The organism is Devosia rhizoryzae (assembly GCF_016698665.1).
In the GTDB taxonomy this organism is placed as follows: Bacteria; Pseudomonadota; Alphaproteobacteria; order Rhizobiales; family Devosiaceae; genus Devosia; species Devosia rhizoryzae.
In genome coordinates, this window is the sequence record NZ_CP068046.1 from 1,907,011 (window position 1) to 1,961,939 (window position 54,929).

A 54,929-nucleotide genomic window follows, 5' to 3' on the forward strand; every position below is an offset into this window, starting at 1 on the left:
CCAGCCCGCGAGAGCGAACGCAGCAGACGGCGCAGGCGGTGGCCGAGGCGCGCGGCGGCATGGCGGTCGAGACGGCAGAAGCGCTGGACGAGATCGATTTTGGCGATTGGTCGGGCTCGACCTTCGACGTGCTCAACCAGCGCGAGGACTGGCGGCAGTGGAACAGCGTCCGCAGCCTCAGCCAGACGCCGGCGGGCGAGACCATGCTCGACGTGCAGCATCGGGCGGTCGGTTTTCTCCGGCCGTTTGTTGCCGGTGCGGACCGGCGGATCGCGCTTGTCAGCCATGCCGATGTGATTAAATCCATTGTCGGCCATGTGCTCGGCCTGCCGATCGATAGCTGGCAGCGCTTCGAGATCAGCCCGGCTTCGATCACCACGGTGGTGGTGGGAAGCTGGGGCGGCAAGCTCATCACACTCAACGAAGTCACCCCTTAGGAGGCCCCATGCGCCTTTCGACAGACGAAATCGCAAAACGGGTCGAGGAACTCGGACCCTGGTTCCACAATATCGAGATCGGCGGGGTGCGGACGGCGCCCAACCATTTCCTGGGCGACTATCCGAACCGGAAATATCGCAAGTTCGCCGATGCCATTCCGGCGGACCTCACGGGCAAGACAGTGCTCGATATTGGCTGCAATGCCGGGTTCTACTCGATCGAGATGAAGAAGCGCGGTGCCGAGCGGGTGGTTGGCGTTGATTTTGACGATCGCTACCTGGCGCAGGCGCGCTTTGCGGCGGAGGTGGAGGGCGTCGACATCGAATTCCGCAAGCTCTCGGTTTATGACGTGGGTGCGCTGGGCGAGAAGTTCGACGTCGTGATCTTCATGGGCGTCCTTTATCACCTCCGCCATCCGCTTTTGGCGCTGGACCTGATCCGCGAGCATGTCGCCAAGGACGTTCTGGTGTTCCAGTCCATGCAGCGCGGCAGCACAGAGGTACCGCAGCTTGCGGAGGATTATCCTTTTACTGAGACGGCCTTGTTTGACGATCCCGCTTACCCCAAGCTGCATTTCATAGAGAAGCGCTACTCGAACGATCCGACCAATTGGTTCGTGCCCAATGCGGCGGCGGCCGAGGCGCTGTTGCGCAGTGCGGGTTTCGAGATCACCGCACATCCTGAGGCAGAGGTCTATATCTGCCGCGCCGCGGCGCAGTCGGACTACGCCAAGCCTATCTATCCAGCCAAGGGAGCCACCGCATGATCGAAGCGGCGATGATCTGGAACGAGCCGAATAACAAGTCCCATTGGGATCCTGCGATCGATCCGGAATGGGTGCGGTTCGGACAAATGGTCAATCTCGCCGCCGATGCGATTGCGGAAGCCAATCCCGATGTGATCCGGGTGCTGGGCGGAATATCGCCGATCGATCCGTCCTTCATGAACCGCATGAAGCGCTATGGCGTGCTGGACCGGGTGAATGCTGTTGCCGTGCATGGTTTTCCGCTGGACTGGAACCTGTGGTCGATTCACGAGTGGCCGAAAAAGCTCGATGAAATACGGGCGGTAACGGACCTGCCGGTCTGGGTCAGCGAGGTGGGCATTTCCACCTTTGGCGCCGAAGAAGTGCAGGTCTGGGGACTGCAGCGGACGGCGGAACTGCTCAAGGGCAATGCCGAGCGCATCCAGTGGTACAGCCTCTTCGATCTACCGCAGGAATGGGGCGCAACAACTCGGCATCGCGAGGCGGAGGGCTCGTCCTATTACCGGCATTTCTATATGGGCCTGGTGCGTGAGGACGGAACGCCCAAGCCGTCGCTCGAGGAATTTGCCAAGCACACGCCGGAAATGGGGCTGGTGCAGTGGTTCCATTACCTTGATCCGCGGCTGGACGATGCCGTCAAGCTGATGAAGCAGCTGGGCGTGACGCATCTGCGCACGGGACTTTCCTGGGCCGACAGTTTCAGGCCCGATGCTTTGGCCTGGTTCGATCGGCAGATGGCGGCGCTGGAAGACTTCAAGGTGACGGTGACGTTCTGCTTTACGCCGGAGCATCGGGGCGTCGCGCCGCACCACACCAGTCCGCCGCAGGTGCCGGAAGAATTTGCGGCGTTTTGCGCGCAGATGATCGAGCGCTATGCGCCAAGGTCAGTTCAGGCGGAGAAGCCGCGGGAGCTGGTTTACTAGCCCACCAAACGCGCTCCCCTCCCCCTTGAGGGGAGGGGTTGGGGGTGGGGGTCCACTATTGGATCACACAACCACCCCCACCCTCGGTCCCTCCCCTGAAGGGGGAGGGATGCACAAGGGCCGTGACATCAAACTTGATTAGTCGTTCCTCTTTGTAAGGCCGAGCTTTCTTGCCCACACCCCCGGCCGACCACGGCCGTAGCTTAGGCCTTGGTAGAGCTGGAGCGAGGCGCGGGCCCAGCGGAGGTAGAGCTGGGGCTGTTTCCATTGGCGGGAGAGCCAGAACAGGCGATGGCTCCAGGCGCTGATGTCGTAGCGGAGGCGATAGATCAGCTTGCGGGGGAATGGCAGGTCGGCGCTGGGGGCGACGCGCTTGCGGGGACGAAGGCCGTTTTTCTGCCAGGTGAGGCGGTAGGCGAGGCCCTCGCGGCGTTGGCGCAGGCCGGCGGCCTGGGTGTTGGCGATGTAATCGGCATCGACGGCTTTGAGGTCGAGGCGGCCTTCGGCAATGCCGGCTTCGATCATTTCCAGCATGAGGGGCGAGCGGACGACGGCGACATTGGTGCCGCGCCAGTCGGAGGAATAGGGCTCGACCCAGGCATCGCCGAAGGAAATGTCGGCGGTTTCGGCGAGAACGTCGTCGCACCAGTTGCAGGCCGAGTTCTGGAAGAAGCCGGCGCCCCAATCGCCGTCGGCGAGATAGAACCAGTCTTTTTGCCGGACCTCGCCATTGTTGAGCGTCAGCTGGGCGGTGTACCAGTTGGCGGGACGTTCGGGACCCTTAAGGCGATATTCGGGGCGGGAGACGGCGTCAATCGTGGTCTCGGTCTGCCAGGCGAAGCTCTCCACCAGCCGCGCGCTTTTCATGTGGCCGCAGAAGAGGCCAAGGGTGAAGGCGATGCGGGTGCGGAACAGTTCGTCCTGCTCACGAAGGAGATGCACGGCCTTGATGAAGCAGGGCACGCCAACGACGGCATAGCGGCCGGGGGTGGCGCGGATCTGGTCCAGCACTTCGGAAAGCTCGACCGGATAGTAGCGCGACTTGGCGCCGGCATGGAGCTCATCGAGGCTACGGGAGATGCTGTAGCGGAAAAAGCCTCCCTCCCCCGATGGTTTGGCGTGAGCGATTCCATCGACCAGGCCGCGGCGCAGCAGTTCGGCGGCGACCCAGCTGACCATTCCGCCGGAGCTGCCATTGCTGCGGAAATCGGGTTCGACTACGGCGCCGACATAGGCGGCCTCGAAGCGGCCCAAGCGATTGTCGCTGTTGGTTGAAGCGGGCAAGCGTTCGGCGCTGATATCGTCTTCGTTGCGGGCGCTAGGCGAGAATGGGCAGAGCTGGGCGAAGCGGGTGCTGCGTTTGGAGGTGAACGCGCCTTGGGGCTTGTACTGGCCGTAGCGGTCGAAAGTCATGGCAGCGCGACTAGGCTGCAGCGCCGCAACACAGCTGCCGCAGCCGATGCACATGCCGCCGCCCATGATGTCTCGGGGGCTCAGCGCCTCAGGCGAGGATCGCATCGAGATAGCTCTCCGAGCTTTGGCGCAGGGTGCCGATGCGGGTGCCGATTTTCGGGTTCAGCGGTGTGCCGAGGAGGCGGTCATAGTCTTGGTCGGCGTTTGCTTCGGTCACGAGATGCGATTGCGCATCCAGGGCGCCGACGAGGTCGCGGACCTTGTTGGAGCGATAATCGGACGGTGCGGTAGCGAAGGGTTTGTTGTTGACCAGGGCGAAGACGCAGCCGTGAAAGAAGTTGGTCACGACGGCATCGGCCCCGGCGATGAAACCGGCAAATTCCGCTGGGCTGGCGTCGATCCAGCTCTCGTCGGCCCACCAATTGCGGTAGCCGATGCTGACGACCTGGCGCCCGGTTCTATCGGCAAAGGCGCGGACTTTTTGCGCAAACCAGTCGGGCAGGCCATGGCCGTATAGAGCGATATATGACGGACGCTCGGGCACCGGTGCCGGCTCGATGATTTCAGGGAATTGCAGCACGGGATCGAGCACCATCACTGGCTCGAGCCCAAGTGCCTTGCTGACAATGCCAGCGGAATTCGCATCGCGGACGGCCACATCGTCAAAATTGCGCAGGCGCTCGGCCCAGGGCTGATCGAGCTCGTAGGACTGGTTGCCGAAGCTTGCGGCGTAGGAGGCTCGGCGCTTGGTGCGCAGGCCTTCGCCATAGAAAAGCGTCTCGCCGCCGAACCAGGGGTGGCGGAGATTAAAGACTTCGTCGCTGCCGACCACGACCAGATCGAACGATCCGGCTTTTTCCGGTTCGTCCAAGGGGAATGGTCGCGACAGCGGCAGGGTCTCGAAGGCGGCGAAGAACTTGCGCGTTTTTTCCGCATAAAGCTTGCGGTCCTCGCGCTCGCCCCAAAAACCCTGTGCGGGGCGGAGTGCGACGCGCCATTCGGCACGGTCGATGCGCGATGACTGATAGTCGAGCAGCACCGCATTGTGACCGCGGGCAACCAGGCCTTCGACGAGGCAGCGCGCTTGCCAGTAGGAGCCATAGTTGATGCAGCGATGAAAGGTCAGGACGCCAATCGGCGCGGAACGGCTAGCGTCCATAGATCTGGTCGAGCGCGGCGGAGACCGCGGTGAAGTGCTCGGCTTCGGGATCAAAGCGCGCGCCGGTGGACAGCTTTTTGGCCCAGTCAACGATGGCGCCGCCCGGCCAGTCGCGTTCGGGATCGGCCAGCACCTGGCTTGACGTGCCGGTGTGGTGCCAGGCGCCGAAATCGAAGAAGGAGCCGTTCTGGTTCTTGAGGCTGGCGCCGCCTTGCGTGCCGTAGAAGTCGGCTTCGATGATGGCGTCGCGACCGGCATTGAGGTGCCACGAACAGGCCAACCTGAGCACGGTTCCACCGGCAAGTGTCAGCGTGGCGCTGGCATAGTCCTCAACCGTGTCGTCGTGCGGGCCGATCGGCTGGCCCTTGCTGAAGAGGTTGCCGGTTGCGGAGACGATCTCGGGGAAGTCGAGGCCCCAGAGCGCGAGGTCGACGAGGTGAACGCCGAGGTCCATGACGCACCCACCGCCCGACAAAGCCTTGTCGAAGAACCAGGGTTTGTCAGGGCCATAGGCATTGTGGAAGACAAGATCGATGCCGAAGACCTTGCCGAGACTCCCCTGCCGGAACAGGTCCCGGATGGCCACCATGCCGGCTGTGTGGCGGTAGGAGAGGTCGACGCCCAGGAGCCGGTCGGCGCGGCGGCTGGCTTCCACCACGGCCGCAACTTCGGCTTCGGTGCGGCCCAGAGGTTTCTGGCAGAAGACGGCGGTGCCGGCTTCGAGCGCCTGGATGGATTGCGCGGCGTGAAGGGCACTCGGCGTGGCGATGACCACGCCGTCCAGCTGTTCTGCAAGCAGACCTTCGAGGCCGTCCACGACCTTGGCCTTCGGAGCGAGTTCAAGCGCGACGTCAAGCATTTGCGGGCTGGGGTCGGCGATGGCGGCAGCTTCGATGAGGCCGCTGTCGAGCAGCGACTGCATGCGCATGGTGCCGATGCGGCCGGTTCCTAGAAAACCGATCCGCAACTTCTCGGCAGAGGTCATGGATACATCACCAGCGCCTTGAGGAAGCCGTCGGGGCGGTCGCGCGTGGCATCAAGCGCCTTGTCGAGTTGGGCAAGGTCGAAGCGGTCGGTGTAGAGCTTTTGCGGGTCGAGGCGGCCGGCGACGACAGCATCGACGGCGTCGCGGATGCCCTGGATGTAGATCACGGGGTCGCGTTCATGGGCGTTGATGACGTCGAGACCGCGCCAGTTCCACATCTGCATGTTGACCTGGCGAGGGCCATCCTGGTGATAGCCGGCAATGACCAGCCGGCCGCGTTCCTTGGTGAGCTCGGCCGAAAGATCGAGCGGCCATTGCTTGCCCACCGCTTCGATGACGACATCGCAGAACTGGCCGTTGGTCAGTTGCTTGACCTGTTCGATGATCTTCCAGTGGTCATCCATGAGGATGGTTTCCGCGGCGCCCATTTCGGTGGCGAGATCGAGGGTGAACGGGCGGCGGCCGATCGCGATGACGCGAGCGCCGGCAGCGACGGCAAGCTGGGTGAGGAGCGCGCCGAGAAAGCCGATGCCGACGATGGCAACGGTCTGACCGGCAGAGATCTGCGCGCGCTTAAAGATGTTCATGGCGCAGCCGAGCGGTTCGCCGGGAAACGGCACGCCGGCAAGTTCGGGTGGCAGTTTCACCACGGCGCGGGCATCGGCAATGTCGTGGGTGGCATAGCTGTGGTAGGAAAGCGCGGCGACGCGGTCGCCGACCTTGAGGTCACCGACGTCGGGGCCGACGGCGTCGACAAAGCCCCAGCCTTCATGGCCGAGCCCGCCGGGTTCGGTAGGGAATTTCATCCATTCGGGACCCGCCCAGGGCGTCAGGTTGGAGGCGCAGACGCCGCAGCCCTCAAGCTTGATCCTGACCTGACCGGGTCCGGGCTCGGGGAGCGGCAGGCTTTCCACATGCATGGTGCCGGGGCCGGTAACGATGGCGGCCTGCATTTGCTGGTCGGCCTGGTGGGCGGTGGTCATGGATTTAGTCTCAGTCACGGTTCACGAATTTATTAAAGCGGCTTTCGCTGCCGTCGGCGGTCTTGTCCTGGTAGAGGAAGGCGAGGTTGTTCTCGTCGAAGATTTCGAAGAACTCGTCCCACTCGATGGCTTCAAGATTGTCCTCGGGCTTGCCGAAATCGATGCGCAGGATGCCGCCTTCGCCGCCGGTATCGACCTTGACGGGATGGCCGTCGCGGGCTTCGGCCCATTCGCGGATTTCGTCCTGATCGGTGGTGGTGTTTGAACTGCTCATGAGATGCTCCTTGAGGTTTGGTCAGGCTGGGGAGGCGGCAACGGCAAGACCGGCAACAGTGCCCTGCCCGCGCGCTTTGGCCTTGGGCAAGACATCTGGGCGACCGATAGCGTGGTAGTGGAGACCGACGCGCGCAGCCTGCTCGGCCGAGAGGATGTTGCGGAAGTCAAACAGATGATGGCCATGCATGGTTTCGGCCATGCGCTTCAGGTTAAGCGAGCGGTATTCATCCCACTCGGTGAGGATGACGGTTACGTCCGCATCGCGGCAGGCGGCGAGTGGATCGTCGTGCCAATCGACATCGGTGAGCTGGCGCTTGGCGGCTTCGGGCTGCGGATCGTGCGCGTGTACTTCGAGGCCGGCCTGCTGCAGCAGCGGGATTATGGCGAGGGAGGCAGATTCGCGCACGTCGTCGGTGTTTGCCTTGAAACTCGTGCCAAGGATGGCGACGCGGCCGCGGGACGGGGCAGCGGCGATGATGCGCTGGGCGAGATCGGCCTTGCGCTGGTCATTGCCTTGGATCAGTGCCTCGACGAGGGGCTGCGGCGCGCCGTGGCGGCGGCCGATGCTGGCAAAGGCGCGGGTATCCTTGGGGAAGCAGGAGCCACCGAAGCCGGGACCGGCGGCGAGAAATGCGGAGCCAATCCGCGCGTCGCGGCCAATGCCGTCGGCGACGGCGGTGACATCGCCGCCAACGGCTTCGCAGAGATTGGCGACGTCGTTGATGAAGCCGATCTTGAGCGCCAGCAGCGCATTGGCGGCATATTTGATCAGCTCGGCATTAACTGTCTTGCCGGCGACCAGGGGAACGCCGCGGCGGGTGAGCGGGCGGTAGATTTCGCGCAGCACGGCCTCGGAGCGGGCATCGTCGGCGCCGATGACGATGCGATCGGCTTCCATGAAATCGCCGATGGCGGAGCCTTCCCGCAAAAATTCAGGATTTGATGCAACCGCAATCGCGCTGTCGCCGCGAACGGCGTCGACGAGCTCCTTGAGCTGGCGAGCGGTGCCGGCGACGACGGTGGATTTGACCACAAGCAGGGTGTCAGGGCGGAGACTCGGGCCGATGCCGGCGACAGCGGCTTCGACATAGGTCAGGTCGATATTGCCGTCTTCGTCCGAGGGCGTGCCGACAGCGAGGAAGACGGCATCGGCGCGGCCGGCATGGGTCTGCGCATCGGTGGAAAACTTGAGGCGTCCAGCCGCCACCTGTTTGCCGACGAGTTCGGAAAGGCCAGGCTCGAAAATTGGAATCTGAGCGCGGTTTAATGCTTCGACACGGGCGTCATCAATATCGCAGCAGACGAGGTCATGACCCAGTTCGGCGAGGCAGGCGCTGGTGGTGAGGCCAACGTAACCTGCACCCAACACGACAATCTTCATTAGTTCCGCCCTTTCGATCAGCGTGTGGCTGCAATCGAGCAATCGTGAGCTTTGTTCCTGCATTCGAGTTTGAACCCAAGCGTTAGCTTCGTCCACTGCCGGTTTTTTGGAGCTCTATGGCCCTAGGCGCGGGCAGATCAGTGGTTGCCTGAGAGGGTTCAAAGCTCCGGCACCGCGTCCTAATCTTTAACCTGAGATAAATTATAGCGAGGCTGGATAGCAGCCGGAATAAGTGGATGATCGGAATTATCGAGCCGCGCAGGGCTGAAACAAAGGCTTTGTTGCGCCTTAGGTTCCCGATTGCGGTTCCGGCGAATTTTGCTTCTGGAACCCGATATGCGAGGGATGGTTGGCTGAGCAGCTACTTACCTTGCAGGGGCACTTATGAAACAGATACTGATCACCGGCGGCTGCGGCTTTATCGGACGGTATGTCACCGAGGAATTGCTGGCGCAGGGCTATTCCGTGCGCATCCTCGACAGTCTGATCGACCAGGTGCACGGCGATGCCGCAGCGGCGACACCGGATGGTGTCGAGCTGATCCGCGCCGATGTGCGCGACAAGGCGGCGGTATCTGAAGCACTAAAGGGCATTGACGGTGTGGTGCACCTGGCGGCGGAAGTCGGTGTTGGTCAATCGATGTACGAGATCGCGCGATATGTGGGCGGCAATGATCTGGGCACGGCGGTGCTGCTGGAAGCCATGATCGACCTGCCGATCAAGCGCATTGTCGTAGCGTCCTCGATGAGCGTCTATGGCGAGGGGCTGTACCAGACCGCGGACGGCACCCATTCGGGTTCGATCCGTCGCAAGGGCGCCGACATCAAGGCCGGTCGCTGGGATCCGGTGGCGCCGGATGGCTCGGCACTGACCCCCTTCCCGACCGACGAGCAGAAGCCGGTGGATCTCGCCTCGATCTATGCGCTGACCAAGTATGCGCAGGAAAAGTCGGTGCTGATCTTTGGCGAAGCTTATGGCGTCGATGCCGTGGCGCTGCGCTTGTTCAACGTTTTCGGCCCCGGTCAGGCGCTGTCCAACCCTTATACCGGCGTCTTGGCGAACTTCGCGTCGCGTTTGATCAACGGTCAGCCGCCGACGATTTTCGAAGACGGCAAGCAGAAGCGCGATTTCGTGCATGTGCGCGATGTGGCACGCGCGTTCCGGCTGGCGCTGGAGCAGAAATCGGCTGCTGGCCATGTCATCAATATCGGCAGCGGCAATGCCTATGCCATCGCCGACATCGCAAATATGTTGGCGCGCGCCATGGGCGTGCCGGAGCTCCAGCCCGAGATCATGAACAAGGCGCGCTCGGGCGATATTCGCAATTGCTTTGCCGATATTTCCAAGGCGCGCGAGCTGCTCGGCTTTGAGCCACAGTATCGGCTGGAAGACTCGCTGGACGAACTGGCAGAGTGGGTGCGCGAAGCACAGGCGGTTGATCGCGGCGCCGAGATGCGGCGGCAGCTGGAAGAACGAGGCCTTGTGTCATGACAACTGTTATTACCGGCGGGGCCGGTTTTATCGGAAGCAACCTCGCCGATGCGCTGCTCAGCGATGGCGAGAGCGTCACTATCCTCGACAATCTCAGCCGTAATGGCGTCAGCCAGAACCTAGATTGGCTCAAGGGCCAGTATGGCGACCAGTTGCAGGTGGTGGTGGCCGATATCCGTGATCCGGCTGCGATCGAGCCGGTGCTGGCTAAGGCCGACGCCGTATTCCATTTTGCGGCGCAAACGGCGGTGACGACGAGCCTTGTCGATCCGATCGATGATTTCGACGTCAATGCGCGCGGCACGATCAATGTGCTCGAGGCAGTACGTAAGGCCGGCCGCAAGGCACCGGTGATCTTTTCGAGCACCAACAAGGTCTATGGCGGCCTTGACGATCTGCGGCTCTATGAGTTGCACGGGCAGCATGTGCCAGCCGACGAGCTGATCCGCGCGCGCGGCATCAACGAGGACCGGCGGCTGGACTTTTGTACGCCCTATGGTTGCTCGAAGGGCGTCGCGGACCAGTATGTGCTCGACTACCAGCGCTCCTATGACATCCCGACGGCCGTGCTGCGCATGAGCTGCATCTATGGGCCACGCCAGTTCGGCACCGAGGACCAGGGCTGGGTCGCGCATTTCCTGATCCGGGCGCTGCGCGGCGAAGGCGTCACCATCTACGGCGACGGCAAGCAGGTGCGCGATGTGCTGCATGTGAGCGATGCCGTAGCGGCCTACAAGGCGACGCTGGCGAACATCTCTAAAGTGCGCGGACGGGCGTTCAATCTGGGTGGCGGGCCGAAGAATGCGGTCAGTCTCAATATGGTTCTGGCCGAAATCGGCAAGCTGGTCGGGCGCAAGGTCGAGGTCTCGCATGAGACCTGGCGCGAGGGCGACCAGCTCTATTTCGTTGCCGAAACCAGCCGGCTCAAGGCCGAACTCGGTTGGCGGGCGCGGGTCAACTGGCACGATGGACTGCAGGATCTTGCCGATTGGCTCTTGGCACGCGAACAGACGATCGGGGATCGGGCACGGCAGGTCCAGGCATGATCGCTGCCGCCTCGGCTGCGTCACAGGCCGGACTTCCGACCAAGCATATCCTGATGAGCGTGGATGCGGTGGGCGGTGTATGGCGATATGCCATGGACCTGGCCGCAGGCCTCGCGCGCGTGGGCCATCGCTTCACCTTCGTCGGCTTCGGGCCCGAACCCTCTGCCGCGCAGCGCGACGAGGCAGAGCAGATCGGTCCGTTGCTGTGGCGAGATGCGCCGCTCGACTGGATCACCGACGACGAGGCGCAACTCGATCGTATTCCGGAGCTGTTGCGCGACATCGTCGGGAGCGATGGCATCGACCTTGTGCACCTCAACTTGCCGTCACAGGCTGCGGGGTTGATGCTCGATGTTCCTGTGCTGGTGGTGTCGCATTCCTGCGTGGTGACCTGGTTTGCCGGGGTGCGGGGCACGCCGGTGCCGCCGGACTGGGATTGGCAGTTCCGGCGCAACCGCGATGGCATGATGGCGGCGGATGCGGTGATCGCGCCAAGCCAGTCGCATGCGCAGATGTTGCGGCAGAGCTATGGCGAGATCGACGGGCTTGAGGTGGTGCTGAATGGCTCGGACCTCGAGGTCGAGCCGGTCGGCAAGGAGCATGTGGTTTTTGCCGCCGGGCGCTGGTGGGACGATGGCAAGAACGGCGCTTTGCTGGATGCTGCCGCCGCTGAAACGCACTGGCCGGTGGTGATGGCCGGAACGCAGAGCGGACCAAACGGCCAGTACCTGGCGCTCCACAATGTCGAGGCGCTCGGACACGTGCCCTATAGTGAGATCGCCGGCCGTGTTGCACGGGCAGCTGTCGTGGCATCGCCGTCGCGCTATGAGCCGTTCGGGCTTGCGCCACTGGAGGCGGCCCGGGCCGAAGCGGCGCTGGTGCTGGCCGATATTCCGACCTATCGCGAACTTTGGGACGATGCGGCGTTGTTTGCGGCACCTGATGATGCTCGTGGCTTCGCGGCGGAGATCAACCGGCTTGCGGATGATGATGATTTGCGGGCCGATTACGCGGCACGGGCGAAGGCGCGGTCAGGGCGCTACACGATCGGCGCCCAGGTTGCGGCGATGAACGAGGTTTATGGTAGGCTCCTGCGGCCTTCTGAGGCACGGGGGGCCTGATTTTGAAGTTTGTTTTCTACACTCATTCGCTGGTTTCGGACTGGAACCACGGCAATGCGCATTTCTTGCGCGGGGTCATGCGCGACCTGGTGAGGCGGGGGCATTCGGCGCTGGCGCTGGAACCGGTGGATGCCTGGAGCCGCATGAACCTCTTGGAGACACAGGGACAGGCCGCAATCGACCGCTTCGCGACGGATTTTCCGGAGCTTGAGTCGCGGCAGTATGGGTCCGATTTCGACCATGAGTCTGCACTGGTCGATTCCGACGTGGTTGTGGTGCACGAATGGACCGAACCGGCGCTGGTGGAGCAAATCGGCCGCATAAGGGCTGGTGGGGCGAATTTCACCCTCTTGTTCCATGACACCCACCACCGGGCGGTTTCTGCCGAGGACGACATCGCCGGGCTGCAGCTGCGTGACTATGACGGCGTGCTGGCCTTCGGCGAAACTCTGCGGCAGCGCTATCTCGATGCCGGCTGGGGACGCCAAGTCTTTACCTGGCATGAGGCCGCGGACGATGCCCTGTTTCACCCCATGCCCGAGATCGAGCGCAGGGAGGACCTGATCTGGATCGGTAATTGGGGTGATAACGAGCGCACGGCCGAGATCAGCGAATTCCTGATCGAGCCGGCGGCGGCGCTCCAGCTATCGGGGACAATCCGGGGCGTGCGTTATCCCGAGGAAGCAATTGCGGCGGTGAAGCGCGCCGGGCTCCATTATGGCGGCTGGATCGCCAATGCCGATGCGCCAAAAGCTTTTGCCGCGCATAAGGTGACGATGCACATTCCGCGGCGGCCCTATGTGCAGTCGCTGCCGGGCATTCCCACCATTCGTGTCTTTGAAGCGCTGGCCTGCGGCATTCCGCTCTTGTCGGCGCCTTGGGAGGATGCCGAAAACCTGTTCCGGCCGGGCAAGGACTTCCTGTTTGCGCAGAACGGGACGGAGATGCAGCGCCTGTTACGCGAGGTGATCGAGGACCCGGATCTCGGCCGTGACATCGCTGCAAGCGGCCTCGAAACGATCCTTGCGCGCCATACCTGCCGGCACCGCGTGGACGAGTTGCTGGGAATTCTGGGTCAGGTGGGCACCGCCCGCGTCACACAACACCTCGACGATCTGGAGACTACGCCATGAAGATCGCCTTTTATGGATCAAGCCTGCTTTCCGCCTATTGGAACGGCGCGGCCACCTATTATCGCGGCATGCTGCGGGCGCTGAGCGCCAAGGGCTATGACATCACCTTCTACGAGCCCGATGTTTACGACCGGCAGAAGAACCGCGACATCGATCCGCCCGATTGGTGCAAGGTCGTGGTCTATGAGGGCACGGTCGAGGCACTGAAGCAGGTGGCGGCGGAAGCGCGCCACGCCGATATCGTCATCAAGGCGAGCGGGGTCGGCTTCGAGGACGACCTGCTGCTGGAGCAGGTGCTTGCCCATGCTGCGCCGCACGCCCTGCGCATTTTCTGGGACGTGGATGCGCCGGCAACCCTTGCCGAGTTGCGCGCTAATCCGGAGCATCCCCTCCGCAAGGCGCTGGAGACGATCGATCTGGTCCTCACCTATGGTGGTGGCGAGCCGGTGGTCGCCGCCTATCGGGCGATGGGCGCGCATGACTGCATCCCGATCTACAATGCGCTCGATCCGGTCACGCATTTTCCAGTCCAGCCTAATCCCAGGTTCGCAGGGGATCTCGGGTTTTTGGGCAATCGTTTGCCGGATCGCGAAGCGCGGGTGGAAGAGTTCTTCCTGGTGCCTGCCATCCGCACTCCCAAGCAGCGGTTCCTCCTGGGTGGCTCAGGCTGGGGCGACAAGGTGATGGCGACCAATGTGAGCTATCTCGGCCATGTCGGAACCGCCGACCACAATGCCTTCAACAATACTCCCAAGGCGGTGCTCAACATTTCGCGGGAAAGCATGGCGGAGATCGGGTTTTCACCGGCGACACGCGTGTTCGAAGCAGCCGGCGCCGGGGCATGCCTTATCACCGACTTTTGGGAAGGCATTCCGCAGTTTTTTACGCCAGACCAAGAAATTTTGGTCGCGCGGGACGGCAGAGATGTCAGCCAGATCATGGCCGAACTGACCCCGGAGCGGGCCAAGCAGATTGGTACGGCGGCGCTGGAGCGGGTGCTGCGGGAGCATACATATGCGCATCGCGCCGAGGATGCCGACCGGGTGTTCCGCTCGGCGCAGCGCAGGCAGGTGGAGGCGGCTGAATGAGTGCGCCCTACGACATCGTCTTTGTCGGGCTTTCGCTCTCGTCATCGTGGGGGAATGGGCACGCAACGACGTTTCGGGCGCTGATCCGCGGCTTGCACACGCATGGGCAGCGGGTGCTGTTTCTGGAACGCGATGTGCCCTGGTACGCCAATAACCGCGACCTGCCGCATCCGGACTTCTGCACGCTCGCCTATTACAATAGTGTCGATGAGCTGATCGAGAAGTTCGGTTCGCAGCTTACGAGTGCCGGTGCGGTGATCGTCGGTTCCTATGTGCCTGATGGGGTTGATGTCATCGATGCGCTGGAGCGGCTGAAGCTCAACAGCTGGCATTTTTATGACATCGACACGCCGGTAACGCTGGCGAAGCTGATGCGCGGTGATGAGGAATATCTCGCCAAGCGGCAGATCCCGCTGTTTGACAGCTATTTTTCGTTTTCGGGCGGGCCGACGCTGGAGCGGCTGCAGGGGGAGTTCGGCGCCAAGCGGGCGCTGCCGCTTTATTGCTCCGTCGATGCGGACCGCTATGGGCCGACGGGCGAGGCGCCGGAATGGGACCTGGGGTATCTCGGGACCTATAGCGTCGATCGGCAGCCAATCCTGGAACGGTTGTTGCTTGAGCCGGCGCGGCTTCTGCCGCAGATGCGGTTCGTGGTGGCGGGGTCGCAGTTTCCAGGCGATATCGAATGGCCGGAGAATGTCGAGCGGATCGAGCATCTGCCGCCAGCCGAGCACCGCTCGTTCTACAATCGGCAGCGGTTTACGCTCAATGTCACGCGGGCCGACATGGTGGCGGCCGGGTGGTCGCCCAGCGTCCGGCTGTTCGAGGCGGGTGCCTGCGGCACGCCGCTCATCAGCGATATTTGGACGGGACTAGACCAGATGTTCCCGGCGGACTCGATCGTTCTGGCCCGGACATCGGACGACGTGGTTCGCACGCTGGAGCAAACCACGGCATCCGAGCGCAACGCCATGGCGGCTTCGGCACGGCGCTATGTGCTGGCGGAGCATACTGGGACAGCGCGTGCGGGTGAGCTTTTGTCCATGCTCGGTCATGAACGATCGACCATCCGCCCCTCGGCCTGAAAGGCGAACGCATGAGTGCAGAACGAAAGACGGTCTTGGTGGCGGGTGGCGCCGGCTTTGTGGGCTCGCATCTTTGCGATGCACTGCTGGCGGACGGGCACCGGGTCATCTGCGTCGACAATTTCCAGACCGGTTCGGCGCGCAATGTCGAGGCATTAGAAAACCATCCGGCGTTCAGCCTGATCGAGGCGGATATCTGTGAGGTCTTCGCGGTCGAGGGGAAGATCGATCAGGTCTACAACCTCGCCTGCCCGGCTTCGCCGCCGCAATATCAGGCGGATCCGATCCACACGATGATGACCAGCGTCGTGGGCACGGCTAATCTGCTCAAGCTTGCCGAGCAGCATGGCGCGAGTTTCCTCCAGGCGTCGACCAGCGAGGTCTATGGCGATCCCGAGCAGCATCCGCAGCAGGAGGATTACTGGGGCAACGTCAATTGCACAGGTCCGCGTGCCTGCTATGACGAGGGCAAACGGGCGGCGGAGACGCTGTGCTTCGATATGCTGCGCATGGGCCGCGTCGATGCGCGGGTGGTGCGGATTTTCAATACGTACGGTCCGCGCATGAGCCCGGATGACGGACGCATTGTTTCCAACCTGATCGTCCAGGCGCTGCGTGGGGACGACCTCACGATCTATGGCACAGGCGAGCAGACGCGTTCCTTCTGCTATGTCAGCGATCTTGTGGCGGGGCTCGTGGCGCTGATGAATGTTGCGCCCAATCCGGGCAAGCCGGTCAATGTCGGCAATCCGGGCGAGTTCACCATAGCCGAGCTTGCCGACCTGGTTCTGGAAATGACGGAGAGCCGTTCGAAGCTCATCCATCTCCCCCTGCCCGTGGACGATCCGCAGCGTCGCCGCCCGGATATCAGCCGGGCCAAGGAGGTGCTGGGCTGGGAGCCGCGCGTGCCGCTTTCCGAGGGCTTGGCAATGACTATCCCCTGGTTTGCCGGTCAGTTGCGAAGCAATCCGGCGGTAAAAGGCAGGTCGCAGCACGCTTCGGCGGTGGTCGCGGCGCCGGCATAATTCTTTGGCATTCGTTAACGCCGGTTAATTGACGTTAAAGCTTTCCGCTTCCATGCTGTGTGCGCGGCGGAGGACTTCAACAATGGAACGAGTATCCCAAGTTCTGGACGTTACGATCGAGCAGGACGGACAACGTCATCACGCGAGTTATTACGTTGAGCGTGACGTTATTCATGCACAGATCGAGGGCAAGGTGATGGAGATGCCACTTGGCCGGAAACCCGCGGCCGAGACGGTCAAAGGTCTTCTATCCGGCTTCTGGATTCAGCGTACCCGTCAGCTTCGGCACGTGAGTGCCTGGGCCGGCAAGTAGCGAACGAACTGGGCGCCAGCGCATTATCCTGCGACAGGCACCACAGAGTGCCGCAACAGGAGCGCACATATGGCCAAAGTCACCTACGAGATCGTCGAGCATGATGGCGGCTTCGCCTACAAGGTCGGCGATGTGTTTTCTGAGACTTTTGCCAGCCATGACGAAGCGCACCAAGCGGCGGAAAGCGCGGCGCAGCGCCAGCAGCTGAGCGGCGAGGACGAGCAAATCCTTTACGAGGAAGCCGACGGCACCTGGAAGGAAGAATTTGCTTCTGGCGGCGACCGTCCAGATGCTGTGGTCGAGGATGAGCTGGAAGACGACACCAACTAGGGGCGGTTTAGGCTGCCAAGTGTTGCACCCGGTCTAGGCCTTGCACCAGGGCGTCGAAGCAGCGGCGATCAATGGCGGTGTCCAGGTCCTGCCGCATGATGTCGAGCGCCGCCGAAACGGACATCGCTTTGCGATATGGCCGGTCGGCGGTGAGGGCATCGAAGATATCGGCCGTCGTGACGATGCGGGTTTCGACGTTGATGGCGCCGGCATGGATGCCAAAAGGATAGCCTTTGCCATCCAGCCGCTCGTGGTGATTGCCCGCTATCGCTGCGGTGTCCTTGAGCGCCGCAATCTTTGAGAGAATGTTGCGGCCCATTTCCGGATGCCGCTTGATCTCGGCCCATTCATCGGGTTCGGGACGTCCAGCCTTGTCGAGAATGGAGTTTGAGACGCCGAGCTTGCCGATATCATGCAGGAGAGCTGCGCGCCGCAAGGTGCGCCGGCTGGGCGCGTCGTAGCCGAGCTGTTCGGCGATCAGGTCGGCAAAAAGCGCAACCCGGTCGCTATGACCTGCGGTGAACGGGCTCTTCGCGTCGACAACCTTTGCGAAACCTGCGGCGATGTCGTCTAGGTAAGACTCATCGATCTCTCGCACCAAGCTTTGCGGCTCAAGCCTTACGACACGTTCGGCCAGATCATTGCTGCGCATGGCGGCCCAGATGTGCTGCTGACCGGCAAGGCCTTCAAGGGCCTCGACCAGCTTGGGATCGAACCAGCGGCCTGACCGGGCCCGGGCTTCAGCGATAGCGGCCGTCGCACCACCGCGCATAAAGAAGACGTCCACCACTTGGCTCAGGAGCGCGATGCGGGAGAAAATCGAGATCTCCTCGCCCACGCGCCGCAGGGGCTGACCGGTGCCGTCCCAATGTTCATCAAGATCGAGGATGCCGTCGGCGACAGCGCCGGAAAACCGCATGGACCTAGCGATGTCGGCGCCGCGCTGGCAGCGGGTCTCGACCAGTTCGCGGGCAATTTCGCCGCCATTGCGCGCGATGTTGACCATGGCTTGCAGGCGCTCGATCATGCCTGAACTGCGTCCGGTATGAGCCACGAGGAACCGCATGACTTCGGGAAGGCGCGTATCCACGAACTTATAGGCGCTTTTGAAGCTCAGATCATCGGTGAGATAGAGCCGACAGATGCGGGCGGCGTTGGAACTGCAGCCAATGTCCTTGAGCAGAAGCGTGTAATAAAGGTCGGAAAGCTCCTCGGGCGAGAGGCCGATGCGTTCGCCCAGATGCATGCCGATCCAGCAGCAGCGCAGGCCATGGCCTACCGGCTGCCCCTCGGTGATATCGAGAGCCAGGCTCAGCGCGCCGACGACGTCCGACAGGTGAATGGCCTCGATAGCTTGCATATTCGTTCCGCTCCGCAAGCCAGCATAAGTAGAAGCCGCTAATATTTCCTTCGATCGCTTTTTGCTTGCCTCTCAGGTCACTGCACGATACTGAACTATATGGTTCAGTTTCTGCAAGTCCAGTTCAACACCTCGTTTGCCGCCCTGTCCGATGCCACAAGACGTGGTGTGCTCGAACAGCTAGGGCGTTCCGACGCTTCCGTCAGCGACCTTGCCGACAGGTTCGGCATGACGCTGACGGGCATGAAGAAGCATATCGGCGTGCTTGAACAGGCTGGACTGGTCACCACGGAAAAGGTCGGGCGGGTGCGCACATGCCGGCTCGGCAGCAGCCGCCTCGAACGGGAAGTGGAATGGATCGAGCGGTATCGCCAGCTGTGGGATGCCCGTTTCGACCGGCTGGACAAGGTTGTCGAAGAACTCAAACGCATGGAGCAGACGAATGAATGATCGACCAGTCGAGGAGCGCACATCGGTCAAGCGCGTGTCGGACACCGAGGTTGCCGTGACGCGCACCTTCGATGCTCCGGCCCGGATCGTGTTCAAGGCATGGAGCACTGCGGAGCTTTTCGCCAAGTGGTGGGTGCCCCAATCGCTTGGCGCGCAGTTGCGCTCCTGCCAGATGGATGTGCGCACCGGTGGCACCTACCGCCTTGAATTCGGCGCCGATGCCGAGAACAGCTTCGCCTTTTTCGGCACCTATACCGACGTTGTCCCATCCGAGCGGATGGTCTGGACCAATGAAGAGGGCGAAAACGGCGCGATCTCCACTGTGACTTTCGTGGAACGAGACGGCAAGACGCATGTGACCTTCAGCGAAACCTATCCCAGCAAGGAAGCGCTTGAGGCAAATCAGGGCGGGCTCGACGGAGCGGCAGAACAGTTCGCGCAACTGGACGAGTTGCTGAAGACGCTTTCCTGACGATTTCGGCAAACCGCGGTTGTGCTCAGCCGCGGTTCGCCCCCTCCCCTCGCATTACACCGAAGACCTGAGGGCCGCGTTGATGCCGTCCGTCAGCTGTTGTTGATTGAAGGGCTTTGCGAGACGGCCGACGCCGCTCAGATCGATATCCTCGGGAAATTCGGCATAGCCGCTGGCAAGGATGATCGGCAGCTCGGGCTTGATCAGGCGCACCTTCTGGATCAGCTCGGCACCAGACATGCGAGGCATGGAGAAGTCGGTGATCATCAGGTCGATGCTCTGGTCGGAGCCAATGATGTCAAGAGCGGCTTTGCCGGACATGGCTTCGATCACTGTATGGCCGAGATCTTCGATCATGCCCGCCGTGCTCATGGCGATCAGCGCATCGTCGTCCACAACAAGGATGCGCGCCGCGGCGGCGGCTGCCGGCATTTGGGGAACAACCGGTTCATCCAGGTTCATCGCGGGGTGATCCGCCTCGGCTATCGGTAGCAGGATGGTTGCCGTCGTGCCGGTACCAACTTTGCTTTCGAGGGTAAAGGCACCGCCCAGCTGCAGCACAAGACCGTGGATCATCGAGAGGCCAAGGCCTGTGCCCTTGCCGAGGCCCTTGGTGGAAAAGAACGGCTCGACAGCCCGCCGCAAGGTTTCCGCATCCATGCCGTTGCCGGTATCGGTGACCCGGAGCCGGGCATAGCCACCGGCAGGCAGATCGGCCTCGCCTGCCTCAAGCTCCACGCGCGCAATATCGATGGTGATGGCGCCGCCGTCCGGCATGGCATCACGCGCATTGACCACGAGGTTGAGGATGGCCAGCTCAAACTGGTTGCTGTCGACATCGACAAAGATCGAGGAGGGGACTGGCTCGATCATGATCTCGACATTTGCAGCGGCGGATTGCTGCATGAGGGGCGAGAGGCCCTGGATCAACTGTCCCAGATCGTGCCGGCTGACTGCCAAGTCCTGACGGCGGGCGAAGGCGAGCAGCCGCTGCGTCAATGTCGCGCCGCGCTTCGCGCCTTCGAGCGCGCCCTCGATCAGGCGGGTGGCACGCGCATCGTCGCCGACGTGGCGACGCAAGACCTCGAGATTGCCCAGCACCGCCATCAGCAGATTGTTGAAATCATGCGCGACGCCGCCGGTCAGCTGGCCGATGGACTCGACCTTTTGCGCCTGCAGCAGTTGAGCTTCGGCCTTTTCGCGCTGCTCGACTTCCTTGATCGCGAGTTGATGGGCCTCCTGCAGCGCGGCCGTGCGTTCCGTGACGCGCCGCTCGAGGCTCTCGTTGACGGCCAATAGCTGCTGCTCGAGAGCCTTCCGATTGGTGATGTCGGAGGAGACGCCGACGATTCGATGGGGCCGGCCAGAAGTATCCAGCAGGCGGCGACCATGGATCTCGGCCCAGTGATGGGTGCCATCAGGCCAGATGGTGCGATACTCGATGCGATAATCTTCCCCCTGCTCCACAGTCCGCTGGACGGCCGCTTGCATGCGGCCGGTGTCATCGGGATGAATGCTGGAGATCAGATCGTGGTACTCGAACGGGTCATCGGGGCTACGGCCAAACGTGGCCTTGCAGGTGGGCGATGCATCAAGCTGCATCCGTTCAAGATCGAGCTCCCAGGTGCCCAGATTGCCAGCGAGCAGGGCAGTCTTCAGGCGTTCCTGGCTTTCGGCCAGCTCGTTCATGCGTGATCGTGCATCGTATTGCCGGCGGCGCGCGGCATTGGCTGCGCCGGTGATGCTGGCAAAAGTTGTCGGCCTGAACGGGCGTTCGAGGAAGGTGACGTTGCCCAGCACTTCCAGCAGGCGGGCGGCGAGCGGATTGCGCTCGGGACCCATGCCGGCATGGGTCAAGACGACGATCGGCAAGTCCGACCAGGCCGGCTGGCTCTTGAGCCATGTCGAGAAGGGACGAAGATCGGTGGTCGCCAACTCTTCTTCGGTGACCACGACCATGCTGATATCGTCGCCAAGGCGGGAGACGAGCGTGCCGAGATCGGGCACGGCCAGACAGTCGATACCGGCACCGGCCAGCAGCGACGTCGCAACGGACGCGTCTCGGCCGCGCGGGGCGAGGATAAGGGCGTGCGGCGACCGGGTCACAGCGTTAGGTTTGCTCCAGCACCGATCTGAGCCTCTTCGCCCACAAAGGTCGGCACGCCCCGCAGCACGCCTTGGAAAGCGGTGAGCGGCTGGCCAACGACGAGGCCCCCCTTGCCCATCCAGAATTCACGGATGGTTTCCTCATGGGCGCTGGTGCGCTTCTTGATGACCGAAACGGCGCGCCGCACCTTGCCCAAAGCTTCGAAGTAGCGGAGGACGATCACCGTGTCGGCGAGATAGGTCACGTCAACGGGGGATTTCATATCGCCTACCAGGCCATGCTGGGCAACTGTCAGGATCGTCGTTGCGCCCTGACGGTTGAGATACTGCAGGAGTTCATGGATGTGCAGAATTAGGGCGTTCTCTTGCGGCATGGCGGCCTGGTAGCCGTTGAGGCTGTCGATCATGACGATCTTTGCGCCAAGCCGATCGACGGCCAAACGAACCCGGTGGGAGAATTCTCCAGGCGAAAGCTCGGCAGCATCGACCGTTTCGATATGCAGCAGGCCCGAATCCATCATGGCACGAGCATTGATGCCCATTGCCGCCAACCGTTCCTCGAGGAGCCCAAGCTCTTCGTCGAAGATGAAGGCAACCGCCTTTTCGCCCCGCGCTACTGCGGCGTCGATATATTGGAAGCCGATCGTGCTCTTGCCGGTACCGGCCGGGCCGATGATCAGGGCGCTGGAGCCAGTTTCAAGGCCGCCGCCGAGGAGCGAGTCGAGTTCGCCCGAGCCGCTGGATAGGGGTGACCGGCTGAAGGTGGTTTTGTGCTCGGCCGAGATAAGGCGTGGAAAAACTTCGACACCGCCGGTGGCGATGGTGAAATCGTGAAAACCGCTGCGGAAATGCTGCGCACGATACTTGGCGACCTTGAGCCGCCGACGATCGCCGCCGTATTCAGGCGTGATCTGCTCAAGACGGAGGACGCCGTGAGCAACGCTATGCACTGTCTTGTCGCTCGCTTCCGACGTCAGGTCGTCCAATAGAATGACCGTAGCCCCGTTGCGGGCGAAATAGTGTTTGAGGGCTAGGATTTGCCGCCGGTAACGCAGCGAGCTCTGTGCCAGGAGGCGGATCTCGGAAAGGCTATCGAGCACGACCCGCTTGGGTTTGAGCCGTTCGACTTCGGCGAAGATGGCCTGCGTCGCTTCCACCAGTTCTAGGTCCGACGAATAGAGAAGCGTCTGTGCCTGTTCGGAGTTAAGCAGCGATTCAGGGGGTACCAGTTCGAATATCTTGATCAGTGGGCCAAGGTCCCAGCCATGGGACGCTGCGCCGTTGCGCAGCTCATTTTCGGTCTCGGAAAGGGTAATGTAAAGGCCCAACTCGCCGCGCTGCTCGCCCGCCAGGAGAAATTGCATGGCCACCGTGGTCTTGCCGGTGCCCGGCGTGCCCTCGAGCAAAAACAGGTGCCCTTCACTGAGGCCACCGGCGGTGATGTCATCTAGCCCGGCAATACCGAAATTGGCTTTGCCGGACGCGGGGGCGGAAGTGGCGGTCATGTGAGCTCGAAAAGAGGCAGAAAGGCACGGGGGCCTGGTGCTGCCGCAAGGCTATCTGACCGTTCGCGGGCCGTCCAGCGCAACACTCGTCGATCACCCGATGATCTTGTCGATGGTGAAAGGCAGATGCCGCAGCCGCTTACCCGTGGCATGGTAGATGGCGTTGCCGATTGCCGCCGCCACGCCGACGATGCCGATTTCGCCCAGACCCTTGACGCCGATCGGGTTGACCTTATCGTCGTGCTCATCGACGAAGATCACGTCGATGTCCTCGATATCAGCGTTGGCGGGCACGTGATACTCGGCAAGGTTGTGGTTCATGATCCGGCCGGTGCCGTGATCGAACAACCCTTCTTCATGCATTGCCATGCCGACGCCCATGACCACACCGCCTAGAATTTGGCTGCGCGCGGTCTTGGGATTAAGGATCTTGCCGGCGGCAATGGCGCTGACGATGCGCTTGACGCGGGCGACGCCCAATTGCTCATCGACCCGCACTTCCACGAAGACCGCCGAGTGCGTGTAGCTGATATATTTTTGCATCTGCAGCATGTCGGGGCCAGCCTTGCCGGTTTCCTCGACAGCGTCCCAACCGGCTGACTGCATGAGTTCGGCAACGGAGATGGTGGGGCCGGTGCCATCGATTTTTTTCACCATGCCTGCTTCGACGCAGAGGTCTGCCGAGGCGATGGGGAGGAAAGCCTCGTGGTGGCGATTGGCGCGATGTATCAGCTTGGTCTTGATGGCTTCGGCCGCCATGTGGACGGCACTGCCGACGGAAGCTGCCATCCAAGACCCGCCTTCGACCGGTGAGGTCGGAAGGTCCGAGGCGCCGATGCTGACTTTTACCCGGTCGATTGGAACGTCGAAGGCTTCAGCGGCGATTTGTGCCAGGATCGTATAGGTTCCAGTGCCGATGTCGGTTGCGGCTGTCAACACTTCGACCGAACCATCGGCAAGGAGGCGAACCTTGGCTTCGGCCTTGTTGACCTGGGCGTCCCAGAAGCCGGTGGCCATGCCATAGCCGACCAGTTCCTTGCCCTCGCGCATGGAGCGTGGCGCCGCCTGGCGGGCGGACCAGCCGAAGCGTTCGGCGCCTTCTGCATAGCATTCGCGCAGCGCCTTGCTGGTAAATTGCTTGTCCATGTTCTGGTCGCGATCGGCATAGTTGCGCAGGCGCAGCTCGAGCGGATCGATGCCGACGGCGTAGGCGAGCTCGTCCATGGCCGTTTCCAGCGCGAAGACGCCGGTGGTGGCGCCGGGTGCGCGCATGTCGCCGGGCGTGTCGGTATTGACCTGAGACAACGCGTAGGAAAACTCGGCATTGTCGCACTGGTAAGCGAGGCCCGACCAGTTGACGACGACCTCCTGGTAGTCCTCGAACATCGATGTCGCCTGCACGGCATGGTGTTTCAGCGCCAGGAGCTTGCCGGTGCTGTCCGCGCCCAGCGAGAGCTTTTGCAGCGTGATCGGGCGGTAGCTTAGGTAGAACATTTCCCGCCGCGACAGTTCAACCCGTACCGAGCGCTTGAGCTTGAGCGCTGCCATGACGGCGAGGAAAAGCTGGTGGCGCGGGCGAAGGCCGGAGCCGAAGGCGCCGCCGACATAGGCGTTCACGACCTTGACGTCCTTGAGGCCGAAAATGGCCGAGACGAACTGCTGGGCGTTCTGTGAGCCCTGCGTCTTGTCGTAGATGGTGAGCTTGTCACCCTCTTCGAAGATCACCGTGGACGCAAAAAGCTCCATGGGATTGTGGTGTTCGCTGGGCTGCTCATATTCGGCATCCACGCGGAAAGGCGCTTCGGCTAGGGCCCGATCAAGGTCGCCGCGCGGCTCGGGCGGTGGCGGCACGTTCTGGCGCTTCTTGGGCGGCACGTACTGGTCCGGCTCGGCGACGCGGAGATTGGTCTGATGTTTCTCCACCTCGTAAAGCACGTGGACAACTGCCGCAGCGTTGCGGGCGGCTTCAAAGCTTTCAGCGATCACAAGAGCGATGGGCTGTCCGTCGAAGAGGATGCGATCGGAATGGAGCGGGCGGAAGGGGTGGCCCGGAGGGGCCGTTTCGTCCTGCCAGTCGCGATCCCACCAGGAGACGCCTTGGCGATCGAGGTGGGTGAAGATTTCGACGACGCCGGGCATGGCTCGGGCTTCGCGCGTGTCGATGGCAACGATGCGGCCCGCGGCGATGGTGCTGATCACGACAAAGCCGTGCAGAAGCTCGTCAGCCTGGTATTCGGCGGCATATTTGGCGGCGCCGGTGACCTTGAGCTTGCCGTCGACGCGGCTGCGGGGTTGGCCGATGTGAGAAAGCGAGGGGGCCATCAGAACACCACCTTTACTGCTTGATTCTGCGGGGTGCCAGCATGGGCCTGCTCCAGCGCACGGACGATGGCACGGGGGGCCAGATCGAGCTTGAAGTCGTTGTGGCCATGGCCGGTCGCGCCTTCCATCAAGGCTTGGGCAAAGGCTTCAAAGGTCGGCCGGTTGGCGGGGCGGCCAATGAACTCAGCTTCGACATCCTTGCGGCGCCATGGCTTGTGGGCGACACCGCCGAGAGCGACGCGCAGTTCGGCGATTGTTTCGCCCTCGAGGCGGATCGCGGCCGCGACGGACACCAGCGCGAAAGCATAGGACTGGCGGTCGCGGAGCTTGAGATAGGTGTGGTGAGAGCCAAAGCCATTGGCTGGCACGGAGATGGCGGTGACGATCTCGCCACGTTCCATGGTATTGTCCAAGTCCGGCCGGTCACCGGGGAGGCGGTGGAAGTCGTCAAAGGGGATCTGCCGTTCTCCGGCCGGACCTTCGACCGTCACGACGGCATCGAGCGCGGCGAGAGCCACCGCCATGTCGGAAGGGTGCACCGCGATGCAATTGGCGCTTTCGCCCAAGATGGCATGGATGCGATTGACGCCGTGAAGCGCCCCGCAGCCGGAGCCCGGGCGGCGTTTGTTGCACGGGGTTGATGGATCATAAAAGTAATAGCAGCGGGTGCGCTGAAGAATGTTGCCGCCGTTGGTTGCGGCATTGCGCAGCTGCGGCGAGGCAGCAGCGAGCATGGCGCTGGAAAGAAGCGGCCAGCCGGATTGCACCTCGGGGTGGTAGGCAGTGTCGGCATTGGTGGCCAAGGCGCCAAGCTGGAGGGTGCCCTCCCCGTCCACACGGATATCGCGCAGGTCGAGACCGTTGATGTCGATGACCGTGCCCGGGCGGGTCACGTCGTATTTCATCAGGTCGACGAGATTTGTGCCGCCCGCGATGATCTGCGCAGAAGGATCGGCCACAAGCGAGGCTGCAGCTTGGGCAACGGTTTGCGGGCGCGAATAGCTGAAACGCATCATGGCGTGGGCGCCTTCTGGTTCTCGCCGAGGACGCTCTGGACGGCATCGACGATGTTGGTATAGGCGCCGCAGCGGCAGATATTGCCGCTCATGAGCTCACGAATTTCGTGACGCGAATGGGCGTGCCCTTCGTTGACGAGCCCCACCGCCGAGCAGATTTGTCCGGGCGTGCAATAGCCGCACTGGAAGGCGTCGTGCTCGATGAAGGCTTCCTGCATCGGGTGGAGGTCGTCGCCGGTTGCCAGACCCTCAATCGTCGTGATCTCGGCACCGTCCTTCAACACGGCGAGTGTCAGACACGAATTGATGCGCTTGCCGTCGATCAGCACCGTGCAGGCACCGCACTGGCCATGATCGCAGCCCTTCTTGGTTCCGGTCTTGCCCAAGGGGCCGCGCAGCAGATCAAGCAGGGTGGTCCATGGATCGATCGTAACGGAGCGTTGCGCTCCATCGATGGTCAGTGAAATGGTGTGCGTGCCCGCTCTGGGGGCTGCGGCTTCGGGCATAGCGGAATGTCCTTGCGTGGCGCGTTTCAAAGCGAACGATCACTTAACGGCTTTGTTCCGCTGCACCGGGCTGGTTGCTTTCGCTGGTGCGCCGCCTTGGAGTGGAACACGAATTTCTTTTCTCCATGCCTCTTCGGAGAAAACCAATTCGCCAGCCGGCCCTATCCCGGCAGCGTTCGCGCGGTAACATGAGCAAGAAACAACAAGGGAGCGATCATGAAACTGGATTCCATTGCCCTCCATCACGGCTATACGTCTGAGGCGACCACCAAGGCGGCGGCTGTCCCGATCTACCAGACGACCTCCTATACGTTCGACGACACCCAGCATGGTGCCGATCTCTTCAACCTGGCCGTGCCAGGCAACATCTACACCCGCATCATGAACCCGACCACGGCGGTGCTGGAAGCACGCGTCGCCGAGATGGAAGGCGGCATAGGCGGGCTGTGCGTCGCCTCGGGCATGGCCGCAATCACTTATGCCATCCAGGCTATTGCGGGTGTCGGCGACAACATCGTCTCGGTCAGCCAGCTTTATGGCGGCACTTATAACCTCTTCATGCACTCGTTTCCGCGGCAGGGCATCGAGGTCCGCCTTGCGGACCAGGGCGATTTTGATGGGCTTGACCGGCTGATCGACGAAAACACCAAGGCCGTGTTCTGCGAATCCATCGGCAATCCCGCCGGTAATGTCGTCGATATCCCGCGCCTGGCCGAGATCGCGCACAAGCATGGCGTGCCGCTGATCGTCGACAACACGGTCGCCACGCCCTATCTCTGCCGCCCGTTCGACTTCGGTGCCGATATCGTGGTGCATGCGCTGACCAAGTATATTGGCGGCCACGGCAATTCGATCGGCGGCATTATCGTCGATAGCGGCAAGTTCGATTGGAAGGCAAACAAGGATAGCTTCAAGATCCTCAACGAGCCCGATCCGTCCTATCATGGCGTCGTCTACACCGAGGCGCTCGGGCCTGCGGCCTATATCGGGCGCTGCCGCGTCGTGCCGCTGCGAAATACCGGCGCCGCGCTTTCCCCGCACAATGCCTTCCTGTTCCTGATGGGCTTGGAAACGCTTGGCCTGCGCATGGAGCGCCACTGCCAGAACGCGGAGGCTCTGGCCAGCTGGCTCAAGAACCATCCCAAGATTTCCTGGGTCAACTACGCCGCCCTGCCCGACAGCAAGTACAATGCCACGGCCCAGAAGATCACCAAGGGCAAGGCGTCGGGTATTGTCAGCTTCGGCATCAAGGGCGGCGCGGCTGCAGGCGCGCAATTTATCGACGGGCTCCAGATGATCCTGCGCCTGGTCAATATCGGCGACGCCAAGTCGCTGGCCTGCCACCCGGCCTCCACGACCCACCGCCAGCTCGGCCCGGACGAGCTGGCCAAGGCCGGTGTTTCCGAAGACCTGGTTCGCATCTCCGTCGGCATCGAACATATCGATGACATCATTGCCGACGTGGAACAGGCGCTGGCCGGCGTGAACTGATCCGCCGTTACCCTGGCCGCACTTGACGGTGCGGCCAGCCCCTCCCCAGTTAGCAACCGCAGGCACTCCGGAGCGTTGGCGCACGATCAGGAGGATTTTCCATGCAGTATCGCAGGCTCGGCAATAGCGGGGCGGTCGTTTCGGCCTATTGCCTCGGCACCATGACGTTTGGGGACGAAGCGGACGAGGCGACGTCGTTTCGCTTGATGGACCAATATGTCGAGGCGGGCGGAAATTTCCTCGACACCGCCAATGTCTACAGCGCCGGCATCTCGGAGGAGATCGTCGGGCGCTGGCTCAAGACCAAGCAGCTGCGCGACCTGGTGATCACCACCAAGGGCCGGTTCCCCATGGGCGACGGGCCCAACCACGTCGGCCTTTCCCGCAAGAACCTGCGCGAAGCGCTCGATGCGTCGCTGAAGCGTCTTGGGGTCGAGCATATCGATCTCTACCAGATGCACGCCTACGACGCGCTGACGCCGCTCGATGAAACACTGCGCTTTCTCGATGACGCGATTGCGAGCGGCAAGATAGGCTATTACGGCTTTTCGAACTTTCTGGGCTGGCAGCTGACCAAGGCGGTGTGGACGGCCAAGGCACAGGGCTACCAGCCGCCGGTGACGCTGCAGCCGCAGTACAATCTGCTGGTGCGGGACATCGAGCACGAGGTCGTGCCAGCAGCGCTCGACGCCGATGTGGGTCTCTTGCCGTGGTCGCCGTTGGGTGGCGGCTGGCTTAGCGGCAAGTACAAGCGGGACCAGATGCCGACCGGCGCCACGCGTCTGGGCGAGAACCCCAAGCGCGGCATGGAGGCGTTCGAAAAGCGCAACAACAATGCGGCGACTTGGGAGGTCATTGGCGCGGTGCAGGATCTATCCGAAGCCCGCGGCGCCAGCATGGCGCAAGTGGCGCTTGCCTGGGTCGCGGCGCAGCCTGCCGTCACTTCGGTGATCCTGGGCGCGCGAACAACGGAACAGCTTGCGGACAATCTTGGTGCGGCGTCGCTGACGTTGAGCCAGGATGAACTCTCCGAGCTCAGCGCCGTCAGCAAGCCGCAGATGGCTGACTATCCTTATGGCGAGGGCGGTATCAAACAGCGCCATCGCAAGCTTGAGGGCGGACGATAGATATGGCTGAACTTGTTATTCCCGACCTTGCCGGCAAGGTCGTGCTGATCACCGGCGCATCGACTGGTATCGGGGCGGCTTTGGCACAGGCTTTTGCCGCGCAGGGCGCCAAGGTGGGCGTGCACTACAATTCCAGCGCGGATGCTGCCGAGCAGGTGGCGGCTTCGATCCGCGATTCTGGCGGCGAGGCGGTGACCATCCGGGCCGATGCCAACCAATCGTCGGCGATGAAGCAGGCCGTGGAGGACACCGTTGCGGCCTTCGGGCGGCTCGATGGCCTGATCAACAATGCCGGCGGCATGGTCGCCCGCGTCACCTATGCCGATATGAGCGACGAGCATTATGATGCGGTGATGGACCTCAATGGCCGCTCGGTGCTGGCGGCAACGGCGGCGGCCGTGCCGCATCTGAAGCAGGCGGGCGATGGCTTCGTTATCAATACGACGTCGATCGCGGCCCGGAACGGGGCCAGCAATGGGGCGGGCATCTATGGCTCGTCCAAAGCCTTCATCGCCAATGTAACGCGCGGAATGGCCAAGGAGCTCATCGCTTTCGGCATCCGCGTCAACGCGGTGGCGCCGGGCGTGATCAGCACGCCATTCCATGAGCGCTATTCGACCGACGAGCAGCTCAAAGCCGCGCTCGCCACGATCCCGCAGGGTCGCCTCGGGACGGTCGAGGACGTGGTCGGGACCTATCTGTTTTTGGCGTCGAAGGCGCTATCCGGGTACATCATTGGCCAAGAGATCGAGGTCAATGGCGGCCAGTTGATGCCCTAAGAGGAAGAATTCATGAGCAAACGCATCGTTTTCACCGGCGGCAGCGGCAAGGCCGGGCAGCACGCTGTCGCCTATCTCGTGGCGCAGGGGCACGAGGTGTTCAACCTCGATCTCAAGCCGCTCGAGATGGAAGGCGTCAACACGCTGATCACCGACCTGACCGATAGCGGTCAGGTGTTCAATGCGCTTTCGATGCATTTCGGTTTCGGTGGCTTTGCCACAGGGAGTGGTCCCAAGCCGATCGATGCGGTGGTGCATTTTGCGGCAGTCCCGCGCGTGCTGATCCAGCCGGACAACGAGACATTCAAGGCCAATGTGGTCTCGACCTATAATGTCATCGAGGCGGCGACCAAGCTTGGCATTCGCAAGATCGTCATTGCCTCGAGCGAGACGACCTATGGGGTGTGCTTTGCCGAGGGCGACAAGGACTTTCACGCCTTTCCGCTCGAAGAGGATTACGACAGCGACCCGATGGACAGCTATGGGCTCTCCAAGGTGGTCAACGAAAAAACGGCGCGAGCCTTCGCCCTGCGCTACGGCGCCGACATCTATGCCTTGCGCATCGGCAATGTGATCTCGCCGGAAGACTATGCGAACTTCCCGGCTTTCCTGGCCGATCCGCCATCGCGCAAGCGCAATGCGTGGAGCTATATCGACGCGCGCGACTTGGGGCAGATCGTCGATCTTTGCGTCGGCAAGGACGGACTGGGGTTCCAGGTGTTCAACGCCACCAATGACGAGATCACCGCCTACGAGCCGACGGAAGCGTTCTTGCGCAAGTGGGCGCCAGGCTCGCCGATCACAAGGCCCATGGGCGAATGGGAGGCGCCGCTCTCCAACCGCAAGGCGCGCGAAGTGCTGGGGTTTCAGGAAAACCACAGCTGGCGAAATTACGTCAAAGCCCCGTAACGCAGAGGATTGCCAAACCGTCTATCGCGGATCAATGTCCCGCCATTGAATGCGCCGGGGAGTGAGCCGCGATGATTGCAGAGGGTAAGCAGGCTGTTGGGCTCAACAGAAGATCCTTTCTGGTGGGCCTCGCCGCTGTCGGAGCCTTGGGCTTGGCCGGATGCGCGACCACCGGCGGCGGCATGAGCGATGCGGACGCAGCACGCATCTACGGCCCGCTGCCCAATGAGCGCTTCCCCATTCCTGCGGTCAATCTCAGCAAGCTTGATCCGAAGTATCGGCGGCAGCGAGTGCGCTACGACTCCAAGGAAGCGGTTGGGACGATCATCGTCGATCCGCGCAACTATTATGTCTACCGCATCGAGGGTGACGGCTACGCAACGCGCTATGGCGCCAATGTCGGACGCGCGGGCTTCTTGTGGAGCGGCGAGGCTTATATCGGCCGCAAGGCGGAATGGCCGATCTGGACACCGCCCAAGGAGATGATCGCGCGCCAGCCGGAAGCGGCACCCTATGCCAATGGCATGGCACCGGGCCTCAACAATCCGCTCGGCGCGCGCACGCTCTACCTCTACCAGGACGGCGTTTATACGCTTTTCACGATCTACAGCACGATCATGCCGGAAACGATCGGACGCGGCGTCACCAGCGGCTGCGTGGGGCTGCTGACGCAGGACATGCTCGACCTTTATGACAAGACACCGGTCAACACCAAGGTCATCGTCATCAAGGCCTAAGCGCCTGATCCTGGTTGCGGATCGCGATCGTGCGGCGGCAAGCAACCAATGTGCTGAGTTACCGATTTGGGTGAGGCTTCTTCCTCTCCCAACCATTCGGACGCAATGACCAGCAAGCAATCGAGCACTCCTGCACCGGCGCGCATGGAGCCTGTCGGCCTGCCCTCGCAAGACATCAGGAGTGCCCAGCAAAGCGAGCAGCCGCCTTCGGCAGGCGTTGCGTTTCGGCTGTTGCAGACCTTGCGTGACGAGGCGGATGGCTGGATCTATCTCACCACAAGCGAACGCCGGGCGGAGGAGACAGCACGCGCTCTGGCAAGCTTCCTCCCGCGCCGAACGGTTCTGCATCTGCCGGCCTGGGATTGCCTCCCCTATGATCGGGCACCGGCAAGCAGAGAAATCATGGGCAAGCGCTTGCGCACGCTCCGGGAGTGTCTCGAGGCAGAGATCGCTCCCATCCTGGTGCTGTCGGCCGAAGCCGCTGTTCAGAAACTACCGCCCACCGGCATTGTGAGAGAAACCGTTTTTTCCCTCGCCACCGGCGAAAAGCTCGATCGCGAGGCGCTTGAGCGCTTTGCCCACCAGACTGGCTATGCCGTCGATGACCGGGTCGATGAACCGGGCGAGATCGCCTTCTATGGCAATGTGGTCGACATCTTTCCGGCCGATGCCGAAGACCCGGTGCGCATCACCGACATAGATGGGGTCATCCAGGCCATCATGCGTTACGATCCGCGCACACAACGCACATCGGACGAGTTGGAAAGCCTCAACCTGGGCCCCGCCTCCGAGGTGATCAAGGCTTTGGAAGATCGCCAGCCCGGCCAGGAGCACCGGCTCTCCGAGCACTATGAAGACCTCGCCAGCGTCTTTGACTACCTGCCCAAGGCAAAGATGGTGTTTGCCGGTCCGGTCAGCGAACGCCTGACCCGCGTCCTGGAACAGATCACCGAAGCGCATGCCTCGGCAGACCAGTTCGGCGACATGCACCCGGTCAGCGTGACCGGGCTCTACCTCGACGAGAAAGGCTGGAAGGCGCAGACAGGAAAGCGCGAGCCGCTTGAAGCTGACCTCTCCGATCTTGCCCCCATGCAGGCCTTTTCAGCCGAGCGTTTTTCAGGTCGTGCGCTGGCAAAATACATCCGCGAGCACGAGTCGGAGCCGGTCGTGCTGTGCGGCAGCGAGGCTGAACGCAAGAGACTGCTCGCCATTCTCAAGCGCAGCGCGCTTGAAGCGACCGAGATGCCGGACACGCTTGCCGAACTTGGCGCAGAACCAGGATTGTGGCTGGCCGGCATGGATCTTGATGCCGGGTTTGTGGATACCCAGAGCGGGCTTTCGGTCATCGCCGCCACCGATGTCCTGGGCAGCCGCCTCCATGTCGAGCAGGTGGATCTTCAAACCCTTATTGCGCCGCTCGAACTGCGGGTCGGCGATGTTGTCGTCCATGAAGAACACGGCGTCGGCATTCTGCGGGATCTCGCCCAGGTCAAGACCGGCGACGTTGAGGAAGACACGATCCAGCTCGAGTATCAGGGCGAGACCAAGGTGATGGTCCCGGTGACCGACTTCGGCAAGCTCTGGCGCTATGGCGCAGAAGCGGACGCGGTAACGCTGGACCGGCTCAACACAGATGCCTGGGACAAGAAGCGCGCCTCGGTCAGCCTCGAAATCGAGGAAGCCGCTCAGCACCTTGCCGAGCTGGCAAAGCAGAGGCTGGCTGCGACGGCGGAGCCGCTGAAGCCACCGAAGAAAGACTTCGACCTTCTTGCTCAGCGCTTCCCCTATGTCGAAACCGCCGATCAAACCGCAGCCATCAAGGCGGTGCTCGACGATCTCGCTTCCGGGCACCCAATGAACCGGCTGATCTGCGGCGATGTCGGGTTCGGCAAGACTGAGATCGCTTTGCGCGCGGCGGCCGCGGCAGCCCTGGCCGGCCGGCAGGTGGCCATGATCGCGCCGACAACCGTGCTGGTGCGCCAGCACCTTGAAAGCTTCGAGCGCCGCTTCGCCGGTACGGATATCAAGGTCGGCACGCTCTCCCGGCTCAACAGCGCCGCTGAAGCGACCGCAACCAGGGACGCCCTGCGGAACGGCAACATCCGCATCGTGGTCGCTACCCATGCCATCGCCGGCAAGGACGTCGAATTGCCCGAGCTCGGCCTCGTCATCATCGACGAGGAGCAGCGCTTTGGCGCCAAGCTCAAGCGGCAGCTGCAGGACATGGCTGCCAATGTGCATCTGCTTTCCATGACGGCAACGCCGATCCCTCGGTCGCTCCAGGCGGCCATGGTGGGTCTTCAGGACGTCAGCATCCTTGCAACGCCCCCTGCCCGCCGTCGGCCAATCCGCACCTTTGTCGCCCCTTTCGACGCCGCCACTGCTCGCACTGCCCTGCTGCGCGAGATGCGGCGCGGCGGACAAAGCTTTGTCGTTGTTCCGCGCATCGAGGACATCGAACACGTTCAGGCAGAGCTCACGCGGATCGTGCCCGACCTTGAAGTTACCGTGGCCCACGGCGGGCTCAAGCCGCAGGAGATCGACGAGGCGCTGATGGGCTTCGCCAATGGCCGGGGCCATGTGCTGCTTGCCACCAATATCATCGAAAGCGGCCTCGATGTGCCCCGAGCCAACACCATGCTGGTCTGGCGCGCCGACCGCTTTGGCCTGTCGCAATTGCACCAGTTGCGCGGGCGTGTCGGACGGGGGCGCAGCCAGGGCGTGGCCTACCTGTTCCTTGATCCCGAACAGGAGGTCGCCGAAAATACAAGGGCTCGGCTTTCGACGCTCGAAGCCTTCGACCGGCTCGGTTCGGGGTTCCAGATCAGTGCCCGCGATCTTGAACTGCGCGGGGCCGGTGACCTTTTGGGTGAAGACCAGGCCGGCCATGTGCACCTGATCGGCTCTGCGCTCTACCAGCAGTTGCTTGAACGCGCCCTCGCCCAGGCCAAGAACGAGAAGGCCGAAAACATAAGGCCCGCAGAACTCAACATCGGCAGCCTGGGCAGCATTCCGCCGGACTACGTGCCCGAAGCGGTGGTGCGCATCAACCTTTACGCCCGCCTCCAGCGCATCACCAAATCCGACGACCTCGACGCATTCGCCGAAGAGCTGGAAGACCGTTTCGGACCGCTGCCGGAAGCCACCGAGCAGTTGATCGCCGTCTCCCGCCTTGCCATCGCTGCCGGCACGATCGGCATCGACCGCATCGACGCAGGACCCCTGGGAATCGCGCTGACCGCGGCGCGAGACTTCGATCCGGTACAGATCGCCAAGAACCTAGCCTCAGAGTCCAAGATCAAGGAAAGGCGCATCATCGTCGAACGCAAAGCGGACCTGACGGCAACGGCGCAGCTGAGCCAGCTGCTGAGGACATAAGAGCTCGCCGAAAGCATGAAGCAATCCAGCGCCTCGTCCGGGCGCCAGACGAAGCCTCGCGTCTGTTTGCCGATGACGCGTCAAGGACTAAGGCCTAAAGCTGTTGGGCGGCGGTGCTTGCCAACCGGGCACCGGCCTGCTTTGTCTGGGCGCTTGCGGAACACTTTTGGACACGGAGTGGCTCTTGGCCCGCCCCAGCACACCAGCGCCTGGCCTTTTCAGCACCGGCGACGTTGCAGCGGCGTGCAACTCAGCCTAGGCAAGCGGGGCTTTCCGCCGCACGACGAAGGAGTACCGCAAGGCAGCGACCCGGTGAGCCTTGCCTTCTTCAGTCTATCGCTGGCCATCCGGAACGCTTTCGACCGCATCGCGGCGGCGCGCGCACAGCAGCGTTCAGCCGGCTAGCGGGTGAACGGTGCCTTCGACGCGCACCTCTGCACGCGTACCCTGACCCAGGGGTTCTCCACCCGCCACATCGAGTCCCGGCCAACAAGGGGTTTCAGCCGTCGCCCTTCAGCGACACCTCGGAGCAGGACAACCAGCTCTCGTTTGCCGGGGCGCGCGACGTCTATTTCGGGACCGGGCTCGACCAGCTCGTCCAGGTCACCGATGCAGCGCTCGCTGTAAAGATCGTGACGGGGTTCGATCAGGCCGAAGCGGCGCTTGCGTCCATGGATGGGCCATATGCGCGCTTCCTTGCGCCGGCAAGCGACAGCAATGAGCGCGCCACCGGAGAGGCTGCGGCGCGTGCCCTGACCGACCTCGCACGCGACCTGCGTCAAGCCGCCAACCAGCTGGGCCTGCTGGTGGTCGTGCCGGGCATGTAGCCCACCAACTAAGTTTCGGCCGGCAGGCCAAGGCTCTGCCGGGGAAAAACACGGGACTGGGCAAGGCGAGCTTGCCTCTGCCAGGCTTCAACATGAGGGACTTTCAATGCTTTCTCGCAGCATCATCGTTCTCGGCGCGGCCCTGATGGTCTCGACCGCGATGGCTCAGGACATCACCAGCTCGGTCGACTACACGACCGACCAGGCCAACGACTTCCGCGGCCTCGCCTATGCCGCCGACGGCAAGATCTATGTGTCGGGCCATGCCGGCAATCCGAGCGCCGAAACCGATCCGCAGTCCCATGTCGTGGTTGGCCGCTTCAACGCTGACGGCACGCCGGACACGAGCTTTGGCGAAGACGGAATGGTTGATGTGGACCTGCCGGGCGGCACCATCGAGCAGTCGCTCGCCGTGGCGCCGCTCGCCAATGGCGACGTGGTTGCCGCCATCAACGCCACCGAGGAAGACGGCGGCATCTCGGTTTACCTGGTGCGCTTCGATAGCACGGGCAAGCAGATCACCGGCGATGCCTGGGGCGGCGAAACCGGTGCCCTCGAGGTGGTGTTCGGCTGGGCCAACAGCAACAATGACAGTTTCCCCGGCGTCGAAAACCCGCCGCAGGGTACCGCTTGGGACCTCAAGGTCGACAATTCGAGCGGCGAAGAAAAGCTCGTGGTTGCCGGCCATGGCTCGGCTGCCGAAGGGTCGGGCCGCACCGATGCCGACCGCTATGTGGTGCGTTTGCTTGCCAGCGACGGCTCGGTCGATCCCTCGTTCAATGGCGGCACCCCTTCACTTATCAGTCGGCACAGACCTTCAACGAAGGTGGCCGCCGCGTTACCATCGGCGAAGACGGCTCGATCATGAGCGCCGGCTACACCAATCTCGGCGAAACCCTGCGCAACCACATCATCCTGATCCATCTCAACGAAGACGGCTCGCTCGATGAGGATTTCGGTGGCTTCGTGTCGCCCCAGTCTTCGGCCGATGCCGTTGGCCTTGTCGCGACGCCCGGCGTTGCCGTGTTCAACCCGCTCGTTGCCGATGGCGGCTTTGCCGAAGGTTATGCCGCCGTGCAGCTGTCGGACGGCAGCTGGGTCACGACCGGCTATGGTGGCGCCACTGCCGAGGCGACCCCCTCGACCCTGGGCTTCAAGACCACCGAAGCGCCGGACCTGGTCAGCTTCCGCGTCCATGGCAAGGAGCTCGACACCAGCTGGGGCAGCAACGGATCTGCCGTGGTCCAGTCCGAAGGCCTGTCCGGCCTTGCTTCCGCCGAGGAACGCGGCCGCCTGCTGGTGGCCCTGCCCAACGACCGCACGCTCCATGTTGGCTATTTTGGCGGCATTCCGTCGGTCGTGGTGCTCGACAGCAAGGGCCAGCTCGACACCAGCGTCAGCGAAGATGGCATCCTGGCCCTGCCCAATGACACGGTCAGCGCGCAGTTCTTTGGTGCCGCCGTGTCGCCTGATGGCCAGCATGTGGCGCTGACCACCAACAACAACGAAGGTGGCGCGCGCCTCGTCGTGCTCGACCTCGTCGAGTAATCCCTTCTGTCACAGCCATCGGCGGGCAGTCTCCCTGGCTGCCCGCCGTCTCGTTTGCAACAGGTTTCCCAAGTGACCAGTTACCTGCCGGCCATCTTTGCCTTTGCCGCCCTGGCACTGTCCGTCGCCTTCCTGCCGATTGGGGGCGGAAGCGCAGGCACCGGCCGCCGAGCCAGTATCGGCCGAGCTGCTTTCGCAGGGAGAAGCGCTGTTCGCCGGCAATTGCAAGAGCTGCCATGGCAGCACGGGCGGCGGCTTTGTCGGTCCCAAGCTCGTGGGCAACCAGCGCCTTGCCAATGCCGAGTTCGTGCTGCGCCAGATCACCAAGGGTTAGCGCCGACATGCCCGCATTCGGCAAGCGGCTAAGCGAAGCAGAGATCGAAGCGGTCGGCACCTTTATCCGCAACAGCTGGGGCAACAGCTTCGGCCCCTTTCCGGCGCCTTAAGCCGCGACGTCCAGCCACCCACGTCTGAGCGATACAATTTGGTGAGCCGCCGCGCCTTAAAGGCCAAGCGCGGCGGCAGGATAACAATGCCCTATGCGAGGAACGGAGTCGCTGCGGCCAGCACGGCACTCTTGCTCATCGGCTTGTCAAAGGCGCTGTCCCAGCCGAATTTAAGCCCGATCCGGCGTACTTCGGAGGCGTGACGAGCTTCGACCGAGTGGATTTGGAGAGCGACCGTCAGGATGTTCTTGGAACCCATCAGATTGCCCGCCTGGCCCTTGTATGCTGCGACGCCGAGGTCTTCGAAAGTCTGGCTGAGGAGCCGGAAGGTTTCAAAGTTTTCGAAGACGTCCGCATATTTGCCGCCGGCGGTGAAGTCCACGGCAGGAGCGGCAACGGCCGCGGAGCCCAGGACCGACTTCAAGAGCTTGACGTGTGCGTCTTCGTGATCGCCGATGGTGCGGAACACGGCACGATATTGGCTCGGCACGACGCCGGACTTGTTGCCCTGGTCGTAGAAGGCGGCCTCTAGATATTCGAGCGTCAGCGCGAAATTGAGGACATCGACGACCTGGCTCGGCAGCGACTGGCCGAATGCCTGGTTGGACGCGAGGGCCAGTACCAGCGGCGCGCTGGCGACGATGCCGCCCATCTTGGCATAGCGCGAAAACATCTCGCGACGGCCAAGCGCAATACGATCGACGACTTCGGGCTCGATGGTGGAGAGGATGGAATTTTCAGTGGTCATGTCAAACTCTCCTTATGGCAGGGTTGCAGCAGTGACGGGCGTTGCGATGAACGGTCCGGCGGCCTTGAGCACGGTGGACGGGAACAGCGCCTTGTCGAGACCCTTGCGGTCCACTTCGCCACGGCCGACGGCTTCGGCGCTGAACGGGCGCAAGAGATCGGAGATTGCAGCAGCGTGGCGGGCTTCGACCGATACGATCGAGCCGGCAGCGACAAGGTAATCCGGGTTGGAAATCAGCTGGCCGGCGCCGTTATAGGCGGCAACGCCAAGGTTTTCGAAGACTTCGGCAGTGCCGAGGACGCTGGCGCGCGAAGCGAAGTTGACCGCCGAGAAATCAACTTCCAGCGCTGGTATGGCCTGGCGGCCGAGGGCACCTTTCAGGAAATCGCGGTGGGCGATTTCGTGGTCGCGAATCTGGGTCAGGATGCGCTGGTCATTGACCTGCATTTCACCGAACGGGTTGTCCAGCACGGTGGTGTAGAACGCCGCTTCGAGCTGCTCGAGCGCATAGGCGTAATTGAGGACGCCGATATCGCCATCCCCAAGCTCGGCGGAAAGGGCGGCAGTGATGCCGAAATTGGGGAGCAAGGCGCCGGCCACTGCGACGGTTCCGGCAGCGCCGGTCCATTTTAGCAGGTGACGCCGGGATAGGCGGGAAGTGCTGTCCATTTATTGTTTCTCCGGGTGGGCAGGTTCAATCCGAGCACGCAACCGACAGGAGCTACGGCAGCAGGGACGAATGAGTTTCGGAGGAGGAAAGACGGGCAACAAAGCCGCCGCGCTGCAGCGCGAAGCACCTCGGCAGGACGTCGAGTGCTTTAGACGAGGAACGGCGTAGCTGCAGTCAGCACTTCTTCTTTCGTCATCGGTACTTCGAAAGCGCCATCCCGGCTCTTCGTGTCACCAATTTTGCGTGCAGTCAGCGCCCATCAGAGACCGAGGCGCTTCACCGCTGCAACTGCAGTTGGATGCCCACCGGCGGCGCGGCTGCGAAGGATATTCGCAAAAGGCTCGAAGCTGATGCCAGCACTCTGCGCCAGGGCATAGGCTCGGTCGTAATCGACCTCGACGCATGGCTCACCAAAGAATGTGCCGTGAAAGTAAGTACCGATGGCGATCTGCGTTTCGGCGCCACCCTTTGCAGCGTTCGCGATGATGGAAGCGCAACTCATGCCGGCCGCTTCCTGGCTGTGTGCGGTTGAGATAGCGAGCGTCATCAGGAGAACGGCGAATAGTGGGCGCATCTAGTGGCTCCGTCCGGAAGGTCCTCGACAGTGCTACGGCATAGCGGGTGATGCAAGCCGCTCCCGATGCCTTCGGCACTGCACCGGGCACGCGAAAACAGCCTCTTGTCTGTCAGCTTCCCAACACTGCGGTTCAGGCCGGGTTCATCCTGGAAAGCGCCTTATGGGGTCAACGGACCAAGACTGGTCCAACCCGAGTGAGGAAGCTGAAATGCAGATCAAGAAAAACGTCATCAAGGCAACAATCGCCGGTGCTGTGATGCTGGCTTCGGCTGGCGCCGCTTTTGCTGCGCAGGCAACTGCCACCACGACCGTCAACGTCCGTTCCGGTCCGGGAGGCGGGTACGGCATCGTCGATAGCCTCCGCCGTGGTGATCGCGTCGAGGTTCAGGAATGCCAGGCGGGCTGGTGCTATGTTCAAAAGCGCGGTCCGGACGGGTGGGTGTCATCCCGATACCTTCAGCTCCGCGGAAATGGCAGCGGCGGCAACTACGGCGGCGGTTACAACGCAAACCCGAGTTTCAGCTTCGAGTTCAACTTTGGTGACGCGCCTGCTCCTCGTCCTCAGCCCCCGCGTCCTCCGCGCCCAGACTATGGTGGCTGGAACGGGAATGGCGGTTGGAACGGCGGCCATCATGGTGGCGGCAGGGACAATGACTGGGATCGTGGCGGTTGGGACAACGGCCCGCGCGGCGGTCGCGACTGGAACAACTAAGCAGTGGTGAGCTGAAGCGAGAAAGCGGCCTGGGTCAATCAGAGCCGCTTTTTCATGCCGGCCCGGTTGAATCCAGATTGTCGAGGCTTGCCGATCCTCGCTAAAGCCGCGTCTTGCTAAGCCAATCTTCCAAAAAGCGCCCCAGCATGACGGCTTCATCCGGGTGCAAAGCGTTCGTTTCCGCGAAGGCTGACCTTTGAACGGATGCGTCCTGGTGAACCTCCTGACCCTTTTGGGTCGTCACCAGGCCAACAACCATGCCCTCTCCATTGGTGCCCTCGGATAGGCTGTGATAGCGAACGAGGCCTTCTGCGCTCATCCAGACCAAGGCTTCGGTGAAGGCTTTGTCGAAATCGGTGAAGTCGTCGAATGTTGAGGCGAAGACCACCCAGATCTGTTCCGAAGACAGGGTCAAGGGCCCCTCGGCGTTTGCAGCCACATGCAACAGATAACCGCGTAGAGCGTCGCGTTTCGACATTTAGGTGTTCCCAAATCTTGCTCGTCAGCAGCATGCACCGAAGCCTCGTCAAAGAGCAAACGGCGAGGATGTCGGACCGCAGACGGAACAAGTGATCTCGGTGCGTGCAACTTAAATTAATCTGCTGCTTTCCCCGTACCTGAAAGGGGGATGCAATGGCAGAGTTTGAACGGCTGATGCACGGCGCGCGGACCCCTTGGGATGCTGTGGTTGTGGAGGTTACTCAGATCTTCGGACGCAGCGTGGCGGACGTAGCAGCCGTGGATCACATCGCGTGCTTACCGGTTCCAGTTCGTCAAGCCCTGGATGAAGCAGAGGTTTTGCGAGACAAGCTGGGGCTCAAGCGCATCGTGGTGCGCATAGGCGACGAGAACCTTTGGAACCCCGCATGGGGTAAGCTCGTCGAGCCGGTGCGCTAGTCGCACTCGATCTAGCGGTCTGCCAAGCCCGAAGCCCGGCCGGCGGCAAGTTGCAGAAGGTGCAGGAAGTGCCCTCTAACCGCCAAAAGCTAGGGGCACGTCAAAGGTCCAGCTGTTGCGGGCTGCTGCGGCGGGGATCGGCGGGAATGGCGCGGCGCGCTGCACCAGGGCCGTACCTGCCGCATCGACTGAGGGATTGCCGGAGCTGCGCGCGACGCTGACGCCTTGCAGATCACCCCCTGCCCCGACCGTAAAACGCACGATCATCTCGCCCCGATCGCCGCCACGGCGCATGGCGTTGCGCAGTTTGCCGATCACCTGGCTCGGATAGCGCGCGACTTCTGCCTCGCCACCATTGCCATTATTGGACTGGAGCGGCTGGGCGCCACCGGCCGACGCAGAACTGTCGGCCTGGCTGTTTCCGCCATTACCGGCCGTCTGCGGCGCTGCGGGCTTGGGCGGCTGCGACTTGGCTTCTCGTGGCGTTTCGCGCGGAACCTCTCGCGGTTTCGGCTGGTCCGGCGGGCGCTGTGATACCGGGGTCGGCATCGCGGGTGGAGTAACCAGGGTCTGGGTTTCTACCGGTTCAAGGCTTTGCGGCGGCGTGGACGAAGCAAGACTTGCTACTTCGAGGGCATCCTGAGGCGCCACTTGCACGGGGGTCACCGGCTGGATCGACAACGCGCTTTCCGCCGTAGTGCTGAGTTCAACGGCATCGATAGGCTCGGCTTCGATCGGCTCGACCGTCGAAGCTTGTTCTGGCGCGACGCTTTGCTCCTCGACTGGCTCCAAGAGCTCCTGCGCCAGCGGCTCGACCGGTTCAGCTTCTTGTGGCTCCACCTGTTCCGTCATCGGATCGAGGGTTTCGGGCGGCGTCTCTTCGATTGTCTCCTGGCCACCGGCTGAAAGGCTCGACACGGTGTTGTTGGCGGTCAGAACTTCGGTGGCATTGCTGGCGACCGTGGAGAGCGGGATGATGTTGACCGTCACGGGTGCAGGCGCCGCGGCGTCGTCGGCTTTTGGCCAGACAAACCCAACAAAGAGCAGAGACACGGCCCCGGCATGCACCAGCGCCGACCCGGGCAGAGCCAAACGCATTAATTGCTCTCTTTGCGGTCGGTAATGAGACCGATCTGGCTGTAACCAGCAGCCGACAGTGCGCCCATCACCTCCATGATCGCACCGTAAGCGGCGGTCGCATCGCCACGCACATAAAGCCGCTCGTCGGTGCCGTCGACGGCGAGCGCATTGACCGAGGTGACCAGCGCCTCCAGGCCGACGGGGTCGCCATCTATGGAAAGGGCGCCATCGGGTGCCACAGTGACGGTGATCGGCTTGCGCTCAATGGGCATGGCCTGCGCATCGGTCTTGGGCAGAGTGATCGGCACACCCATGGTCATCAGGGGCGCTGCGACCATGAAGACGATCAACAGCACCAGCATGACGTCGACCATGGGAGTGACGTTGATCTCACTGATCGGCGGCGCCCCGGTGCGGCCGCGGCCGCGCCCGTTCCTTGCGCCTCCCGGCATTGCCCCCATGCCCATCAGACGGCCCTGCCGCTATCGAGCTGGCGCGACAACAGCGCCGAGAGCCGGTCGGCAAAGGCGCCCAGCCGGAAGGTCAGCTTGCCGGCGTCGGCGCTCAGCTTGTTATAGGCGATCACCGCGGGAATGGCGGCAAGAAGGCCAAGTGCGGTGGCGAGCAGCGCTTCGGCAATGCCCGGTGCCACGACGGCAAGGCTCGTGTTTTCGGCAGTGGCGATAGCGGTAAAGGCATTCATGATGCCCCAAACGGTGCCGAACAGTCCGATGAACGGGCCCGCGCTGCCGACGGTCGCAAGAATCCCTAGCCGCTTTTCCAGCGCCGAGGCCTGTTCGGACACGGCAAGATCGAGCGCGATCTCCAGCCGTCCCTTGAGGCCCTCGGGCGTCGCAGCATGGGCGGCGTGGCTGCGGTCCCATTCGTCGAGCCCGGCGCCCAGGACGGCGGCCAGCCCACCCTCATGGTTGCCTCCAAAACGCTGGTGCAGTTCTTCAAGCGACTGGCCTTGCGCGAAGGCGCGGTCGAACTCGCCCATCTGCTTTCTGGCGCGGGCGAAGGCTGCGGTGCGGTTGGCAATAATGGCCCAGCACCAGACCGAAGCCAGAAGCAGCCCGATCATGATGGATTTGACCACCCAGTCGGCCTGCATGAAGAGACCGAGGATAGAAAAGTCGTGTGCTGCCGTTTCCATGTTCTAAACCCCGAAGTCGATGTCGGTGCGCGAACTTGTGGTGAGACCGGTCAGGCAGGTGGCGGCATCGAGACCTTCGCCGTCACAGGCAGTAATGTCGTTGATCAGCACGCGGCCGAGATTGGCGCAGTCGAGCCCGGCGAGCTCGAACTGCAGCACCTTGGTCTTGCCGGGGCTCAGTGCCTTGAAATCGAGGGTGACGATGCGATCGATCGCACCACCGCCGTCGAACAGCGCGGTTTCGACCGATGCACGATCGAGGTTCGTGTCAAAGCCGTTGACCGCAAGAAAGGTGACGCGACACCCGGCATCTGCCGGCTGGACGGCATTGAGCTCGATCGAGAGACCCGCTTGCGCAGCCTCCTGGGCCTGGACTGGGAGAAAGCTGGTCGCAGCGGCGACGGCAAGAGCGAAAAGAGGGCGCATTCAGGCTACCTGGGCAGGAGAAAGTTGGGACAGTTCCGCCGATTGCGGCAGGACGAAAGGTTGGCCGGCACGTGGCGTCACGCCGACGCGAAGCGGGGCGTCAAACACGGTGCGGATGGTGGCGTCGGTCAAGACCGCCGCCGGCGTGCCACTGGCAACGAGCCGGCCGCCGGAGAGGGCGATGATGGTGTCGGCATACATCGAGGCCAGGTTGAGATCGTGCAGCACGGCGATGACGCCGCCACCGGCATCGGCAAAGCGGCGCGCCACATCCATGACGATCAGCTGGTGCTTGACGTCGAGGCTCGATACCGGCTCGTCCAGGAACAAAAAGCGCGGAATGCCGTCGAGCACCGGCTGCCAGACCTGGCAGAGGACGCGCGCCAGCTGCACGCGCTGCTGCTCGCCGCCCGAGAGATCGCCGTAATAGCGGGCCCCGAAGCCGGAGAGGTCGACGGCCTGGAGCGCCCGCTCCGGCAGGGTGCGCAAGCTCTCACCCACAGGGCCGGGACGGCCGGCGGTGATGCCCATGGCGACCACCTCGCGGACGGTGAAGGGAAACGGCAATGTGCTCGATTGCGGCAGCACGGCGCGGATCGCGGCTGCTTCCAGGCTGCTCATGTTCTGCAGATCGCGCCCGTCGAAGCGCACGCTGCCTGAATAGGCATGGTCGCGGCACATGGCTTTCAGCAGGGTGGATTTGCCCGAGCCATTGGGGCCGATAATGGCGGTGAAACTGCCATCTCGTGCCGCGAAGCTGATGCCGGACAAGATCGTGCGGCCGTTAAGGGTCACGCCCAGTTGGTCGATTTCGATCATGGCGTTACCACGCAAAGGCGGCGCGGCGCCGCAGCAGGATCCAGAGGAAAAACGGGCCGCCAAAGGCCGCGGTAACGATGCCGATCGGCAGCTCGGCCGGGGCGACGATGGTGCGGCTCAAGGCGTCAGCCAGCAGCAGAAAGCTTGCGCCCAGAAGCGCTGTCGCCGGGAGGAGGAAGCGGTGATCGGGCCCGATCACGAGACGCAAGAGGTGGGGCACGACGATGCCGACGAAGCCGATGCCGCCGCTGACCGCCACCGATGCGCCGGTTGCTGCTGCCACTGCGAGGATGGTGATGCGCTTGAAGCGCTGCACCGGCACGCCCAGATGGGCCGCCGTGGCCTCGCCCAGGGTCAAGGCGTTAAGACCCTTGGCGAGAAAAGATGAGGCGACCAGGGCCAGGACGATAATGGGGCCGGCGGCCAGGATCTTGATCCAGGTGGCGCCGGCCAGCGAGCCCATGCCCCAGAATGTGAGGTCACGCAGTTGGGCGTCGCTCGCAACATAAACCAGCACGCCGGAGATGGCGCCGGCCAGCGCGCCGAGCGCAATACCGGCAAGCAGCATGGTGGCCACCGCGGTCTGTCCGCCGCGCGTCGCGACGCGATAGAGAATGGCCGTCGTCAGCAGCCCGCCCAGAAACGCTGCAGCCGGCAAGGTGAAGATGCCGAATACTTGGGTCAGCGGTGCAAAGATCGTAGTGCCGAGGACGATGACGCTGACCGCCCCCAGCGCCGAGCCGCTCGACACCCCGACCAGCCCCGGATCGGCCAGCGGATTGCGGAACAGCCCCTGCATCAAAAGACCCGAAACCGCGAGCCCGGCGCCGATCAGCATGCCCAGGAGCATGCGCGGCAGGCGAATATTGATGACCACGGCATGGTCGCGCATCAGCTGGGCGGCATCGCCACTGCCAAAGCCCAGCCAATGGCCGAACAGCGACCAGGCCGAGGCCCCGGAGGCGCCCGTGGTCATGGACAAGGCCATGGCCACGAGCAGCACGAAAACCAGCACGACGATGGACAGGCGGCCAAGATGAGAGCGGTCTCCGGCGGCGCGCGCCGGTGCTTTTCCCGCAAGTGCCTCTGTGATTTCGGCCACCATCGCCCTGCCCCTCAGTGTTCGCCGTAGATCAGGCCGGACAGCTCGGTGGCCGCATCTGCGGTGCGCGGGCCGAAGCCCAGGAGATAGGCACCATCGAGACGGTAGATCGCCTTGTTCTGGCCAGCAGGGGTCAAGGCGATCGCCGGGTGTTCGAGCAATTCGCTATCGGAAGCGCCATGGTCGCCGCCCCGGTCCATCATGACGATGACGTCGGGCGCCGCCTCGGTGATCGCTTCTTCGGACAGCGCCTTGTAGCCGGGATATTCGGTGACGGCGTTGACGGCGCCGGCGAGGGCAATGATGCCATCGGCTGCGGTGCCAGTGCCCGAAGCCTGAATCTGCCCGCCTTGGTTGGAGAGGATGAACAGAACGCGCTTGGGCTCGGTGATGGCGGCGTTATGGTCCTTGAGGGCGGCAAATTCGGTTTCGAGTTCAGCGGCCAGGGTTTCGGCCTTGTCGGCAACGCCCAGCACTTCACCGACGGCGCGCACCTTGGCGACGACACCTTCGGCCGAATAGCTTTCGGGCACGGTCTGGTAGGCGACGCCGGCATGGGAAAGGACGTCGAGCGCATCCGGCGGGCCGCTGCCTTCGAGCACCAGCAGCGCCGTGGGGCTGACCGAAAGCACGCCTTCAGGCGCCAGCTGGCGCATATAGCCGACGTCGGGCAGCGCATTAACGGCTTCGGGATAGGTGGCGGTCTGGTCGCGTGCGACCAGACGACCCTCTTCACCCAAGGCATAGATGATTTCGGTCAACGAACCGCCAATAGATACAAGCCGCGACGTATCGGCAAAAGCGGTCAGCTCCTGCGCGGACGCGGCATGGGGAAGCGAGAAGACGGCGGCGAGCGCCAGGGGGGCGAGGAAAAAGCGCATGGGTCTCATCAGGCAGCGTTGGAGGTGGAATGGAGCGGCAGCGTTTCGACAAGGCTCCGCCATGCCGTGCGTTCATCGGTGCCCTCCTGGCGCTGGCCGAAGAACTGGATGATCAGCTCGCGATTGGCGTCATAGAGTTCGACCGAGGTCACATGGCCACCGGCGGTCGGCTTGCGCACGGCCCAGGCATTGACCACCTGGTCGAGCCGCAGGTGGAGATGGAAGGTCTCATCCATGACATTGAGCCAGGGACCCATTGGCGCGACCTTGGTGATCGGGCCGGCATGGATCTGAATGCAGGCATTGTTGCCGACAAAGACCATGATCGGCAGCTGATCGGCAGCGGACTGGTCGAACATGGTTTTGATGGCGGCGTGGTCGAGCTGCCAGGCATAATCCTCACCCACCATCTCCAGCGCATCGAGGCGGGGAAGGTTGAGCTTGCGCAGCATGGGGAAGAACTGGTGCGTGTCGGTCATCGCCGCCCAGCTTTCGCGCAGCGCGGCAAGGCTGGCCGGCTCGCCCAGCGCCTCGACCGGCGCCGGTTCCGCAACGGTCAAAGTATCGGTCTGCTCGGGATGGCGCAGGTTTTCGACCAGCAAGGCCCAGGCCTCGAGGTCGGTCGCCGGACGTGCATGCACCTTGTGCGCAGCCATGCCCTGGGCATCGAAAAACTGCAGCGAGCGGCGAACGCTGCCGTCATCATTGGCCTTTTCCACGGCATAGCCATGAGCCCAGCGCTTGGGGAAGATGCGGAGGTCGATCTGCTCACCCAAGACCATCGAGGCCATCGGCCCGATCACGACCTTCTCGTAAGGTCCGATCTTTTCGTGCACAGCGCTTTCGTTGCGCGTCAGTGCCATCACCTCGCCTACGGCGGTCAGGCCATTTAGCAGGACTTCGACGTTGGGCTTGAGACGGATCACCGTGCGTCCCACGTCGGCTGCGACCAGTTCGGCTTCGGAGATGGAATGGATGCGCGCAAAATCGCGCTCACGCATTTCCGGGTGCTTGGCCCGCAGGTCGCGGATGTCTTGAGGGGTTTTGCGCATGATGGATCAGGTGACGCCTATTTGGTGAGAATGAGCTTGTCGTTGCGGGTCACCCGCAACCGGTAAGGCACGCCGGCATGCCAGACGATGACTTCTGTCGCCCCCTGAAACAGGTCTTCCGCAGGGATAGAGCGCGGCTGTGCATGGTCGTTTCGGGAGTCGGACATAAGACAGGAGGCAGCTTTTTAGCGTTTGATGACAATGGCTTGCTGAACTGCGGCTTTTTCGACGCCGTGTTTCAGAAAACTTGACTCCAATAGCCATGTTATGTAGCAGACGCAATAGGTGATTTACGTTGTCACCTTTAGCCAGCCAGCCGACGCCAGCCAGCCAACTCAAAAACAATTGGAGACTAAAATGGGGCTGGTTAGGTCGCGTCGCGCTGCACTCATGTGCGGCGTAGCGCTTGGAATGGTTGTGGCGCAGGGGGCTGCGGCACAGCAAAACGTCAATGCGACGAACATAACGCTGCTCGAGCGTCTGGTGATCGGCCTCGGCATGCCCAAGGTCGCGATCGACACGCCGCAGGCGGTGACGGTGGTCAATCAGGCCGATATCGACCAGATCCAGGCAACGACCACGGGCGAGATTTTCAAGAGCGTTCCCGGTGTCACCATTGTCGGCAGCGAGCGCCAGTTCGGTGAAGCTTTCAACATCCGCGGCATCGGCACGACCGAGAACTCGTCAGACGGCAGCCGCGTTGTCGTTAATGTCGACGGCACGCCCAAGTTCAACGAGCAGTACCGCATGGGCTCGTTCTTCTCCGACCCCGAGCTTTACAAGCAGGTCGAAGTGCTGCGCGGACCAGCGTCCTCGACGCTCTATGGCGCCGGTGCTCTGGGCGGGGTCATCAACTTCACCACCAAGGACGCGTCCGACTTTATCAAGGACGGCTATACCGGCGCGCTCAACGTCAAGACCGGCTTCTCCAGCAATGGCCTGGGCACGCTGACCTCGGCGGTTTTGGCGCAGCAGATCAGCGATACGTTCGAAGTTCTAGCCGCCGGCAACTGGCGCCGCCAGGAAGACCTGACCCAGGCCAAGGGCACGACGCTTCCGGGTTCGGGCTTTGACACGCTCTCCGGCCTGATCAAGGGTACCGCCCTCATCGGCGAACAAAAGCTCACCGCCTCCTACCAGCACTGGACCAGTGACGCCAAAGACCAGGCCTATGCCCAGACCAGCACGCAGGCCGCTTTCGGCGTGACTGATCGCGCTGTGCTCGACCAGACGGCCGTGCTGCGCTGGGAGAACCCGGCCACAGACAATCCCTGGGTGGATCTCAATGTCCAGCTGAGCTATTCCAACACCACCAACAACCAGACCAATCACCGCTATGCGCTTGGCGCACCGCGCACCGTGATCGGTTCCAATCTTCCAAACTTGGGGGTCGTCACGCCTGATGGACAGTTGGGCATCCTGCTGGACACCACGTATGGTTACAAGACTTGGCAGCTACAAGCCGATAACACCGTGGAATGGATCGGCGAAGACTTTGAGAACTACTTCACGTTCGGCGCACAGGGCTCGACCCAGGATCGCACCGCGGTGCGGCCGGGAACGTCGATCACCCTACCTGCCCACCCACAGGGAACGGAAAACAAGCTCGGCATTTTTGCGCAGAACGAGTTCGTTTGGAACGACAAGCTGACGCTGATCGCCGGCGCACGCAGTGACAGCCATTGGGTAACATCCACGAATGGTTTTGCCAGCGCTGCCGACACCGCCTTTTCCCCCAAGCTTTCAGCACTTTATCAGATCGACGATACCTTTGGCGTCTTCGGCTCTGTGGCGCATACCGAACGCCTACCCACGATCGACGAGCTCTACTCAGTTGCCCTACCTTCTGCTCGCAGTGCCGCAAAGACCACTAGCCTTAACCTGCGTAAGGAACAGGCCAATACGGTCGAAGGCGGCTTGACAATCTCGACTCAAGACCTCTTCAGCTCGGGCGATGTGGCCAGCGTCAAGACCACCGCGTTTTATAGCGACCTCACCGATCTTATCGTCTCCAACACCGCACTCCCTGCCGTGCCGGTCACCTATTACGGCAATGTGGGAAAGGCGCGTATCTATGGCCTAGAGATCGAAGGCGCTTATGACAACGAGTGGATGTACGCCAATCTCGCCTACTCCGCGACGATCGGCGACAATCTCGTCACCAACACGCCACTCACCACCGTGCCGCAGAGCAAGGTCGTAGCGACGCTTGGCTTCAAGCATGAAGAGTTCGGTCTCAACTATGGGGCGCGTGTGACCTTGGCTGACCTTGGCCGTTATTTTGTTCCTGCGGCCACACCACAGGGTCAAACCGCCGACGGTCCGGCCGAGGCCGTCGGCACGCTCGATCTTTTCGCCAGCTGGAAGCCGCAGACCGGCCCCCTCGCCGGCACGCAGATCCAGGGCGGGATCGACAATGTCTTCAATGCCGACTACCGCGAGAACCTCTCCTCGGATCGCTCCACCGGCCGAACCTTCAAGATCAGCCTATCCAAGCAGTTCGACTACTAGCGTGCAAAGCGGCCTTCCCACGAGGGTCGCCAAGCACAGGCCGTAAACCCTTCGGAGCGGACGCGTCCAACGACCCGTCCGCTTCTTTTTCCGCGGCTCAACTGCTGCGTCACTGCGAATCCGCGTTTCAGCTCGGCGCGCCCAAGGGGCGCAAAGGCCGGAAACGCTCTGGCAACGTCCGGGAGCGGCATTTCTGGCTGGGGTGCTAGGATTCGAACCTAGGAATGCCGGTACCAAAAACCGGTGCCTTACCACTTGGCGACACCCCAACTGGCGCGGTTCCTACACGGTTTGTTTTGCCTTCGCAACACGGCCTGACTGCTCCACGAAAAGGTTGTGACAGCGCTTGAACCGGGCCCGGACCGCAGCTATAAAGCCGCCACATCGCGACCGCGCCGGCCAACCCCGCGCTCCCCGAATGTCGCATGCCTGACGGAGTATAGCGCAGCCTGGTAGCGCACCTGCTTCGGGAGCAGGGGGTCGAGTGTTCGAATCACTCTACTCCGACCAATCAACCCCGGTCTCGCAAGAGGCCGGGGTTTTTGCTTGGGCGGTTTGCCAGGCGCATCGCCCTATGTTCATCTGAACATCAGCGAACTGTCATTGAGCTTTCACATGAGGCCCTTACTTGGGCTGCATGACCGATGAGACACTCACCCTTCGCCAGATCGCCATAGCCGACCTTCTGCGGGAAGAACGCTATCTGCCGATCAGCGACCTGGCTAACCGGTTTACCGTCACGACGCAGACCATCCGGCGGGACGCGGCGGTTCTGTGTGATTTGGGCCTGGCGCGGCGCCTGCACAAAGGCATCAAGGCCATGGATTTTCCCGGCACGGAAAATCTCGCCTATGCCAAGCGCAGCATGCTCAATGCCATCGCAAAACGGGACATTGCCGAGCTTGTTGCCGAGCTCGTTCCCGTAGACCAGGATGTGTCGGTGTCACTGGGCATCGGCACGACGCCCGAACAGATCGCCGTCGCGCTGGCCCGGCGCGAGCGGCTGATGGTCGCCACCAACAATCTCAATGTCGCCTTCGCGCTCAGCGGCAAGCCCAATATCCGCGTGCATGTGAGCGGCGGCCAGATGCGTCCGCTGGACCGTGATTTCGTCGGCATCGAGCCGATCGGCTTTTTTTCGCAGTACCGCGTCGATTTCGGCATCACCGGGGTCGGTGGCATCGATGAGAACGGCGACTTCTACGATTTCAGCGCCGAGGAAGTGGCGATCCGCCAGGCGATCCTGGGCAATTGCCGGCAGCGCGTCGTCGTTGCCGATACCTCCAAGTTCGGCCGCTCCGCCCCGGTGCGTGGCGGCTCCCTAGACTCGGTGGACATTCTGGTCACCGATCTGCCACCCCCGCCAAGCGTCCAGGCGGCGGCCCGGCAGGTAGGCGTGCGTCTGGTTTATCGCCAGAAGCGCAATCTCAACCTCCTCCCCAGCAAGGACTAGCTAAACCATCATGACCATTCTCAAATCACTTGGCGGCCTTGCCGCTGGGGTGGCTGTTGTCGCCCTTATGGCTGGCGCAACGCTTGCCCAGGATCGCCCCACATTGCGCATTGCGGTGCAGTCCAATCCGCCGACCGCCGAGGTCATCGATGCCGAAAGCAATGTCGGCTATCGCTCCAACTATTCGATCCACGATACGCTGATCCAGTTCAATTATGCCGGCGACATGTCGCTGCAGCCGCACCTGGCGACCAGCTGGGAATGGATCGACCCGACGACGCTTGAAGTGAAACTGCGCGAAGGCGTGATCTTCCACGACGGCCGCGAGATGACCTCCGAAGATGTCGTCTTCTCCTTCGGCCCCGAACGCCTAACCGGCGAGGAAGCCCCCGGCAAGCCGATGGTGCGCCGCTATTGGGTGAGCCTTGAGGGCGTCGAGGCGGTCGACAAGTATACCGTCCGCTTCACCACGACTTACGAAGATCCCATCTTCCTGCAGCGCCTCACCGCCTGGACATCGCAGATCATCTCCAAGCAGGCCTATCTCGAAGCGGAAAGCTACGATGCCTGGCGCATCAAGCCGGTGGGTGCAGGTCCCTTCAAGGTCGACCACATCACGCCCAATGATGAAACGGTGTTCGTCGCCCATGACCAGTATTGGGGCGGCAAGCCGAATGCGGAAAAGGTGATCTTCACGGTTGTGCCGGAAGTATCCTCGCGCGTCGCCGGGCTTTTGGCCGGCGATTACGACATCGCGACCGATCTGCCACCAGACCAACTCGATGCCGTGGAGGCCGGTGACGGCGTTTCGGTGGTCGGCGGCCCGGTCAACAACAACCGCATCATCTTCTTCGACAAGACCAATCCGGTTCTTGAAAATCCGCTGGTGCGCCAGGCCATCAGCGTCGCCATCGATCGCCAACTGATCGTCGACACCATCTGGGGCGGACGCACGCAGGTGCCCAATGGCCTGCAGTATGATTTCTTCGGCGACATGTATCTCGAGGACTTCCCGGCCTACGAATATAACCCGGAAAAGGCCAAGCAATTGCTGGCCGAAGCGGGCTATGACGGCACCGAAATCAGCTTCCGCAGCAACAACAATTACTACACCGCCGAACTTGCCACGAGCCAGGCCCTGGTCGCTATGTGGCAGGCAGTGGGGCTCAATGTCGTGCTTGAAGTGGGCGTCGACAACTTCACCCGAGAGGATGGCCGCGCCTTCGGCAACTGGTCCAACTCCGCACTTCTTCCCGATCCGCTGTTCTCGCTGTGGAGCCAGCACGGCCCGGCAAGCGTCCAGGCTTCTCTGGGCATCTGGAGCAATGACGAGTTCTACGCCCTGGGCGAAAAGCTCGAGCGCTCCACCGCGCTCGAAGATCGCCGCGACGCCTTCCGCGCCATGCTCGACATCAACGAGTGGACCGATCCGGGCGTGCTGACCCTGCACCAGAACGCTGTCTTTTACGGCATCTCCGATGAGGTCGACTGGAACCCCTACGTGTTCCTCTACATGGACCTCGGTCCCGACCGCCTGAAGTTCAACTGATCCTATCCCTGAAACTTGGCTCCGGCGGTTCGCTGCCGGAGCGCTTTGACGAGGTCATCATGCCCCTGCTCGCGCTCGAAAACCTGTCCATCGCCTTTCCTTCGCGCAACGGCTTCCATTGGGCCGTCGAGGACGTGTCCTTTTCCCTAGGCAAGGGCGAAATCCTGGGCATCGTCGGCGAAAGCGGGTCGGGCAAGAGTGTCACATGCCTGTCGCTCGTGGGTCTTCTGGGTCATGGCAGCCAGGTGAGCGGCACCATGCGGTTCGATGGCCAAGTCCATGCTATTGCGGACCTGCCGCGCCTCAGCGTCGATCAGCGCCCCTCGATCGGCATGATCTTTCAGGACCCGGCGGCAAGCCTTAATCCCGTGCGCACCGTGGGCTCGCAGATCACCGAAGTGCTGCGTTTCGGGCGCGGCATGGATCGCCGCGCTGCCCAGGCGGAAGCAGCCGCCTTGCTGGATCGCGTCGGCATCCGCGAACCCGAAGCAAGGCTTCGCTCCTATCCGCACCAAATGAGCGGCGGCATGAACCAGCGCGTCATGATTGCCATGGCCCTGGCCGGCCAGCACCGCCTCCTCGTGGCCGACGAGCCGACCACGGCGTTGGACGTGACCATTCAGGCGCAGATCTGCAAGCTGCTGCGCAATCTCGTGCGCGAAACGGGCCTCTCCATCATCTTCATCTCGCACGACCTCGACCTTGTGGCCCAGCTCTGCGACCGCGTCGCTGTAATGTTCGGCGGGCATCTGCTCGAAACCCAGTCCGCCAGCGACATCGTCGTCGCCCCACGACACGCCTATACCAAGGCACTGCTTGCAGCCATTCCCGGCCATCAACCAGCCCGCTCCCGGCTGGGGGTCATCACCGACGAGATGCGTTCGAGCTTTCTCGATCAAGGAGAAGCCGCATGAGTGCTCCGGCCCTCCGCCTCGACGGCGTCCGTTACCTCCATCGTCAAGCCAAGAGCCTTTTGCCCTGGCGCCGCTCCATCGCCCGCTCGGGCGGCGTGGAAGAGGTTTCCATCACGGTCGCCTCCGGCACGACGCTTGGCCTTATCGGTGAAAGCGGGTGCGGCAAGTCAACGCTTGCCAGCCTCATCATGGGCGATCGCGTGCCGCAGGCGGGCACGATCGACCTCTTCGGCAGGCCGCTTGCCCAGCGCCTGGGGCGGGGGCGCAAGGCTTTGGCGAGAGAGCTCCAGATGGTGGCGCAAGACCCCTTCGGCTCCATGGACCCGCGTCAGGCGATCGGCCCGCAACTGGTGGAAACGCTTGATGTGCATGACGAGGGCAGCTCGGCTGGCGAGCGGCGGGATCGCGCCCTTGCCATGCTGGTGCAGGTCGGTCTTTCGGAAATCA

56 protein-coding genes, 2 tRNA genes and 1 pseudogene (2 of these 59 only partly in view) are annotated in these 54,929 nt (G+C 62.6%); 33 read left to right on the top strand and 26 right to left on the bottom strand.

The annotated features are described in order from the left end of the window. The 3 genes in view from JI748_RS09480 to JI748_RS09490 are tightly spaced (at most 8 nt apart) and all read left to right on the top strand, a layout consistent with a single transcriptional unit that may run on beyond the window. Positions 1 to 437: the 3' portion of a histidine phosphatase family protein gene (locus tag JI748_RS09480; protein WP_201629877.1), read on the top strand. Its footprint begins 160 nt before the window's first position; 437 of the gene's 597 nt are visible here — the last part of the coding sequence; the start codon falls outside the window, past its left edge; its stop codon occupies positions 435 to 437. An 8-nt stretch (positions 438 to 445) separates the two neighbouring features. Further along, on the top strand, positions 446 to 1,204 hold the full coding sequence (locus JI748_RS09485; protein ID WP_201629878.1) for a TIGR04290 family methyltransferase: 759 nt from the start codon (positions 446 to 448) through the stop codon (positions 1,202 to 1,204). Next, entirely contained in the window at positions 1,201 to 2,127 is a 927-nt protein-coding gene (locus JI748_RS09490) for a glycoside hydrolase 5 family protein (protein ID WP_201629879.1), read from the top strand. Before JI748_RS09485 ends, JI748_RS09490 begins: the two co-directional genes overlap by 4 nt. Positions 2,128 to 2,265: 138 nt before the next feature. Here JI748_RS09490 and JI748_RS09495 read toward each other — a convergent pair whose 3' ends face one another. The 6 genes from JI748_RS09495 to JI748_RS09520 are packed head-to-tail and all read right to left on the bottom strand — an operon-like array spanning position 2,266 to position 8,324. Beyond that, a complete protein-coding gene (locus JI748_RS09495; RefSeq protein ID WP_233280479.1) occupies positions 2,266 to 3,645 on the bottom strand; it encodes a Coenzyme F420 hydrogenase/dehydrogenase, beta subunit C-terminal domain in 1,380 nt (459 codons plus the stop codon). After that, the gene (locus tag JI748_RS09500) at positions 3,629 to 4,699 is read right to left on the bottom strand and encodes a polysaccharide pyruvyl transferase family protein (protein ID WP_201629880.1); all 1,071 of its coding nucleotides are present in this window, start codon (positions 4,697 to 4,699) and stop codon (positions 3,629 to 3,631) included. The genes JI748_RS09495 and JI748_RS09500 overlap by 17 nt, the downstream gene beginning before the upstream one ends. Then, a complete protein-coding gene (locus tag JI748_RS09505; RefSeq protein WP_201629881.1) occupies positions 4,689 to 5,684 on the bottom strand; it encodes a Gfo/Idh/MocA family protein in 996 nt (331 codons plus the stop codon). The genes JI748_RS09500 and JI748_RS09505 overlap by 11 nt, the downstream gene beginning before the upstream one ends. Then, entirely contained in the window at positions 5,681 to 6,667 is a 987-nt protein-coding gene (locus JI748_RS09510; protein ID WP_233280480.1) for an MDR/zinc-dependent alcohol dehydrogenase-like family protein, read from the bottom strand. The genes JI748_RS09505 and JI748_RS09510 overlap by 4 nt, the downstream gene beginning before the upstream one ends. A 10-nt stretch (positions 6,668 to 6,677) precedes the next feature. After that, positions 6,678 to 6,941, bottom strand: a complete 264-nt coding sequence (locus tag JI748_RS09515; protein ID WP_201629883.1) for a hypothetical protein — start codon at positions 6,939 to 6,941, stop codon at positions 6,678 to 6,680. Between the two features lie 21 nt (positions 6,942 to 6,962). Further along, a complete protein-coding gene (locus tag JI748_RS09520) occupies positions 6,963 to 8,324 on the bottom strand; it encodes a UDP-glucose dehydrogenase family protein (protein WP_201629884.1) in 1,362 nt (453 codons plus the stop codon). A gap of 384 nt (positions 8,325 to 8,708) precedes the next feature. Between JI748_RS09520 and JI748_RS09525 the strand changes: the two genes are divergently transcribed. From JI748_RS09525 to JI748_RS09565, 9 genes and pseudogenes are all read left to right on the top strand, one after another. Further along, on the top strand, positions 8,709 to 9,815 hold the full coding sequence (locus JI748_RS09525; protein ID WP_201629885.1) for an NAD-dependent epimerase/dehydratase family protein: 1,107 nt from the start codon (positions 8,709 to 8,711) through the stop codon (positions 9,813 to 9,815). A gap of 5 nt (positions 9,816 to 9,820) precedes the next feature. Next, a pseudogene (locus JI748_RS09530) lies at positions 9,821 to 10,861 on the top strand (NAD-dependent epimerase/dehydratase family protein); the annotation flags it as partial. Then, entirely contained in the window at positions 10,858 to 11,982 is a 1,125-nt protein-coding gene (locus JI748_RS09535) for a glycosyltransferase family 4 protein (RefSeq protein ID WP_233280481.1), read from the top strand. The pseudogene JI748_RS09530 and the gene JI748_RS09535, both read left to right, overlap by 4 nt. A gap of 2 nt (positions 11,983 to 11,984) precedes the next feature. Further along, the gene (locus JI748_RS09540) at positions 11,985 to 13,115 is read left to right on the top strand and encodes a CgeB family protein (RefSeq protein WP_201629887.1); all 1,131 of its coding nucleotides are present in this window, start codon (positions 11,985 to 11,987) and stop codon (positions 13,113 to 13,115) included. Continuing rightward, on the top strand, positions 13,112 to 14,203 hold the full coding sequence (locus tag JI748_RS09545) for a CgeB family protein (RefSeq protein WP_201629891.1): 1,092 nt from the start codon (positions 13,112 to 13,114) through the stop codon (positions 14,201 to 14,203). The genes JI748_RS09540 and JI748_RS09545 overlap by 4 nt, the downstream gene beginning before the upstream one ends. Next, on the top strand, positions 14,200 to 15,288 hold the full coding sequence (locus JI748_RS09550; RefSeq protein WP_201629892.1) for a CgeB family protein: 1,089 nt from the start codon (positions 14,200 to 14,202) through the stop codon (positions 15,286 to 15,288). The genes JI748_RS09545 and JI748_RS09550 overlap by 4 nt, the downstream gene beginning before the upstream one ends. Positions 15,289 to 15,299: 11 nt before the next feature. Then, the gene (locus JI748_RS09555; protein WP_201629893.1) at positions 15,300 to 16,313 is read left to right on the top strand and encodes a UDP-glucuronic acid decarboxylase family protein; all 1,014 of its coding nucleotides are present in this window, start codon (positions 15,300 to 15,302) and stop codon (positions 16,311 to 16,313) included. 82 nt (positions 16,314 to 16,395) lie between these two features. Continuing rightward, positions 16,396 to 16,626, top strand: coding sequence for a hypothetical protein (locus tag JI748_RS09560; RefSeq protein WP_201629894.1), 231 nt, complete (start codon positions 16,396 to 16,398; stop codon positions 16,624 to 16,626). Between the two features lie 69 nt (positions 16,627 to 16,695). After that, positions 16,696 to 16,956: a hypothetical protein gene (locus tag JI748_RS09565; protein WP_201629895.1), complete on the top strand. Its 261-nt coding sequence runs from the start codon at positions 16,696 to 16,698 to the stop codon at positions 16,954 to 16,956. Positions 16,957 to 16,963: 7 nt separating this feature from the next. Here JI748_RS09565 and JI748_RS09570 read toward each other — a convergent pair whose 3' ends face one another. Then, entirely contained in the window at positions 16,964 to 18,316 is a 1,353-nt protein-coding gene (locus JI748_RS09570; RefSeq protein WP_201629903.1) for an HD-GYP domain-containing protein, read from the bottom strand. Between the two features lie 99 nt (positions 18,317 to 18,415). On the opposite strand from JI748_RS09570, the gene JI748_RS09575 reads away from it, so the two are divergent. Next, positions 18,416 to 18,766, top strand: a complete 351-nt coding sequence (locus tag JI748_RS09575) for an ArsR/SmtB family transcription factor (protein WP_201629905.1) — start codon at positions 18,416 to 18,418, stop codon at positions 18,764 to 18,766. Then, positions 18,759 to 19,238 (top strand): SRPBCC domain-containing protein, encoded by a 480-nt coding sequence (locus tag JI748_RS09580; RefSeq protein WP_201629907.1) that lies wholly within the window; start codon positions 18,759 to 18,761, stop codon positions 19,236 to 19,238. Before JI748_RS09575 ends, JI748_RS09580 begins: the two co-directional genes overlap by 8 nt. Before the next feature lie 54 nt (positions 19,239 to 19,292). Here the strand turns inward: JI748_RS09580 and JI748_RS09585 are convergent, their stop codons facing one another. From JI748_RS09585 to JI748_RS09605, 5 genes are all read right to left on the bottom strand, one after another. Next, positions 19,293 to 21,344 (bottom strand): hybrid sensor histidine kinase/response regulator, encoded by a 2,052-nt coding sequence (locus tag JI748_RS09585; RefSeq protein WP_201629910.1) that lies wholly within the window; start codon positions 21,342 to 21,344, stop codon positions 19,293 to 19,295. Beyond that, the gene (locus JI748_RS09590) at positions 21,341 to 22,849 is read right to left on the bottom strand and encodes an ATPase domain-containing protein (protein WP_201629911.1); all 1,509 of its coding nucleotides are present in this window, start codon (positions 22,847 to 22,849) and stop codon (positions 21,341 to 21,343) included. Before JI748_RS09590 ends, JI748_RS09585 begins: the two co-directional genes overlap by 4 nt. A 93-nt stretch (positions 22,850 to 22,942) precedes the next feature. Continuing rightward, a complete protein-coding gene (locus JI748_RS09595; protein WP_201629912.1) occupies positions 22,943 to 25,171 on the bottom strand; it encodes a xanthine dehydrogenase family protein molybdopterin-binding subunit in 2,229 nt (742 codons plus the stop codon). Then, on the bottom strand, positions 25,171 to 26,187 hold the full coding sequence (locus JI748_RS09600) for an FAD binding domain-containing protein (RefSeq protein ID WP_201629913.1): 1,017 nt from the start codon (positions 26,185 to 26,187) through the stop codon (positions 25,171 to 25,173). Before JI748_RS09600 ends, JI748_RS09595 begins: the two co-directional genes overlap by 1 nt. Next, entirely contained in the window at positions 26,184 to 26,693 is a 510-nt protein-coding gene (locus JI748_RS09605) for a (2Fe-2S)-binding protein (RefSeq protein ID WP_201629914.1), read from the bottom strand. Before JI748_RS09605 ends, JI748_RS09600 begins: the two co-directional genes overlap by 4 nt. Before the next feature lie 216 nt (positions 26,694 to 26,909). Here JI748_RS09605 and JI748_RS09610 point away from each other — a divergent pair, with 216 nt between their 5' ends. The 11 genes from JI748_RS09610 (at position 26,910) to JI748_RS09660 (ending at position 37,935) form a co-directional block, all read left to right on the top strand. Next, positions 26,910 to 28,184: an O-acetylhomoserine aminocarboxypropyltransferase/cysteine synthase family protein gene (locus tag JI748_RS09610; protein ID WP_201629919.1), complete on the top strand. Its 1,275-nt coding sequence runs from the start codon at positions 26,910 to 26,912 to the stop codon at positions 28,182 to 28,184. Between the two features lie 101 nt (positions 28,185 to 28,285). Then, a complete protein-coding gene (locus JI748_RS09615) occupies positions 28,286 to 29,311 on the top strand; it encodes an aldo/keto reductase (RefSeq protein ID WP_201629923.1) in 1,026 nt (341 codons plus the stop codon). Positions 29,312 to 29,313: 2 nt separating this feature from the next. Then, complete coding sequence (locus JI748_RS09620; RefSeq protein WP_201629925.1) at positions 29,314 to 30,090, top strand: SDR family NAD(P)-dependent oxidoreductase; 777 nt, start codon at positions 29,314 to 29,316, stop codon at positions 30,088 to 30,090. 12 nt (positions 30,091 to 30,102) lie between these two features. Beyond that, positions 30,103 to 30,999 (top strand): NAD-dependent epimerase/dehydratase family protein, encoded by an 897-nt coding sequence (locus tag JI748_RS09625; protein ID WP_201629926.1) that lies wholly within the window; start codon positions 30,103 to 30,105, stop codon positions 30,997 to 30,999. Between the two features lie 71 nt (positions 31,000 to 31,070). Then, on the top strand, positions 31,071 to 31,736 hold the full coding sequence (locus tag JI748_RS09630; RefSeq protein WP_201629927.1) for a L,D-transpeptidase: 666 nt from the start codon (positions 31,071 to 31,073) through the stop codon (positions 31,734 to 31,736). Positions 31,737 to 31,841: 105 nt separating this feature from the next. Further along, a complete protein-coding gene (locus JI748_RS09635; protein ID WP_201629929.1) occupies positions 31,842 to 35,114 on the top strand; it encodes a DEAD/DEAH box helicase in 3,273 nt (1,090 codons plus the stop codon). Positions 35,115 to 35,227: 113 nt separating this feature from the next. Beyond that, positions 35,228 to 35,941: an imelysin family protein gene (locus JI748_RS09640; RefSeq protein WP_233280482.1), complete on the top strand. Its 714-nt coding sequence runs from the start codon at positions 35,228 to 35,230 to the stop codon at positions 35,939 to 35,941. Positions 35,942 to 36,047: 106 nt separating this feature from the next. Continuing rightward, positions 36,048 to 36,809 (top strand): hypothetical protein, encoded by a 762-nt coding sequence (locus JI748_RS09645; RefSeq protein WP_201629931.1) that lies wholly within the window; start codon positions 36,048 to 36,050, stop codon positions 36,807 to 36,809. Then, on the top strand, positions 36,806 to 37,489 hold the full coding sequence (locus JI748_RS09650; protein WP_201629932.1) for a hypothetical protein: 684 nt from the start codon (positions 36,806 to 36,808) through the stop codon (positions 37,487 to 37,489). The genes JI748_RS09645 and JI748_RS09650 overlap by 4 nt, the downstream gene beginning before the upstream one ends. A gap of 139 nt (positions 37,490 to 37,628) precedes the next feature. Further along, the gene (locus tag JI748_RS09655; RefSeq protein WP_201629933.1) at positions 37,629 to 37,823 is read left to right on the top strand and encodes a c-type cytochrome; all 195 of its coding nucleotides are present in this window, start codon (positions 37,629 to 37,631) and stop codon (positions 37,821 to 37,823) included. 7 nt (positions 37,824 to 37,830) lie between these two features. Continuing rightward, positions 37,831 to 37,935 (top strand): c-type cytochrome, encoded by a 105-nt coding sequence (locus tag JI748_RS09660; protein WP_201629934.1) that lies wholly within the window; start codon positions 37,831 to 37,833, stop codon positions 37,933 to 37,935. A 91-nt stretch (positions 37,936 to 38,026) separates the two neighbouring features. On the opposite strand, the gene JI748_RS09665 is transcribed toward JI748_RS09660, so the two are convergent. From JI748_RS09665 to JI748_RS09675, 3 genes are all read right to left on the bottom strand, one after another. Next, positions 38,027 to 38,683 (bottom strand): ferritin-like domain-containing protein, encoded by a 657-nt coding sequence (locus tag JI748_RS09665; RefSeq protein ID WP_201629936.1) that lies wholly within the window; start codon positions 38,681 to 38,683, stop codon positions 38,027 to 38,029. 12 nt (positions 38,684 to 38,695) lie between these two features. After that, positions 38,696 to 39,352, bottom strand: a complete 657-nt coding sequence (locus tag JI748_RS09670; RefSeq protein ID WP_201637205.1) for a ferritin-like domain-containing protein — start codon at positions 39,350 to 39,352, stop codon at positions 38,696 to 38,698. Positions 39,353 to 39,612: 260 nt separating this feature from the next. Continuing rightward, positions 39,613 to 39,927, bottom strand: a complete 315-nt coding sequence (locus JI748_RS09675) for a hypothetical protein (RefSeq protein ID WP_201629937.1) — start codon at positions 39,925 to 39,927, stop codon at positions 39,613 to 39,615. A gap of 211 nt (positions 39,928 to 40,138) precedes the next feature. Here JI748_RS09675 and JI748_RS09680 point away from each other — a divergent pair, with 211 nt between their 5' ends. After that, positions 40,139 to 40,642 (top strand): SH3 domain-containing protein, encoded by a 504-nt coding sequence (locus tag JI748_RS09680; protein WP_201629938.1) that lies wholly within the window; start codon positions 40,139 to 40,141, stop codon positions 40,640 to 40,642. A 100-nt stretch (positions 40,643 to 40,742) separates the two neighbouring features. Here JI748_RS09680 and JI748_RS09685 read toward each other — a convergent pair whose 3' ends face one another. Further along, positions 40,743 to 41,120, bottom strand: coding sequence for a hypothetical protein (locus JI748_RS09685; protein WP_201629939.1), 378 nt, complete (start codon positions 41,118 to 41,120; stop codon positions 40,743 to 40,745). Between the two features lie 155 nt (positions 41,121 to 41,275). Between JI748_RS09685 and JI748_RS09690 the strand changes: the two genes are divergently transcribed. Further along, positions 41,276 to 41,539 (top strand): hypothetical protein, encoded by a 264-nt coding sequence (locus JI748_RS09690; protein ID WP_201629940.1) that lies wholly within the window; start codon positions 41,276 to 41,278, stop codon positions 41,537 to 41,539. Between the two features lie 75 nt (positions 41,540 to 41,614). Here JI748_RS09690 and JI748_RS09695 read toward each other — a convergent pair whose 3' ends face one another. From JI748_RS09695 to hemP, 9 genes are read right to left on the bottom strand one after another with little or no spacing between them, the layout of a single operon-like run. After that, complete coding sequence (locus tag JI748_RS09695) at positions 41,615 to 42,637, bottom strand: energy transducer TonB family protein (protein WP_201629943.1); 1,023 nt, start codon at positions 42,635 to 42,637, stop codon at positions 41,615 to 41,617. Next, complete coding sequence (locus JI748_RS09700) at positions 42,637 to 43,086, bottom strand: ExbD/TolR family protein (protein ID WP_211200721.1); 450 nt, start codon at positions 43,084 to 43,086, stop codon at positions 42,637 to 42,639. Before JI748_RS09700 ends, JI748_RS09695 begins: the two co-directional genes overlap by 1 nt. Further along, positions 43,086 to 43,775 (bottom strand): protein TolQ, encoded by a 690-nt coding sequence (gene tolQ / locus JI748_RS09705; protein ID WP_201629944.1) that lies wholly within the window; start codon positions 43,773 to 43,775, stop codon positions 43,086 to 43,088. The genes JI748_RS09700 and tolQ overlap by 1 nt, the downstream gene beginning before the upstream one ends. Positions 43,776 to 43,778: 3 nt before the next feature. Continuing rightward, entirely contained in the window at positions 43,779 to 44,201 is a 423-nt protein-coding gene (locus JI748_RS09710) for a hypothetical protein (RefSeq protein ID WP_201629945.1), read from the bottom strand. Then, on the bottom strand, positions 44,202 to 45,020 hold the full coding sequence (locus tag JI748_RS09715; RefSeq protein ID WP_201629946.1) for a heme ABC transporter ATP-binding protein: 819 nt from the start codon (positions 45,018 to 45,020) through the stop codon (positions 44,202 to 44,204). It abuts the gene before it with no gap. 4 nt (positions 45,021 to 45,024) lie between these two features. Next, a complete protein-coding gene (locus JI748_RS09720) occupies positions 45,025 to 46,125 on the bottom strand; it encodes a FecCD family ABC transporter permease (RefSeq protein ID WP_201629948.1) in 1,101 nt (366 codons plus the stop codon). Positions 46,126 to 46,136: 11 nt separating this feature from the next. Continuing rightward, a complete protein-coding gene (locus JI748_RS09725) occupies positions 46,137 to 47,012 on the bottom strand; it encodes a heme/hemin ABC transporter substrate-binding protein (RefSeq protein ID WP_201629950.1) in 876 nt (291 codons plus the stop codon). Next, positions 47,012 to 48,055 carry a hemin-degrading factor gene (locus tag JI748_RS09730; protein ID WP_201629952.1) on the bottom strand — a complete coding sequence of 348 codons (1,044 nt, stop codon included), beginning with the start codon at positions 48,053 to 48,055 and terminating at the stop codon, positions 47,012 to 47,014. Before JI748_RS09730 ends, JI748_RS09725 begins: the two co-directional genes overlap by 1 nt. 17 nt (positions 48,056 to 48,072) lie before the next feature. After that, complete coding sequence (gene hemP / locus JI748_RS09735) at positions 48,073 to 48,222, bottom strand: hemin uptake protein HemP (RefSeq protein WP_201629954.1); 150 nt, start codon at positions 48,220 to 48,222, stop codon at positions 48,073 to 48,075. A 190-nt stretch (positions 48,223 to 48,412) separates the two neighbouring features. Here hemP and JI748_RS09740 point away from each other — a divergent pair, with 190 nt between their 5' ends. Continuing rightward, positions 48,413 to 50,566, top strand: coding sequence for a TonB-dependent receptor domain-containing protein (locus JI748_RS09740; RefSeq protein WP_201629956.1), 2,154 nt, complete (start codon positions 48,413 to 48,415; stop codon positions 50,564 to 50,566). A gap of 194 nt (positions 50,567 to 50,760) precedes the next feature. On the opposite strand, the gene JI748_RS09745 is transcribed toward JI748_RS09740, so the two are convergent. Continuing rightward, positions 50,761 to 50,835 (bottom strand) — tRNA-Gln (locus JI748_RS09745). A 164-nt stretch (positions 50,836 to 50,999) separates the two neighbouring features. Here JI748_RS09745 and JI748_RS09750 point away from each other — a divergent pair. From JI748_RS09750 to JI748_RS09770, 5 genes are all read left to right on the top strand, one after another. After that, a tRNA-Pro gene (locus JI748_RS09750) sits at positions 51,000 to 51,076 on the top strand. A 127-nt stretch (positions 51,077 to 51,203) separates the two neighbouring features. Further along, positions 51,204 to 52,019, top strand: coding sequence for a DeoR/GlpR family DNA-binding transcription regulator (locus JI748_RS09755; protein ID WP_201629957.1), 816 nt, complete (start codon positions 51,204 to 51,206; stop codon positions 52,017 to 52,019). A gap of 10 nt (positions 52,020 to 52,029) precedes the next feature. After that, a complete protein-coding gene (locus JI748_RS09760; RefSeq protein WP_201629958.1) occupies positions 52,030 to 53,568 on the top strand; it encodes an ABC transporter substrate-binding protein in 1,539 nt (512 codons plus the stop codon). A 59-nt stretch (positions 53,569 to 53,627) separates the two neighbouring features. Continuing rightward, positions 53,628 to 54,482 (top strand): ABC transporter ATP-binding protein, encoded by an 855-nt coding sequence (locus JI748_RS09765; RefSeq protein WP_201629959.1) that lies wholly within the window; start codon positions 53,628 to 53,630, stop codon positions 54,480 to 54,482. Next, a protein-coding gene (locus tag JI748_RS09770; RefSeq protein WP_201629960.1) for an ATP-binding cassette domain-containing protein crosses the window boundary here: on the top strand, positions 54,479 to 54,929 show its 5' portion. The gene runs 389 nt beyond the window's last position; 451 of the gene's 840 nt are visible here — the first part of the coding sequence; its start codon is at positions 54,479 to 54,481; its stop codon lies off the right edge, out of view. The genes JI748_RS09765 and JI748_RS09770 overlap by 4 nt, the downstream gene beginning before the upstream one ends.

Bases quoted from the DNA above. Each gene is read 5' to 3' on its own strand.
- JI748_RS09485 (WP_201629878.1), top strand. From the start codon at position 446: ATGCGCCTTTCGACAGACGAAATCGCAAAACGGGTCGAGGAACTCGGA.
- JI748_RS09490 (WP_201629879.1), top strand. From the start codon at position 1,201: ATGATCGAAGCGGCGATGATCTGGAACGAGCCGAATAACAAGTCCCAT.
- JI748_RS09495 (WP_233280479.1), bottom strand. From the start codon at position 3,645: ATGCGATCCTCGCCTGAGGCGCTGAGCCCCCGAGACATCATGGGCGGC.
- JI748_RS09500 (WP_201629880.1), bottom strand. From the start codon at position 4,699: ATGGACGCTAGCCGTTCCGCGCCGATTGGCGTCCTGACCTTTCATCGC.
- JI748_RS09505 (WP_201629881.1), bottom strand. From the start codon at position 5,684: ATGACCTCTGCCGAGAAGTTGCGGATCGGTTTTCTAGGAACCGGCCGC.
- JI748_RS09510 (WP_233280480.1), bottom strand. From the start codon at position 6,667: ATGACCACCGCCCACCAGGCCGACCAGCAAATGCAGGCCGCCATCGTT.
- JI748_RS09515 (WP_201629883.1), bottom strand. From the start codon at position 6,941: ATGAGCAGTTCAAACACCACCACCGATCAGGACGAAATCCGCGAATGG.
- JI748_RS09520 (WP_201629884.1), bottom strand. From the start codon at position 8,324: ATGAAGATTGTCGTGTTGGGTGCAGGTTACGTTGGCCTCACCACCAGC.
- JI748_RS09525 (WP_201629885.1), top strand. From the start codon at position 8,709: ATGAAACAGATACTGATCACCGGCGGCTGCGGCTTTATCGGACGGTAT.
- JI748_RS09535 (WP_233280481.1), top strand. From the start codon at position 10,858: ATGATCGCTGCCGCCTCGGCTGCGTCACAGGCCGGACTTCCGACCAAG.
- JI748_RS09545 (WP_201629891.1), top strand. From the start codon at position 13,112: ATGAAGATCGCCTTTTATGGATCAAGCCTGCTTTCCGCCTATTGGAAC.
- JI748_RS09550 (WP_201629892.1), top strand. From the start codon at position 14,200: ATGAGTGCGCCCTACGACATCGTCTTTGTCGGGCTTTCGCTCTCGTCA.
- JI748_RS09555 (WP_201629893.1), top strand. From the start codon at position 15,300: ATGAGTGCAGAACGAAAGACGGTCTTGGTGGCGGGTGGCGCCGGCTTT.
- JI748_RS09560 (WP_201629894.1), top strand. From the start codon at position 16,396: ATGGAACGAGTATCCCAAGTTCTGGACGTTACGATCGAGCAGGACGGA.
- JI748_RS09565 (WP_201629895.1), top strand. From the start codon at position 16,696: ATGGCCAAAGTCACCTACGAGATCGTCGAGCATGATGGCGGCTTCGCC.
- JI748_RS09570 (WP_201629903.1), bottom strand. From the start codon at position 18,316: ATGCAAGCTATCGAGGCCATTCACCTGTCGGACGTCGTCGGCGCGCTG.
- JI748_RS09575 (WP_201629905.1), top strand. From the start codon at position 18,416: ATGGTTCAGTTTCTGCAAGTCCAGTTCAACACCTCGTTTGCCGCCCTG.
- JI748_RS09580 (WP_201629907.1), top strand. From the start codon at position 18,759: ATGAATGATCGACCAGTCGAGGAGCGCACATCGGTCAAGCGCGTGTCG.
- JI748_RS09590 (WP_201629911.1), bottom strand. From the start codon at position 22,849: ATGACCGCCACTTCCGCCCCCGCGTCCGGCAAAGCCAATTTCGGTATT.
- JI748_RS09595 (WP_201629912.1), bottom strand. From the start codon at position 25,171: ATGGCCCCCTCGCTTTCTCACATCGGCCAACCCCGCAGCCGCGTCGAC.
- JI748_RS09600 (WP_201629913.1), bottom strand. From the start codon at position 26,187: ATGATGCGTTTCAGCTATTCGCGCCCGCAAACCGTTGCCCAAGCTGCA.
- JI748_RS09605 (WP_201629914.1), bottom strand. From the start codon at position 26,693: ATGCCCGAAGCCGCAGCCCCCAGAGCGGGCACGCACACCATTTCACTG.
- JI748_RS09610 (WP_201629919.1), top strand. From the start codon at position 26,910: ATGAAACTGGATTCCATTGCCCTCCATCACGGCTATACGTCTGAGGCG.
- JI748_RS09615 (WP_201629923.1), top strand. From the start codon at position 28,286: ATGCAGTATCGCAGGCTCGGCAATAGCGGGGCGGTCGTTTCGGCCTAT.
- JI748_RS09620 (WP_201629925.1), top strand. From the start codon at position 29,314: ATGGCTGAACTTGTTATTCCCGACCTTGCCGGCAAGGTCGTGCTGATC.
- JI748_RS09625 (WP_201629926.1), top strand. From the start codon at position 30,103: ATGAGCAAACGCATCGTTTTCACCGGCGGCAGCGGCAAGGCCGGGCAG.
- JI748_RS09630 (WP_201629927.1), top strand. From the start codon at position 31,071: ATGATTGCAGAGGGTAAGCAGGCTGTTGGGCTCAACAGAAGATCCTTT.
- JI748_RS09635 (WP_201629929.1), top strand. From the start codon at position 31,842: ATGACCAGCAAGCAATCGAGCACTCCTGCACCGGCGCGCATGGAGCCT.
- JI748_RS09645 (WP_201629931.1), top strand. From the start codon at position 36,048: ATGCTTTCTCGCAGCATCATCGTTCTCGGCGCGGCCCTGATGGTCTCG.
- JI748_RS09650 (WP_201629932.1), top strand. From the start codon at position 36,806: ATGAGCGCCGGCTACACCAATCTCGGCGAAACCCTGCGCAACCACATC.
- JI748_RS09660 (WP_201629934.1), top strand. From the start codon at position 37,831: ATGCCCGCATTCGGCAAGCGGCTAAGCGAAGCAGAGATCGAAGCGGTC.
- JI748_RS09665 (WP_201629936.1), bottom strand. From the start codon at position 38,683: ATGACCACTGAAAATTCCATCCTCTCCACCATCGAGCCCGAAGTCGTC.
- JI748_RS09670 (WP_201637205.1), bottom strand. From the start codon at position 39,352: ATGGACAGCACTTCCCGCCTATCCCGGCGTCACCTGCTAAAATGGACC.
- JI748_RS09675 (WP_201629937.1), bottom strand. From the start codon at position 39,927: ATGCGCCCACTATTCGCCGTTCTCCTGATGACGCTCGCTATCTCAACC.
- JI748_RS09680 (WP_201629938.1), top strand. From the start codon at position 40,139: ATGCAGATCAAGAAAAACGTCATCAAGGCAACAATCGCCGGTGCTGTG.
- JI748_RS09685 (WP_201629939.1), bottom strand. From the start codon at position 41,120: ATGTCGAAACGCGACGCTCTACGCGGTTATCTGTTGCATGTGGCTGCA.
- JI748_RS09690 (WP_201629940.1), top strand. From the start codon at position 41,276: ATGGCAGAGTTTGAACGGCTGATGCACGGCGCGCGGACCCCTTGGGAT.
- JI748_RS09695 (WP_201629943.1), bottom strand. From the start codon at position 42,637: ATGCGTTTGGCTCTGCCCGGGTCGGCGCTGGTGCATGCCGGGGCCGTG.
- JI748_RS09700 (WP_211200721.1), bottom strand. From the start codon at position 43,086: ATGGGCATGGGGGCAATGCCGGGAGGCGCAAGGAACGGGCGCGGCCGC.
- tolQ (WP_201629944.1), bottom strand. From the start codon at position 43,775: ATGGAAACGGCAGCACACGACTTTTCTATCCTCGGTCTCTTCATGCAG.
- JI748_RS09710 (WP_201629945.1), bottom strand. From the start codon at position 44,201: ATGCGCCCTCTTTTCGCTCTTGCCGTCGCCGCTGCGACCAGCTTTCTC.
- JI748_RS09715 (WP_201629946.1), bottom strand. From the start codon at position 45,020: ATGATCGAAATCGACCAACTGGGCGTGACCCTTAACGGCCGCACGATC.
- JI748_RS09720 (WP_201629948.1), bottom strand. From the start codon at position 46,125: ATGGTGGCCGAAATCACAGAGGCACTTGCGGGAAAAGCACCGGCGCGC.
- JI748_RS09725 (WP_201629950.1), bottom strand. From the start codon at position 47,012: ATGAGACCCATGCGCTTTTTCCTCGCCCCCCTGGCGCTCGCCGCCGTC.
- JI748_RS09730 (WP_201629952.1), bottom strand. From the start codon at position 48,055: ATGCGCAAAACCCCTCAAGACATCCGCGACCTGCGGGCCAAGCACCCG.
- hemP (WP_201629954.1), bottom strand. From the start codon at position 48,222: ATGTCCGACTCCCGAAACGACCATGCACAGCCGCGCTCTATCCCTGCG.
- JI748_RS09740 (WP_201629956.1), top strand. From the start codon at position 48,413: ATGGGGCTGGTTAGGTCGCGTCGCGCTGCACTCATGTGCGGCGTAGCG.
- JI748_RS09755 (WP_201629957.1), top strand. From the start codon at position 51,204: ATGACCGATGAGACACTCACCCTTCGCCAGATCGCCATAGCCGACCTT.
- JI748_RS09760 (WP_201629958.1), top strand. From the start codon at position 52,030: ATGACCATTCTCAAATCACTTGGCGGCCTTGCCGCTGGGGTGGCTGTT.
- JI748_RS09765 (WP_201629959.1), top strand. From the start codon at position 53,628: ATGCCCCTGCTCGCGCTCGAAAACCTGTCCATCGCCTTTCCTTCGCGC.